Origin of the sequence: Desulfosalsimonas sp., from assembly GCF_046483245.1 — a bacterium.
Lineage (GTDB): Bacteria > Desulfobacterota > Desulfobacteria > Desulfobacterales > Desulfosalsimonadaceae > Desulfosalsimonas.
The window spans coordinates 1-56,774 of record NZ_JAWODO010000040.1 but is presented as its reverse complement, the minus strand read 5'-3'; the positions used below and the strand labels follow the sequence as shown (position 1 = coordinate 56,774).

50 protein-coding genes are annotated in these 56,774 nt (G+C 55.1%); 32 read left to right on the top strand and 18 right to left on the bottom strand.

From position 1 onward, the window contains the following. From gap to kdsA, 11 genes are all read right to left on the bottom strand, one after another. Positions 1-962: type I glyceraldehyde-3-phosphate dehydrogenase (gene gap / locus R6U41_RS04030; RefSeq protein WP_410268552.1), on the bottom strand; the 962-nt coding region annotated here is incomplete at its 3' end. 50 nt (positions 963-1,012) lie between these two features. Then, the gene (locus tag R6U41_RS04025; RefSeq protein WP_410268551.1) at positions 1,013-1,429 is read right to left on the bottom strand and encodes a PTS sugar transporter subunit IIA; all 417 of its coding nucleotides are present in this window, start codon (positions 1,427-1,429) and stop codon (positions 1,013-1,015) included. 14 nt (positions 1,430-1,443) lie between these two features. Further along, complete coding sequence (gene rapZ / locus R6U41_RS04020; RefSeq protein ID WP_410268550.1) at positions 1,444-2,313, bottom strand: RNase adapter RapZ; 870 nt, start codon at positions 2,311-2,313, stop codon at positions 1,444-1,446. Then, positions 2,313-2,771, bottom strand: a complete 459-nt coding sequence (locus tag R6U41_RS04015) for a PTS sugar transporter subunit IIA (protein ID WP_410268549.1) — start codon at positions 2,769-2,771, stop codon at positions 2,313-2,315. The genes rapZ and R6U41_RS04015 overlap by 1 nt, the downstream gene beginning before the upstream one ends. 60 nt (positions 2,772-2,831) lie before the next feature. Continuing rightward, positions 2,832-3,377, bottom strand: a complete 546-nt coding sequence (hpf, locus tag R6U41_RS04010; RefSeq protein ID WP_410268548.1) for a ribosome hibernation-promoting factor, HPF/YfiA family — start codon at positions 3,375-3,377, stop codon at positions 2,832-2,834. 18 nt (positions 3,378-3,395) lie between these two features. After that, the gene (gene rpoN, locus R6U41_RS04005) at positions 3,396-4,820 is read right to left on the bottom strand and encodes an RNA polymerase factor sigma-54 (protein ID WP_410268547.1); all 1,425 of its coding nucleotides are present in this window, start codon (positions 4,818-4,820) and stop codon (positions 3,396-3,398) included. A 1-nt stretch (position 4,821) separates the two neighbouring features. Further along, entirely contained in the window at positions 4,822-5,547 is a 726-nt protein-coding gene (gene lptB / locus R6U41_RS04000; protein ID WP_410268546.1) for an LPS export ABC transporter ATP-binding protein, read from the bottom strand. Further along, positions 5,544-6,083: an LptA/OstA family protein gene (locus R6U41_RS03995; RefSeq protein WP_410268545.1), complete on the bottom strand. Its 540-nt coding sequence runs from the start codon at positions 6,081-6,083 to the stop codon at positions 5,544-5,546. Before R6U41_RS03995 ends, lptB begins: the two co-directional genes overlap by 4 nt. Positions 6,084-6,141: 58 nt before the next feature. Further along, a complete protein-coding gene (gene lptC / locus R6U41_RS03990; protein WP_410268544.1) occupies positions 6,142-6,705 on the bottom strand; it encodes an LPS export ABC transporter periplasmic protein LptC in 564 nt (187 codons plus the stop codon). 47 nt (positions 6,706-6,752) lie between these two features. Beyond that, positions 6,753-7,277 carry a KdsC family phosphatase gene (locus tag R6U41_RS03985; RefSeq protein ID WP_410268543.1) on the bottom strand — a complete coding sequence of 175 codons (525 nt, stop codon included), beginning with the start codon at positions 7,275-7,277 and terminating at the stop codon, positions 6,753-6,755. Further along, positions 7,270-8,112: a 3-deoxy-8-phosphooctulonate synthase gene (kdsA, locus tag R6U41_RS03980; protein WP_410268542.1), complete on the bottom strand. Its 843-nt coding sequence runs from the start codon at positions 8,110-8,112 to the stop codon at positions 7,270-7,272. The genes R6U41_RS03985 and kdsA overlap by 8 nt, the downstream gene beginning before the upstream one ends. 224 nt (positions 8,113-8,336) lie before the next feature. Between kdsA and R6U41_RS03975 the strand changes: the two genes are divergently transcribed. The 6 genes from R6U41_RS03975 (at position 8,337) to R6U41_RS03950 (ending at position 16,026) form a co-directional block, all read left to right on the top strand. Beyond that, positions 8,337-9,737: a M23 family metallopeptidase gene (locus R6U41_RS03975; RefSeq protein ID WP_410268541.1), complete on the top strand. Its 1,401-nt coding sequence runs from the start codon at positions 8,337-8,339 to the stop codon at positions 9,735-9,737. 73 nt (positions 9,738-9,810) lie between these two features. Further along, positions 9,811-10,464: a signal peptidase I gene (gene lepB / locus R6U41_RS03970; protein WP_410268540.1), complete on the top strand. Its 654-nt coding sequence runs from the start codon at positions 9,811-9,813 to the stop codon at positions 10,462-10,464. A gap of 15 nt (positions 10,465-10,479) precedes the next feature. Next, positions 10,480-11,418, top strand: coding sequence for an aspartate carbamoyltransferase catalytic subunit (locus R6U41_RS03965; RefSeq protein WP_410268539.1), 939 nt, complete (start codon positions 10,480-10,482; stop codon positions 11,416-11,418). After that, positions 11,402-12,700 carry a dihydroorotase gene (locus R6U41_RS03960; RefSeq protein ID WP_410268538.1) on the top strand — a complete coding sequence of 433 codons (1,299 nt, stop codon included), beginning with the start codon at positions 11,402-11,404 and terminating at the stop codon, positions 12,698-12,700. Before R6U41_RS03965 ends, R6U41_RS03960 begins: the two co-directional genes overlap by 17 nt. An 18-nt stretch (positions 12,701-12,718) precedes the next feature. Continuing rightward, entirely contained in the window at positions 12,719-14,116 is a 1,398-nt protein-coding gene (locus tag R6U41_RS03955) for a sigma-54-dependent transcriptional regulator (RefSeq protein WP_410268537.1), read from the top strand. Positions 14,117-14,136: 20 nt separating this feature from the next. Then, on the top strand, positions 14,137-16,026 hold the full coding sequence (locus R6U41_RS03950; RefSeq protein ID WP_410268536.1) for an ABC-F family ATP-binding cassette domain-containing protein: 1,890 nt from the start codon (positions 14,137-14,139) through the stop codon (positions 16,024-16,026). On the opposite strand, the gene R6U41_RS03945 is transcribed toward R6U41_RS03950, so the two are convergent. After that, complete coding sequence (locus R6U41_RS03945) at positions 16,023-17,579, bottom strand: GNAT family N-acetyltransferase (RefSeq protein ID WP_410268535.1); 1,557 nt, start codon at positions 17,577-17,579, stop codon at positions 16,023-16,025. The two genes, R6U41_RS03950 and R6U41_RS03945, sit on opposite strands and share 4 nt — an antisense overlap. Positions 17,580-17,793: 214 nt before the next feature. On the opposite strand from R6U41_RS03945, the gene R6U41_RS03940 reads away from it, so the two are divergent. From R6U41_RS03940 to R6U41_RS03875, 14 genes are all read left to right on the top strand, one after another. Next, positions 17,794-18,012 (top strand): hypothetical protein, encoded by a 219-nt coding sequence (locus tag R6U41_RS03940; protein ID WP_410268534.1) that lies wholly within the window; start codon positions 17,794-17,796, stop codon positions 18,010-18,012. A 48-nt stretch (positions 18,013-18,060) separates the two neighbouring features. Continuing rightward, positions 18,061-20,388: an ATPase, T2SS/T4P/T4SS family gene (locus R6U41_RS03935; RefSeq protein WP_410268533.1), complete on the top strand. Its 2,328-nt coding sequence runs from the start codon at positions 18,061-18,063 to the stop codon at positions 20,386-20,388. A gap of 181 nt (positions 20,389-20,569) precedes the next feature. Then, positions 20,570-20,971: a methylmalonyl-CoA epimerase gene (gene mce, locus R6U41_RS03930; protein ID WP_410268532.1), complete on the top strand. Its 402-nt coding sequence runs from the start codon at positions 20,570-20,572 to the stop codon at positions 20,969-20,971. A 53-nt stretch (positions 20,972-21,024) separates the two neighbouring features. Beyond that, positions 21,025-23,145, top strand: a complete 2,121-nt coding sequence (gene scpA / locus R6U41_RS03925) for a methylmalonyl-CoA mutase (RefSeq protein WP_410268531.1) — start codon at positions 21,025-21,027, stop codon at positions 23,143-23,145. A 1-nt stretch (position 23,146) separates the two neighbouring features. Then, a complete protein-coding gene (meaB, locus tag R6U41_RS03920) occupies positions 23,147-24,145 on the top strand; it encodes a methylmalonyl Co-A mutase-associated GTPase MeaB (RefSeq protein WP_410268530.1) in 999 nt (332 codons plus the stop codon). Beyond that, positions 24,142-25,695 (top strand): acyl-CoA carboxylase subunit beta, encoded by a 1,554-nt coding sequence (locus R6U41_RS03915; protein ID WP_410268529.1) that lies wholly within the window; start codon positions 24,142-24,144, stop codon positions 25,693-25,695. Before meaB ends, R6U41_RS03915 begins: the two co-directional genes overlap by 4 nt. Before the next feature lie 14 nt (positions 25,696-25,709). Beyond that, positions 25,710-25,919 (top strand): hypothetical protein, encoded by a 210-nt coding sequence (locus R6U41_RS03910; protein ID WP_410268528.1) that lies wholly within the window; start codon positions 25,710-25,712, stop codon positions 25,917-25,919. Positions 25,920-25,997: 78 nt separating this feature from the next. Further along, positions 25,998-28,037, top strand: a complete 2,040-nt coding sequence (locus tag R6U41_RS03905; protein WP_410268527.1) for a pyruvate carboxylase subunit B — start codon at positions 25,998-26,000, stop codon at positions 28,035-28,037. 18 nt (positions 28,038-28,055) lie between these two features. Beyond that, positions 28,056-29,213 (top strand): ADP-forming succinate--CoA ligase subunit beta, encoded by a 1,158-nt coding sequence (sucC, locus tag R6U41_RS03900; protein WP_410268526.1) that lies wholly within the window; start codon positions 28,056-28,058, stop codon positions 29,211-29,213. A 114-nt stretch (positions 29,214-29,327) separates the two neighbouring features. Next, positions 29,328-30,197 carry a succinate--CoA ligase subunit alpha gene (sucD, locus tag R6U41_RS03895; RefSeq protein ID WP_410268525.1) on the top strand — a complete coding sequence of 290 codons (870 nt, stop codon included), beginning with the start codon at positions 29,328-29,330 and terminating at the stop codon, positions 30,195-30,197. 108 nt (positions 30,198-30,305) lie between these two features. Next, positions 30,306-30,947, top strand: coding sequence for a succinate dehydrogenase cytochrome b subunit (locus tag R6U41_RS03890; RefSeq protein ID WP_410268524.1), 642 nt, complete (start codon positions 30,306-30,308; stop codon positions 30,945-30,947). Positions 30,948-30,962: 15 nt separating this feature from the next. Beyond that, positions 30,963-32,876 (top strand): fumarate reductase/succinate dehydrogenase flavoprotein subunit, encoded by a 1,914-nt coding sequence (locus R6U41_RS03885; protein ID WP_410268523.1) that lies wholly within the window; start codon positions 30,963-30,965, stop codon positions 32,874-32,876. Then, positions 32,877-33,632 carry a succinate dehydrogenase/fumarate reductase iron-sulfur subunit gene (locus R6U41_RS03880; protein WP_410268522.1) on the top strand — a complete coding sequence of 252 codons (756 nt, stop codon included), beginning with the start codon at positions 32,877-32,879 and terminating at the stop codon, positions 33,630-33,632. Positions 33,633-33,732: 100 nt separating this feature from the next. Then, positions 33,733-34,011 carry a hypothetical protein gene (locus R6U41_RS03875; protein ID WP_410268521.1) on the top strand — a complete coding sequence of 93 codons (279 nt, stop codon included), beginning with the start codon at positions 33,733-33,735 and terminating at the stop codon, positions 34,009-34,011. Positions 34,012-34,138: 127 nt separating this feature from the next. Here the strand turns inward: R6U41_RS03875 and R6U41_RS03870 are convergent, their stop codons facing one another. Further along, positions 34,139-35,602: a 30S ribosomal protein S1 gene (locus tag R6U41_RS03870; protein ID WP_410268520.1), complete on the bottom strand. Its 1,464-nt coding sequence runs from the start codon at positions 35,600-35,602 to the stop codon at positions 34,139-34,141. A gap of 685 nt (positions 35,603-36,287) precedes the next feature. On the opposite strand from R6U41_RS03870, the gene R6U41_RS03865 reads away from it, so the two are divergent. The 11 genes from R6U41_RS03865 (at position 36,288) to R6U41_RS03815 (ending at position 52,742) form a co-directional block, all read left to right on the top strand. Further along, positions 36,288-38,561, top strand: a complete 2,274-nt coding sequence (locus R6U41_RS03865) for a hypothetical protein (RefSeq protein ID WP_410268519.1) — start codon at positions 36,288-36,290, stop codon at positions 38,559-38,561. Continuing rightward, the gene (locus R6U41_RS03860) at positions 38,558-39,847 is read left to right on the top strand and encodes a glycosyltransferase (protein WP_410268518.1); all 1,290 of its coding nucleotides are present in this window, start codon (positions 38,558-38,560) and stop codon (positions 39,845-39,847) included. The genes R6U41_RS03865 and R6U41_RS03860 overlap by 4 nt, the downstream gene beginning before the upstream one ends. Before the next feature lie 31 nt (positions 39,848-39,878). Further along, positions 39,879-40,844, top strand: a complete 966-nt coding sequence (locus tag R6U41_RS03855; protein ID WP_410268517.1) for a radical SAM protein — start codon at positions 39,879-39,881, stop codon at positions 40,842-40,844. Positions 40,845-40,915: 71 nt separating this feature from the next. Beyond that, a complete protein-coding gene (gene trhA / locus R6U41_RS03850; RefSeq protein ID WP_410268516.1) occupies positions 40,916-41,629 on the top strand; it encodes a PAQR family membrane homeostasis protein TrhA in 714 nt (237 codons plus the stop codon). A gap of 262 nt (positions 41,630-41,891) precedes the next feature. Further along, positions 41,892-43,208 carry a hypothetical protein gene (locus R6U41_RS03845; RefSeq protein WP_410268515.1) on the top strand — a complete coding sequence of 439 codons (1,317 nt, stop codon included), beginning with the start codon at positions 41,892-41,894 and terminating at the stop codon, positions 43,206-43,208. Between the two features lie 48 nt (positions 43,209-43,256). Then, complete coding sequence (locus R6U41_RS03840) at positions 43,257-44,759, top strand: hypothetical protein (protein ID WP_410268514.1); 1,503 nt, start codon at positions 43,257-43,259, stop codon at positions 44,757-44,759. Between the two features lie 84 nt (positions 44,760-44,843). Further along, positions 44,844-45,800, top strand: a complete 957-nt coding sequence (locus R6U41_RS03835; RefSeq protein ID WP_410268513.1) for a hypothetical protein — start codon at positions 44,844-44,846, stop codon at positions 45,798-45,800. A 36-nt stretch (positions 45,801-45,836) separates the two neighbouring features. Then, entirely contained in the window at positions 45,837-48,521 is a 2,685-nt protein-coding gene (locus tag R6U41_RS03830; RefSeq protein ID WP_410268512.1) for a hypothetical protein, read from the top strand. A 54-nt stretch (positions 48,522-48,575) separates the two neighbouring features. Further along, the gene (locus R6U41_RS03825; RefSeq protein WP_410268511.1) at positions 48,576-50,288 is read left to right on the top strand and encodes a hypothetical protein; all 1,713 of its coding nucleotides are present in this window, start codon (positions 48,576-48,578) and stop codon (positions 50,286-50,288) included. 18 nt (positions 50,289-50,306) lie between these two features. Further along, a complete protein-coding gene (locus R6U41_RS03820) occupies positions 50,307-52,295 on the top strand; it encodes a hypothetical protein (protein WP_410268510.1) in 1,989 nt (662 codons plus the stop codon). 27 nt (positions 52,296-52,322) lie between these two features. Continuing rightward, complete coding sequence (locus tag R6U41_RS03815) at positions 52,323-52,742, top strand: hypothetical protein (protein WP_410268509.1); 420 nt, start codon at positions 52,323-52,325, stop codon at positions 52,740-52,742. A 197-nt stretch (positions 52,743-52,939) separates the two neighbouring features. On the opposite strand, the gene R6U41_RS03810 is transcribed toward R6U41_RS03815, so the two are convergent. The 4 genes from R6U41_RS03810 to amrA all read right to left on the bottom strand — a co-directional run bounded on the left by R6U41_RS03810 (position 52,940) and on the right by amrA (position 55,360). Further along, entirely contained in the window at positions 52,940-53,638 is a 699-nt protein-coding gene (locus R6U41_RS03810) for a hypothetical protein (protein ID WP_410268508.1), read from the bottom strand. Between the two features lie 31 nt (positions 53,639-53,669). After that, positions 53,670-54,095, bottom strand: a complete 426-nt coding sequence (locus R6U41_RS03805; protein WP_410268507.1) for a PaaI family thioesterase — start codon at positions 54,093-54,095, stop codon at positions 53,670-53,672. 42 nt (positions 54,096-54,137) lie between these two features. Then, entirely contained in the window at positions 54,138-54,692 is a 555-nt protein-coding gene (locus tag R6U41_RS03800; protein WP_410268506.1) for a 3D domain-containing protein, read from the bottom strand. 71 nt (positions 54,693-54,763) lie between these two features. Further along, the gene (amrA, locus tag R6U41_RS03795) at positions 54,764-55,360 is read right to left on the bottom strand and encodes an AmmeMemoRadiSam system protein A (protein ID WP_410268505.1); all 597 of its coding nucleotides are present in this window, start codon (positions 55,358-55,360) and stop codon (positions 54,764-54,766) included. A 118-nt stretch (positions 55,361-55,478) separates the two neighbouring features. Between amrA and R6U41_RS03790 the strand changes: the two genes are divergently transcribed. Further along, positions 55,479-56,135, top strand: a complete 657-nt coding sequence (locus R6U41_RS03790) for a metallophosphoesterase (RefSeq protein ID WP_410268504.1) — start codon at positions 55,479-55,481, stop codon at positions 56,133-56,135. A gap of 27 nt (positions 56,136-56,162) precedes the next feature. Here R6U41_RS03790 and R6U41_RS03785 read toward each other — a convergent pair whose 3' ends face one another. Next, entirely contained in the window at positions 56,163-56,411 is a 249-nt protein-coding gene (locus R6U41_RS03785) for an FmdB family zinc ribbon protein (protein WP_410268503.1), read from the bottom strand. Between the last annotated feature and the right edge of the window lie 363 nt (positions 56,412-56,774).

The following is a 56,774-nucleotide window of genomic DNA, read 5'->3' as shown; positions in this document are numbered from 1 at the left end:
CGGGTGGAATAGCCGGTTTCATTGTCATACCAGGAAAGGACTTTGACCATGTTGTCAATAACATAGGTGTTTTCCGCATCCACCACAGATGAAAGCCTGTTGCCGTTGAAATCCTCGGAAACCAGCGGCAGTTCGCTAAATCCCAGAATGCCCGCCAGCGGGCCTTCGGCGGCTTCCTTTAATGCCGCATTCACCGTTTCCGAAGTTGCCGGCTGCTTGAGCGTGGCCACAAAATCCACAAGCGAGACATTGGGTGTGGGCACCCGGATGGCCATGCCGTTTAGCTTGCCGTTTAGCTGCGGCAGCACCAGGCCCACGGCCTTGGCCGCGCCCGTGGTGGTTGGGATCATGGACATGGCAGCCGCACGCGCCCGGCGCAGATCCTTGTGCGGGGCATCCAGCAGGCGCTGATCGCCGGTGTAGGAGTGGATGGTTGTCATCAGGCCGCTTTGGATGCCGAATTTTTCGTCCAGCACCTTGGCCACGGGCGCCAGGCAGTTGGTGGTGCACGAGGCGTTGGAGACAATATGATGGTTTGCGCTGTCATAGTCGGTTTCATTGACGCCCATAACAAAAGTCATGTCCGGGTCTTTGCCGGGTGCGGAAATAATGACCTTTTTCGCCCCCGCGCTCAGGTGCTTGGCTGCGCTGTCCCGGTCCCGGAAAAGTCCGGTGCATTCGGCCACGATATCCACGCCGGCTTCTTTCCAGCCGATATTGGCCGGATCTTTTTCCGCAAAAACCCGGATGGTTTTGCCGTTGACCGAAATGGCGTTGTCCCGGGCAATGATCTCCGCATCCAGGCGCGGGTGTACCGAGTCATAAATCAAGAGGTGGGCAAGGCTTTTGGTGTCCATGATATCGTTGACTGCTGTTACTTCGATGTCGGACCGGTTCAGGGCAGCCCTGAAAACCAGTCTGCCGATTCTGCCCATTCCGTTGATGCCGAGTTTGATCGCCATTTTCTTTCCTCCTTATAAATGTGGTATTCACAATAAATGAAGTTTGCTGTTTATTCCCGCTTGTTGCCCTTTAAAATATCGCTGGCAAGGGAAATGCTTTTTTTGCCGTAAGCCTCGATGGTCTTGGCCAGTACATCGAGCTTTGACTCCCGGTTGCGGGCGTTGGCCGCCTTGATCAGAACCGGCAGGTTCACCCCGGAAATCACCTCAATGCGTCCTTCCTCCAGAAACGAGTAACTCAGATTCGAGGGCGTGCCCCCAAACATGTCCGTAAGGATAATCACACCTTCGTTTTCGTCTACATACTGCACAGCCTTGTCAATCTTGCTTCTGAGTTTGTTGACATCCTGGGACAGGTCTATGGAAACCGCGGTTACAGCCCGGGGCCGTTCATCGAAAATCATGGATGCGGTTTCAATGAGCGCCTCGCCGAGCTGTCCGTGAGTGACAATAACAATTCCGATCATAAAAGGTCCTTGGCTCAGGTTTTGAGGTCCACATCCCGGTGTGTGAGCATCACGGGCCGGCCTGGTTTGTTGATGTGCGCATAAAGCGCCTGGGCAATAACCACCGATCGGTGCTGCCCTCCGGTACAGCCCACTGCAATGGTGAGGTAGGCTTTGCCTTCCTTTTCGTAAAGCGGGAGCAAAAAGTCAACCAAATCATGAAATTTTTCAGTAAACGCCCGGGTAATGCTGTTTGTCTGTACAAATTCGCGCACGGGGCGGTTGCGGCCATCCAGGTCCTTGAGTTCGGGAACAAAAAAGGGATTGGCCATAAACCGTACATCCATGACCATGTCCGCGTCCTGGGGAATGCCGTGTTTGAAGCCGAATGAGAGCACCTGTGTACGCATGGGCTTCGAATGGATGATGGTTTCCACCAGGTTGAAGATGACGGATTTCAGATCGTGGAGCGTATAATCCGTGGTGTCAATGATACGGTCGGCCATCTGGCGAATGTGGTCCATATGTCCGATTTCCGCCCGGATGCTTTCCTGCAGTCCCCGGTCCTGGGACAGGGGATGATGCCGGCGGGTCTGACTGTATCGCCGCAGGATAACGTTTTCTTCGGCTTCCAGGAAAAACACGTCAATGTTGTAACCGCGCTGGCGCAGATCATGGAAAATCTCCGGAAAGGAACGGAGAAACCCCTTTTCCCGCAAATCCATGACAAATCCGAGCCCCGAGATCTCGGATTCCGATTGCAGGGGAAGCTCCATGAACTTGGGCAGCAGCTTGACCGGCATGTTGTCAACGCAGTAAAAGCCTGCATCTTCAAGCGCGGCCAGGGCCACGCTTTTTCCCGATCCGGACAAGCCCGTGATAATGACGATTTTATGCCGATGCATCAGAAATCCTCATCCACTTGCGAAAGCACGTCCATGACTTGTTGGGCACTGTGTACCCGCATCAGTTTTTCCTTGAAATCCTGATCCCTGAGCAGTTTTGAAATCCGGGCCAGCACCCGCAGGTGCAGCCCCGTGGAATTGTCCGCGCTCAATAGCAGAAAAAAAATATAAGCGGGCTTGCCGTCCAGGGCCTCAAAATTGACCCCATTCCGGCTCAACCCGAATCCGAGGACCAGGGATTCAATTCCGTTGATTTTGCCGTGGGGAATGGCAATGCCGTCGCCGATGCCTGTGCTGCCTAGCCGCTCGCGTTCGATAAGCACCCGGACGATATTGCGCTGCTCCAGGCCGGTCAGGGCGGCTACCGGCTCTGTGAGCTCGTCGATAACCCCTTTTTTATCCGTTGCCTGCAGGTTGGTCAGGATCGTGTCCGCAGTAATGTAATCAAGTATTTTCATAACATTGCACCCTGTTTGCGCGGTGCCGGCCAGTTGCCGGCCGGCACCGGTGCTTCGGTGTTATCCCAGGGGCTGAATCAGTCCGAGATCCCCGTCATTGCGTCGATAAAGCACATTGATCTGGTTGGTCCGGGCGTTTCTGAACACCAGAAAATTATCGGAAATCAGATCCATCTGCATGATGGCTTCTTCCACGTCCATGGGTTTGTATTCAAGGTTCTGGACAATGACGTTGGCACCCGGGGCTTCTTCGGGGGACTCGTCCCCGCTTGGCATTGCTGCCGGCTCCGGACTTCTGTCCTCGCCCCGGCCGCCCTGGCGATGGTTTTTGATTTTGGCTTTTTGTTTTTTGATCTGTTTTTCAAGCTTGTCCAGGGCCAGGTCAATGGAGGAATACATGTCATTGGATTTTTCCCGGCACACGATATTGAGCCGGTCGCCGGTCACGCGGATTTCTGCGATATGACGGATTTTTTCCACGGAGAGCACCACCTGTGCCTCCGCCGGGTTGTCCAGGAGCTTGTCCATGCGGTCGAGTTTGCTGGAAACATAGGATTTCAGGTGATCGGAGGGATCAAGGTTTTTGAATGTCACGGATGTTTGCATGGGTACCTGCCTCCTTGATTAGGGTTGTTTACGCTTGCTTGATGGAAGAACCCCCATGATTTCCCTGTACTTGGCAACGGTCCGACGGGCGATGCGGATGCCGGATGCCGCCTCGAGCATGTCGGCGATTTTTTTGTCGCTGTAGGGCTTTTTGGGGTTTTCTCCGGCAATAATCTTTCTCATTTCCTCCTGTACGCTGGCCGAGGCAATGGTGTTGCCGTCAGACCGGTTAATGGAGCTGTTGAAAAAGAACTTGAGTTCGAAGATGCCGTGCGGGGTATGAGCGTACTTGTTGGTGGTCACACGGCTGATGGTGGACTCATGCATGTTGATGTCTTCTGCCACGTCCCGCAGCACCATGGGTTTTAAATGGGCGATGCCCTGGTCGAAAAAATCGCGCTGGAATTTGACGATGCTGACCATGACGTTGTAAATGGTCCGCCGCCGCTGCTGAATGCTTTTAATGAGCCACTCGGCAGACCTGAGCCGGTCGCGCAGATAAGTGCGCGTGTCTTTGGCAATGGGTTCTCCTTTGCGCACGGCCTGGCGGTAGTAGGAGTTGATGTGCAGCTGGGGGATTTCGTCGTCGTTTAGCATAACGATATAATCGTCGCCTTCCCTGTAGACGTAGACGTCCGGCGTGATGTAGATCTGATCCTCGTCGCCGTAGCGGAACCCGGGCCTGGGATCGAGTTGGCGGATGAGCTCGATGGCCGCAGACAGGGTTTCCATGCTGCATTTCAGCTCGCGGGCAATGACCTGGTAGCGTTTGTTTTCCAGGTTCTTGATGTGATCGCGCAACAGTGCCTCGACAACAGGATCTTCAATGCCGAACTGCCGGGCCTGAATCAGCAGGCACTCGCTTAAGTCCCTGGCGCAGATGCCCGGTGGATCAAAAGTCTGCATCACATAAAGCACGTCTTTGACCTGTGAAACATCGGTTTCGGCCATTTGGGCGACTTCTTCCAGGGGGACGTCAAGGTAGCCGTATTTGTTCAGGTTGCCGATGATCAGGCTTCCGATGGCTTCCTGCTCGGCCGTGGGCCGGGTCATGAGCAGCTGCCAGCGCAGATGATCGTAAAGGTTTGTCCGGCTGGCGGTAAAGGCCTCGTAATTGGGCGCCTCCTTTTCCTCGGACTCATAATGAACCCGTCCGGTGGAGCTGTATTCGTCCATGTACTGCTGCCAGTCAAGCCGCTCGTCAAAGGATTCCTCCATTGTGATTTCTCTGGCATCTGCGGCTTCAGGCGTTTCAGCCGGAGTTTCCTCGGGCGTTTCCACAGTCTCTGATTCTTCCAGGGTGGGATTGCTTTCCAGTTCCTGCTGAACCATTTCCACGAGTTCCAGGCGCGATAACTGCAGAAGCTTGATGGCCATCTGCAGCTGCGGGGTCATGACAAGATGCTGCTGGAGTTTTAAGTTCTGTTGGAGTTCGATTGCCATATCAGAGTCTGAACTTTTCTCCCAGGTAGATTTCTCGGGCAACAGGGCTTTGGGCGATCTTTTCCGGGCCGCCCGACTCGATTACCTCGCCGTTGTTTAAAATATAGGCTTTGTCACACACGCCCAGGGTTTCCCGAACGTTGTGGTCTGAAATCAGGATTCCGATACCCCGCCGGCTCAGGTGTAAAATAATGTTTTGAATATCGATTACCGCCAATGGATCAATGCCGGCAAAGGGCTCGTCAAGCAGAATAAAGGCCGGATCCGTGGCCAGCGCCCGGCTGATTTCCAGCCGGCGGCGCTCTCCGCCGGAAAGCACTCCGGCTTTCTGCGCCGATAGCCGTTTGATGCCAAGCTCGTCGAGCAGTTCATCGGCTTTCTGGTCCTGCTCGGCCTTGGATATCGGCAGGGTTTCGAGAATTGCCAGCAGGTTGTCGCGCACATTGAGCTTTTTGAATACCGACGGTTCCTGGGGCAGGTATCCTACGCCTTTGCGCGCCCGAACGTGCATGGGATCCTCGCTGATGTCTGTATCATCGAGAAACACATGGCCGCCGTCAGGCCGGATCAGGCCCACGGTCATGTAAAAAGTGGTGGTTTTGCCCGCCCCGTTGGGCCCCAGAAGCCCCACCACCTCGCCTCCGGTCAGGTTCAGGTCGACCTGATTGACCACTTTTCGGCCATGATAGGTCTTTACCAGGTTTTTTAAATTCAGGGTTCGGGTCATGGCTTTCGGGCTTTGCTGGTTTCCGTTTTGTCCTGATTGTCCGCGTCGGATTCGGATTCAAAAACAGCTTCCACCCGCTTGCCCGCATCTGAGCTGATCACGATTTCTCCGGTTTCCCGTTGCAGGGTGACCTTTCTGCCGACAATGGTGTTGCCGTTGTTTTTGATTTCCACGCGCTCGCCTGTCAGGGTCAGCAGGCCGTCATCTGCGGTATATACGGCTTTCTGGCTTGTGGCGGTTTGCTCGTCGGTATGGATAACCACGCTTCCTTCGGCTTCCATGCGCCGGATACTGCTTTCATTCATGCCGGACTGACCTGGCTGGGCGCCTTCTTCGGACTTGTAGAAAATTTTGAGTCGGTCGGATTTGATTTCGGTTTTTCCCTGGACCGCGTGGGCGCTGCCGATAAATTCGGCGCTGTTTTCATTGCTTTTGATCACCATCTTATCCGAGGTGATGTGAATGCGGCCTTCATCGGGACGAAACAGCCCAGCGTTTTGTGCCCGGCAGGGCCAGGCTGTCAGCAGGATTATCATAATCGCCGCGATGGCGAAGATTCCGGCAGGAACCGGACTGTTTTTGCGTGCCTTGTCTTTATTCAACGGGATCCATCCATGAATTGATGTGACCTTTAAGGGTGACTTGGTCTTTTTGGAGTTCAACTATTGCCGAGTCACCGGAAATCCGCATATTTTCTCCGTGAATAACCACTTTCTGGTCTGTATACAATATATGTAACTCATGCTCATAATGCAAGCTTTCGGTCCTGAGCTCATATCCGGGATAACGGGCCACAACCGATTTTTCCACCGTCATGTCCCGGGTTTTGGTGTCAAGCTCACCGGTGTCTGCAAAAAGCTTGACTTCGGTACCGTCTGAACCGAACGCGGTCATTTCAATATCTGTGAGCACGGCCCTGTTCTGATTTGAATAGATTTCCGCAGTGGCTGCGTTCAGCACCCATTCGGTTTTTCCGTCCTGTGTGGCTGTATGCTCAAACCCGTTTATGGTCAGGGCCGCTTCCGAGGTGTTTTCCTTTTCGGTCTGCTCCTCGTGGCCGGTCTGCATGCGAAACCGCACAAACACCGTTGCCAGCAGTACGGCGATTACAACGATGGCCAGTAATCCGGCCTGTTTGTATCGGGTCCGGTGTTTCATTAAAAGGTTCAAGATTCAAGGTTCAAGGTTCAAGGTTCCTTCGGGATTTACGTCCGGTTGAGCCAGCGGGAAATGATGGGTTCCCACAAACCCTTTGCCGAAAGAATGCGTTCGCAAACCTCCCGGACGGCGCCGTAACCGCCGGGCCTGGTCGTGACCATGTCTGCGTGCTGCCGGACGATTTCATGGGCATCTGCAACGGCCACGGACAGACCCACCCGTTCCATGATGGCCAGGTCCACGAGATCGTCTCCCACAAAAGCGGTCTGGGCCGGGTTGCATCCGGCCTGCGAAAGAATTGACGCCAAAAGCGCCTGCTTGTCCTTGACGCCTGTATGGCAATAGTCAATGCCGAGTTCCGCGGCCCTGCGGTCTACAGCCGCGGATTTTCGCCCGGAGATAAGACCCACCCGGATGCCGCCCTCCCGGACCATGCGGATGCCCAGACCGTCTTTAACATCAAAGGTTTTTGCTTCATCGCCACCTGCAAAATAGAGAATCCGGCCGCTGGTGAGCACTCCGTCGACATCGAGCAGCAGCACCCGGATTTGCTGGAGTTTTTCTTCAATCATGTGAGGGGGTTCTCTCCGGTTTGATCAATGCATTGTTGATGGCTTTGAGCTGATTGAGCAGAGGCTCGAGTTCATCCAGGCGAATGGAGTTGGGGCCGTCTGACAATGCCTTGTCCGGTTCCGGATGGACTTCCACAAACAGGCCGTCTGCCCCGGCGGCAATGGCCGCCTTTGCCAGTATGGGCGCAAACTGGCGTTGGCCGGCGGATGCGCCCCCGGCACCGCCTGGCAGTTGAACGCTGTGGGTGGCGTCAAAAATTACAGGGCATCCCAGTGCCTGCATGATGGGAATGCTTCGAAAATCGGCAACCAGGTTGTTATAACCAAAAGATGCGCCCCTTTCGGTCAGAAGGATCCGCGAGTTTCCGGCGGATCTGGCTTTTTTTGCAACATGATCCATGTCCCAGGGCGCCAGAAACTGTCCCTTTTTGATATTTAGGGGCCTGTTTGTCCGGGCGGCAGCCACGATCAGGTCGGTCTGGCGGCACAAAAAAGCCGGGATCTGCAAAACGTCGAGCACTTCGGCAGCAATTTCGGCCTCAGAGGGGCTGTGAACATCAGACATCACGGCCACATCCAGCTCCCGGCCAATTTCGGAGAGGATTTCCAGGCCCTGCTTGATGCCCGGGCCCCGGAATGAGTCAATGGATGTCCGGTTGGCCTTGTCATAGGACGCCTTGAATATAAACGGTATGTCAAGCCGGTTGGTGATCTCTTTTAAAGTGCGGGCGATCTGCATGACGCCCGTGTAATCTTCAATTACGCAGGGTCCGGCCACCAGAACGAAAGGGCGGCCGCTGCCTGCGGAAAAGTTTTTGATCTGAACTTCTGTCATTGAAAAATCGATCCTTTTGGTTGATTTGCCGGGTCATGGCCTTTGCACGCCAGCCGCTTGCATCATTGGCCGGCTCCGGGCGCCGGCAAAATCCATGCCTCCTGTTACCCCGCGTATCGGTAAAAGTCAAGATTCGAAAATAAGGCCTTGCCTCCGGGCCGGTGAGCTGTTAAAAATAGCTTTCGTTTACCGGCATCCAATCAAATTTCAGGGATCAATCATACATGGGTTTCAAAAAACGCAAGGAACGTGGCAAAAGTGTGAAATACAGTCTGGCGGCTGTTTTGGTAATAATGGTGGCCGTATCTGCGATTTGGCTGCTGATGGTTAAATTTGAGGGCAGGGCGCCGGAGATTGAACTCGACATGTCCGAGTCCGATTCGTTTGTTGGCGCCGATGCCGCGGTTTCCGGCACCATCACAGATGAAAAATCGGGGATCCGCAAGCTCTGGATTGCCGTGATCCAAAACGACAGGGAAACCGTGCTCAAAGAGGAATCCGACTTAGCCGGCATCCAGGAAGGGCCGCCCAGGCAGAGGCGTTTTGAGGTGGATTTAAACGCCGGAAAACTGGATCTCAAGGACGGAAAGGCCCTGTTGCGCATCGCTGCCTGGGATCATTCTTGGCGCGGCTGGTTTTCCGGGAACCAGGCTTACCTGGAAAAAGAAATCACTATTGACACTCAACCGCCGCGGGTGGAGGTCATCAGCCGGCAGCACAATATCCGGCCCGGCGGCTCGGGCCTGGCTGTCTACCGGATGTCCGAGGATTGTCCGGAGCACGGGGTTATGGTGGGAGATCATTTCTTTCCCGGCCACAAGGGCTATTTTGATGACCCGGACCTGGCGGTTTGCTTTTTTGCATTGGCCCATGATCAGGATACGGACACAAAGCTGCAAGTGCGGGCTGTTGATCCGGCGGGCAATTCCGGTCGGGGCGGGTTTTATTACCATATCCGCAACAAAAGCTTTGACGCGGAACCCCTGACGGTTTCCGACCGTTTCCTGTCCCGGATTCTGCCGGAGTTTCAAAACGAGGACGGTTTTCCGGCTGATGCCGGTGCCCTGGAACAATTCTTGTTTGTCAACCGCGAGCTGCGCAAAAAAAACAACCGCACCATCCTTGCCCCGGGCCGGTCTCCGGATGAGCAGAAGCACTGGCAGGGGGGCTTTTCCAGGTTGCCCAATGCCGCAAGAAAAGCCAGCTTTGCCGATCACCGCACCTATGTCTACAACGGGGAAAAAATCGATGAGCAGATCCACATGGGCATTGATCTGGCCTCTGTGAGCCAGGCGCCGGTGCCTGCGGCAAACGCGGGCAAAGTTGCGTTCGTGGGCAGGGCCGGCATCTACGGCAACGTGGTGACCATCGACCATGGCTTTGGCCTGTTTTCCGTGTATGCCCATTTGAGCCGCAGCAGCGTGTCAGATGGCCAGATGGTGGAAAAAAACGATATTATCGGCGCCACCGGGGCCACCGGTCTGGCCGGGGGGGATCACCTGCATTACGGCATGTTTGTTCATGACGTGTTTGTGGATCCCATGGAATGGTGGGACGCGCAATGGATACAAAACAACATCACCGGCAAGCTGGAGCATGCCCGGGGGCTTGCGGAAAACAACTGAGCCCCGAAAATGACGGCTCCCGCAGGGTTGATCCGGCTTTTTTCAGGAAAATCATCAACGATACCGTTAAAAATTGAAAAAAACATCAGAATCCCAGAAAATCCCGGATGAGGCCGGCGCCAAAACCAAAAGTCGGCTGCGGGAAAATCTTGAAGCCATTGTCATCGCCGTTTTGCTGGCGCTTTTTATCCGGGCGTTTGTGGTCCAGGCATTCAAGATCCCTTCAGGGTCCATGGAACCCACTTTGCAGGTGGGCGATCACATCCTGGTCAACAAGTTTATCTACGGCATCCGCCTGCCGGTCACCAATACCAAGATGATACCGGTGAGCAGCCCGGAACACGGGGATATTGTGGTGTTTGAATATCCGGTGGAGCCGGACAAGGACTTTATCAAGCGGGTGGTGGCCGTGGCCGGCGATGTTGTTGAAATCCGGGATAAAAAGGTGTATGTCAATGGCCGGCTTGTTGACCAATACACTGTCAAGCACACGGAAAAACGGGTATTGCCGGGCGCGGTCAATGCCAGGGACAACTTTGGCCCGGTCATCGTGCCGGAAGGCGCTTATTTTGCGTTGGGGGACAATCGGGACAACAGTTATGACAGCCGTTTCTGGGGCTTTGTAAAAGATTCGGCCATCAAGGGAGAGGCCTTTATCATTTACTGGTCCTGGGATAAGGACAACTTCGGGGTCCGGTGGGGCCGGATCGGCAAAGTGCTGCACTAATCAGGAAGCCTGCCCATGCAGTGGACAAAAAAGGACGTGCTCGACATTGAATCGCTTTCGGTGGATGAAATTGAATTCATCTTTGAAACCGCCTTTGGCTTAAAGGAGATTTCAGAGCGGCCCATCAAGAAAGTGCCCACCCTCCGCGGCCAGACCATTGTTTTGCTGTTTCTGGAACCCAGTACCCGGACCCGGGTTTCCTTTGATATCGCCGCCAAGCGGCTTTCGGCAGACAGCATTGCCATTGCCGCGGCTTCCAGCAGCATTGTAAAGGGTGAAACCCTGATTGACACGGCCAAAAATCTGCAGGCCATGAAGCCAGACATCCTGGTGCTGCGTCATTCATCGGCCGGCGCCCCGCATCTGCTGGCGCGCAATCTCGATATTTCCGTGATCAATGCCGGAGACGGCATGCACGCCCATCCCACCCAGGCGTTGCTGGACATGATGACCGTAAAGGAAAGCAAGGGCCGCATAGATGGGTTAAACGTTTCCATCATCGGAGATATCGCCCACAGCCGGGTGGCCCGGTCCAATATCGCCGGGTTTACCAAAATGGGCGCCAGGGTAAGTGTTGCCGGACCGCCCACCATGATGCCCGCAGGCATTGAGCAACTGGGGGCATATGTGGTACCGGACATGGATGCCGCGGTTTCAGAGGCGGATGTGATTATTCTGCTTCGGATTCAAAAAGAGCGCCAGCGGCGCTTTTTGTTTCCAACGGAACGGGAATATGCCGCCAGCTACGGACTGAATGCCGCCCGCCTGCGCCGGATCAAGCCGGATGCGCTGATTCTGCATCCCGGCCCTATCAACCGGGGCGTGGAAATCGCCCCGGAGGCGGCAGACGGGCCGCATTCCGTGATCCTGGATCAGGTGACCAATGGTGTGGCCCTGCGTATGGCCCTTTTTTATCTGCTGGCAGGAGGTGTACGGGATGCAAATGTGGATTAAAGGGGGCCGGGTTCTGGATCCGGAAGAATTTGACGGCCCGGCCGATATTCTCGTGGAAGACGGCCGGATTGCCAAACTGCAGCCGGCAGGGCAGGGCAATGAAGCGGATTTCCCGGCGGACGCCAAAATTATCGACGCCCGGGACCTGCTGGTGGTGCCGGGGCTTGTGGACATGCACGTGCATCTGCGCCAGCCGGGTCATGAATACAAGGAAACCATTGAAACCGGCACCAGGGCTGCCGCTGCAGGAGGGTTTACGGCTGTTTGCTGCATGCCCAATACCTCCCCGGTCAATGACTCGGAATCGGTCACACGCTTTATTATCCAGGAGGCCGGGCGCCTGGGATATGCAAGGGTCTATCCGGTGGGCGCAGTCAGCGTGGGACTCGAGGGCCGGCAGTTGGCTGAATTCGGGGATCTGAAGGCCGCAGGGGCTGTGGGTGTATCTGATGACGGTCAACCTGTTGCCGACGCCCAGCTCATGCGCCGGGCCCTGGAATATGCCCGGGGCATCGGGATCTGCGTGATTTCCCACTGTGAGGAGATGGCCCTGGCCGGGGGGGCCATGAACGAAGGGGCGGTGAGCACCCGGCTGGGACTGGCGGGCATTCCCAACGCTGCTGAAAGCATCATGGTCATGCGCGACATTGCTTTAAGCGAGCTAACCGGCACTCCGGTGCATATCGCCCATGTGAGCACCCGGCAGTCGGTTGCGGCTATTCGTGCGGCAAAGGCCGCAGGTATCCCCGTGACAGCCGAAACCGCACCCCATTATTTCACTTTGACCCACGAGGCGGTAAACGCCTATGACACCCATGCCAAGATGAATCCCCCCCTGCGCACGGAAGCTGACCGGCAGGGGGTGATCGCCGGTCTGGCCGACGGCACCATTGATGCGGTGGCAACCGATCATGCGCCCCACGGGGTGCTGGACAAACAGCTGGAGTTTGATCAGGCGGCAAACGGGATCATCGGCCTGGAAACTGCCCTGAGCCTGGGGCTGCGGCTGGTGGACGCCGGTCATCTGAGCCTGGGGCAGCTGATTTCGGCCATGTCCAAAAATCCTGCCCGGATTATCAAAAAGCCCTGCGGGCTGGTAACTGGCCTGCCGGCTGACATGACCCTCATTGATCTTTCCGCCCGGTACACCTACCATGCGGCAGACGGTTATTCCAAATCCCGCAATACCCCGTTTGATGGTTGGCAGTTCAAGGGCCGCGCCAGATATACGATCGTGGGTGGCCAAAAGGTCTTTGATTCGCAAAATCATGCAAACCTGTAAACACTGCTGATTGTTGTTATGACCGAAAAAGCCACATTGCTCATTGTTGACGATGAGCTGAGCATGCGCGAGTTTCTGGAAATCATGCTCGGTGCCGAGGACTATGGAGTGGATACGGCTGAAAGCGGCCGCCGGGCCAGGGCCATGATCGATGAAAATGCCTATGACCTGATCCTGTGCGACATCCGGTTGGGCGATATCAGCGGCCTGGACGTGCTGCGCCGGGCCAAGGCAAATAATCCGGATACAGTGGTTATCATGATTTCCGCTTATGCCACCGCGGAAAACGCGGTGGAGGCCATGAACGAGGGGGCCTATGATTACCTGCCCAAGCCTTTTGACAATGACGAGTTAAAGCAGACCATTGCCAAGGCCCTGGAGCTCAAGACCCTTTCGGATGAAAAAAAACTGCTTGACGACGAACTGCAGCAGAGTTCGCATTTCGGGCTCCTGGTGGGCAACAGCCCCAGGATGATGCATATCTACGAGGTCATCGAGCAAATTGCGGCCACGCGCACCAACGTGATGATCACCGGGGAAAGCGGCACGGGCAAGGAACTCATTGCCCGGGCCATCCACAACCAAAGCAGCCGCAGTGACAAGCCCTTTGTGGTGATCAACTGCGGCAGCATCCCGGAAACCCTGATGGAAAGCGAGTTTTTCGGGTATAAGAAGGGAGCATTTACCGGTGCTTCCCAGGATAAAAAGGGCCTGTTTGAGGCAGCCGACACCGGCACCATTTTTCTTGATGAAGTCGGCGAATTAAGCCTTCCCATGCAGGTGCGCCTGCTGCGGGTGGTCCAGGAGCGTTCCTTCAAGCCGGTTGGCTCCAATGATGACGTGTGCGTGGACATCCGCATTATTTCAGCCACCAACAAGCAGGTTGAAGAAGAAGTCATTGCCGGCCGGTTCCGGGAGGATCTTTACTACCGGCTCAACGTGGTGGAAATCAAGGTGCCGCCCCTGCGGGAGCGAAAAGGCGACCTGCGGGCCCTTGCCCAGCATTTTCTGGAAAAATACGCCCGGGATGCGGGCAAGGAAATGACCAAGATTTCCTCCTATGCCGTGGATTTGCTCCAGAAATACGATTTTCCCGGAAACATCCGGGAACTTGAAAATTTGATTGAGCGAAGCGTTGCACTTTCGAGCACCAACATTTTGCTGCCCGACAACCTTTCCCTTTCCATTCACAAGCGCCGCTGGATCGAGGGGATTGAAAACCGGCGGTTTGACCTTGATGAGGTGCCCAAGGGCGTGTTTCTCGACAGCATCCTGGAGCAAATCGAGAGGGCCTATCTGGAAAAGGCGCTTTCCTGCACAAACGGCAACAAGCACAAGGCCGCTGAGCTGCTTGGCATCACCTTCCGCTCTTTCCGCTACCGGTGCAGCAAGCTGGGAATCGAAAAACCGGAATAGCCTTAAAAGACATTTTTCAAATGATCAATATTGAGGGATTGAGCAAAAGCTACGGCGGTCATGTGCTGTTTGACGACGTGAGCCTGCGGGTCCATGCCGGCGAGCGCCTGGGGCTGGTGGGCAGAAACGGGCATGGCAAAACCACCCTGTTTCGGCTCATAATCGGAGAGGAAAGACCGGATGCCGGGAGCATTTCCCGGCCGAGGAATTACCGGATCGGTCATGTGGCCCAGCAGCTTGCATTTTCCGCACCCACGGTGCTTGAAGAAGGCATGCGCGGCCTGCCCCCGGATGCTGCAGACGCCTACTGGGAGGTGGAAAAAATTCTTGCCGGGCTCGGGTTCTGCCAGGCGGATATGCAGCGGGCGCCTGCGGAATTTTCCGGCGGCTATCAGGTTCGGCTCAACCTGGCCAAGGTGTTGGTCTCCCGGCCGGACATGCTTTTGCTTGATGAGCCCACCAACTATCTGGATATCACTTCCATCCGCTGGATCCGCCAGTTTCTGGTCAACTGGCCGGGCGAGGTCTTTTTGATCACCCATGACAGAAGCTTCATGGACGGCGTGGCCACTCATATCGCCGGGATCCACCGTAGAAAAATCAAAAAGATCGCCGGCAACACGGAAAAATACTATACCCAGATTGCCCAGGAAGAAGAGGTGTATGAAAAAACCCGGCAGAATGACGAGCGCAAGCGCAAGGATATCGAGCGCTTTATCAGCCGGTTTCGGGCCAAGGCCCGCTTGGCCAACCTGGTGCAGTCCCGGGTCAAGACCCTTTCCAAGCTGACCCGGAAGGAAAAACTGGAGCAGGCCAAAAACCTGGATTTTTCATTTAAGAGCCCCGGCTTTACGGGAAAATACATGCTTCAGGCGGAAAATCTCGCATTTTCCTATAACAGCGGACAAGCCAGTGAGCCGGCCGCCTGTCTGATTGACGATTTCTCCATGACTATCGCCCCGGACGAGCGTATCTGCATCATGGGCAGAAACGGTGCCGGAAAAACCACCCTGCTGCGCCTGCTGGCAGGGGAGCTGCCCCCGCATGCCGGCCGGATTGACAACCATCCCAACGCGGTCAAGGGCCTGTTTGAGCAAACCAATATCCACACCTTATCCGATGAGCGCACAGTGGAGGAAGAAATCCTGGCGGCCAACCCGGACATGGGGCGCCAGGCCGCCCGCAGCATCTGCGGGGCCATGCTTTTTGAGGGGGATCAGGCCTTGAAAAAAATCCAGGTGCTTTCCGGCGGGGAAAAATGCCGGGTCATGCTCGGCCGGCTGCTGGCCGCGCCGGCCAATTTCCTGCTGCTCGACGAGCCCACCAACCATTTTGACATGGAGTCGTGTGACGCATTGCTGTCTGCCATAGACGCATTTGACGGGGCCGTGGTGATGGTCACCCACAATGAAATGTTTCTCCATGCCCTGGCCCGGCGCCTGGTGGTTTTCCAGGGCGGCGGAATCGAGGTATTTGACGGCACATACCAGCGTTTTCTGGAAAATGTGGGGTGGGAGGAGGACGAGCCCGCCGCCGGCCGCCGGCAGGCCCCGGCGCAGAAAGCCGATTGTGCCGGCCAGATCAGCAAGAAGGATTACCGCCGCCTGCGTTCAAAAATCGTGGCGGAAAAAAGCCGGGCGTTAAAGCCGGTGGAAGATCAGATCCAGGCGGTTGAAGACGATATTGTGCAATGGGAGCAGCAGCTCGAGGATTTAAACGCCCGGATGCAGAAGGCTTCGGTAAACGGCGGGGGCCGGGAGATCGCCGAACTGTCCAGGGCCTTACACGAGTGCCGGCAAAACATTGATGCCGGTTTTGAGCGCCTTGAATCCCTGTCGGCCGAGGCGGATGCCAAACGGGCGGATTTTGACGCGCAAATGGAACAACTCGACAACCAGCGGCCCTTTTAAAAGATCAAATCCTCTTCCTCGGGCTTCCAGAGAATCTTATATAGATCCTCTCTTCTGCTCTGCAGATTGCGCACGCTTCCCTGCTGCCGCAGTTCCTTTAGCAAATCCAGGTCCAGGTCCACCATCAAAGTCATTTCTGTGTTGGGAGTGGCTTCTGCGGCAATAGCATCATGGGGAAAGGCAAAGTCCGAAGGGGTGAACACCGCAGCCTGGGAATACTGGATGTCCATGTTTTCCACCCGGGGCAGGTTGCCCACACTGCCGGATATGGCCACATAGCACTCGTTTTCAATGGCACGGGCCTGGGCGCATCTGCGCACCCGCAGATAGGCGTTTTTGGTGTCTGTCCAGTAGGGTACCAGCAGGATATTCATTCCCTTGTCCACCAGGTGGCGGGACAATTCGGGAAATTCAATGTCATAGCAGATCAGAATCCCGATTTTGCCCATGTCCGTGTTAAACACCCGCAGGTCGCTGCCGCCACGCAACCCCCAGTACAAAGACTCGTCCGGGGTGATGTGGAGCTTGTACTGGGCATCCCAGGTGCCGTCGCGGCGGCAGAGATAGGAGACATTGTAAAGGTGTTCGCCGGAGTACTCCGGCACGCTGCCGGCAATGATGTTGATATTGTAGGCAAGGGCCATCCGGAGAAACGATTCCCTGAGCGGTTCGGTGTATTCAGCCAGTGACCGCATGGATTCAGCCGGGTTTTCCTGGTTGAAATTGCGCAGAAGCGGAGCGTTTAACATCTCGGGAAACAGAATCAAATCTGAATTATAACCGGCTACGGCATCCACGAAAAATTCCGCCTGCTGGATAAAATCATCAAACGAGGCAAAGGGGCGCATCTGCCACTGGACCACGCCGATTCTGGGATAGGCTTTTCTGCCGCCAAACAGCTTTCGCTTTTTTTCATAATAGATGTTGTTCCATTCCAGCAGCACCCCGTAGGAGCGCGACTGGCTGTCTTCGGGAATGTAGTTTTTCAGGATTTTCTTTATGTGAAAGTCATTGGCCAGCTGAAAGGACAGCACCGGATCATAAATCTCGTTGTTTTTGACCTTCTGGATGTACTGCTGGGGGGTGAGCTCCTCATGATATTCGTCATAGCCCGGAATACGGCCGCCAAAAATGATTCCCCTGAGGTTTAATTCCTCGCAGAGTTCCTTTCTGGCGTCATAGAGGCGCCGGCCCAGGCGCAGGCCCCGGTAGTCGGGATGGACAAAGATGTCGATGCCGTAAAGGGCGTCTCCGGCCGGATCATGGCCGCTGATGTGGCTGCCGCCGATAACCTCGTCGTAAGAGTGCTTTTCCTCGTAGATATCCGCGTTGACAATGATGGCAAGGGCTGCGGCCACAACCTTTCCCTTGTCCTCGATGCAGATTTGGCCTTCGGGAAACCGATGGATCAGGGTGTGAAATTCGCTTCTGTCCCAGGCCCCCATCTTGTCGGGATAGACCCGGTCCATGATTTCCTTGACATCCTGGTAGTCCCGGGTGATTAAATTGCGAAGCTTGAGTTTGTGTTCCGATGTTTGACTGGCGGTATCCATGCTGTTCCTTTTGGCTTTTGTTTCAGTTCCGGCCCCTGCCGGAGGTTTTTCCTGCAACGGCGGGCAGACGCCTTAACCTGCCTGATTTAAAGCAAGTTGACACATCCGGTAAATCCGGCTATATAATAGGTATACGACCACATGTCCATAATAAAAAATATTTAAGGAAAAAATTAAGCATATGTCAAATCGCCGCCAGATATCGGGCCAGGAAATGATTCAACTTGTTTGGGGTGCAGCCCTGCTGTTGATGGGCGTTGCCTTTTTTTTCCGGATTCCCCTGATCATGGAGCAGGTTGCCGAAATTCAACATTTTGATTCCGTCCGGATCTTTTTGCACATTGCCTTTTATCTCATGGCCATTATTCTGGCCGGCGGGGGAATTCAGAAATTGTACCGTTTCCGGCAAACCCGGGAAGAGAGCGACCCTTAGGGTTTCGCGGTTTTGCCAAATCGGTTTTTAGAGACATTGGAAAAAACCATGAACAACGTTAAGTCATTTAACAAGAAACCCGGCAAAAATGATGGCAAAGCCGATGCCTGCTATTTAAAGTCGGAAGTGGCCTACCGCAGCAAACTCCAGGAAATCAGCAATGCGGTGTCTGCGGCCTCGGATATTGACGGCATCCTCATTGATGCGGCCAGCGACATTGTTGAAATCATGGGGGCCCGGCGTATCACCATTTACTACATCGACGGCATCCAACGGGAACTGGTCTCCAGGTTCAAGTCCGGCGACGAGATCAATGAAATCCGGGTTCCTGTCAACAAGCACAGCATTGCCGGCTACTGTGCGGTGACCCGGCAGATGGTCAATATCAAAAACGTCTATGATGCCCGGCAACTTGCCGGCATTGACCCGGAGCTTGGCTTTGATCGGTCCTGGGATGAGAAAACCGGTTTTGAAACCCGCCAGGTGCTGGCCGCCCCGATTGTGTTTCAATCCGTTGTGCTGGGTGCCATTCAGCTTATTAACCGCAAAAAGGGCGGACCCTTTTCAGCCGGGGATGAAAAAAAGCTTTCCGAACTGGCAACCATCCTGGGCATTGCCCTGTACAAGCAGCAGCAGATGACCGCCCGGCTCAAAGGCCGGTTTGATCTGCTGCTGGAAAATTATATCATCACCCGGGAAGAACTCGATGATGCCGTGATTGCCGCCAGGGAGCGCAACAAACCGGTGGAGCGCTTCCTTGTCGAAGACCTGGAGATCGACAAGTCCGATGTCTTAAAGTCTTTGAGCCGGTATTACAACCTGCCGGCCGTGGAATACAGCGATGACATGGATCTGCCGGCCGATCTCATCGCAGGGCTGGATCCCGGCATGATGAAAAAACAGGGCTGGGTTCCGGCGGGTTTTGAAAACGGGGATCTGCTTGTGGCCATGGCTGACCCGGATGATCTGGAATGCCTTGCGCGGATCCGGGAGCAGTTTTCCGGTTACACGGTCCGTGCGGCCGTGGCCATGAAAAAAGATGTTTTAAACATGCTCCGGCTGTCGGCGGACATGCAATCCCGGCCGGCCGGGTCTCTGGGAACCCGTGTTCTGACCGTGCGCGGGCCGGCGGATCAGCGGGATCAAAACAGTGCTTTATTGACTGAAAAAAGCCCTGAAGTGGCCGAATTTCTGCATAATCTCCTGGCAGAAGCCTGCGGTTGCGGCGCTTCTGCTATTCATTTTGAGCCGGAGCCGGACCAGATGGAAGCCCGGGTGCGCTTTCGGATTGACGGGGTTTGCACATCCGCTCAGACGATTTCAGGCAGCCTGTACAAGGCCGTAGTGGAGCGGGTCAAGGCCATGGCGGGCCTGGATATTGCCCGGATTCGCCCTCATCAGTATGGCCGGATCCGGTTCCAGGTCGAAGACGGCCGGGATGCAATTTTTCAGGTGACCACCATTGCCACTGCAGGCGGCTGGGAGGATTTGGTGCTGCGGATCCAGCCTGTGGCCGCACCCATGCCCATACATGGCCTGGGCCTTGGCACAGACACCAGGCAGGCGTTTGCACACGCGCTTGAAAATACCCACGGGCTGATCCTGGTTTCCGGGCCTCCGAAATCCGGGCGAACCACCACCCTGCATGCGGCTTTGGCGCAAATCAACTCGGAAGAAAAAAAAATCTGGACTGCGGAAAAAGCCCTGGAAATCATTCAGTCCGGCCTCCGGCAGGTCCGGGTGGATCCGGCGGCCGGCTATGATTATGCCGCCGCCCTGGAGTCATTTGTTCTTGCAGATGCCGACAGCATTTTAATTGACGATATTCCGGACCGAAAAACCGCCAATGCGGCTGTTTCCACATGCCTGTCCGGCAATCTGGTCCTATCGGCGTTTACCTGCCAAGGGGCTCCCGAGACGCTGGCCCGGCTTGTTGCCATGGATGCAGATGCTTTTCATCTTGCAGAGGCCTTGGTTTGCATTTTGTCCCAGCGTCTTGTGCGGACCCTTTGCACGCGGTGCAGGCAGGCCATGCACCCGGACCGCAAAGAATATGATGAACTGGTATCTCTTTACGGCAAAGCCGCTTTTGCCCGGGATATAGACATCGCGTATTCCAAAGATCTGACATTTTATGCCCCAGCCGGATGTCCGGAATGCAGCCATACCGGATACAAAGGGCAGACCGGGATTTTTGAACTGCTTTTTGTCACCGACGAGATCCGGGACATGATTCAGACCCGGCCCCCAGGCCGGCACCTGGGTCCCATGATCCGGGAGCATGCTGTTGCCAAGGGCATGACCACACTGTTTCAGGACGGAATCGCCAAGGTTTTTGCCGGATACTGCGACCTGGCACAGGTGGGCAGGGCCTGAAAAAATTTACTCCCGGATTTGTTTTGGCTTCGGATTATACTTGACAGGCCCGATTGGCTGGTATTATAACGCTGTTAAGGTAAGTAACACTTACATACACTGCAGAACGCAGGAAAACCGGCATGCAGCAAAGCCGTCTGAATTCCCACCGGAACCAAACACATATTGCGGGGTACGAATCATGAAAGTACTGCACATTGATCACATCGGCGTGGCTGTCAACAGCAATCAGGAAAGCAAAACCTTCTGGTCCGACATTCTGGGCCTGCCCTTTGAGGGCGAGGAAACCGTGACCGAGCAAAAGGTCAAAACCGCATTTTTCCCTGTGGACAAAAGCGAGGTGGAACTGCTGGAATCCACGGCAGACGACGGCCCCATTGCGAAGTTCATTGAAAAAAAAGGCCAGGGCATCCATCACATCGCCTTTCGGGTCGATGATATTGAGGGCGCACTGGCCGAGCTTAAGGAAAAAGGCGTAAAACTCATTGATGAAAAACCGCGCCTGGGCGCCGGCGGTGCCAAAATCGCCTTTATCCATCCCAAGGCCACGGGCGGGGTGCTGGTGGAACTCTCAGAGAGATAAAAATCAGATTATCGAAAGATAATATCCACGAACCAAACAAAACGGAGAACGACATGGCCGAACATCCTGAAAAACCTAGATGGATTGAGCTTGCCAAAAAGGAATTGAAAAACAAGCCGGTTGAATCCCTGGAAAAGAAAACCCCGGAAGGCATTACCTTAAATCCTTTGTACACGGCCGAAGACATCCAAGGCCTTGATTTTATCAACACCCTGCCGGGCTTTTCCCCGTTTGTCCGCGGCCCCCGGGCGACCATGTACGCGGGACGGCCATGGACCATCCGCCAGTATGCCGGTTTTTCCACTGCACGGGAGTCAAACGCGTTTTACAAGCGCAACCTGGCAGCCGGGCAGAAGGGGCTGTCAGTGGCCTTTGACCTGGCCACCCACCGGGGATATGACTCGGATCACCCCCGGGTGACCGGTGATGTGGGAAAAGCCGGGGTTCCCGTGGACACGGTGGAGGACATGAAGATCTTGTTCGATGAGATCCCCCTGGACAAAATGACTGTGTCCATGACCATGAACGGCGCAGTATTGCCGGTTCTGGCCGGGTATATCGTGGCCGCAGAAGAGCAGGGCGTCTCACAGGAAAAACTGGCCGGCACCATCCAGAATGATATTTTAAAGGAATACCTGACCCGCAACACCTACATTTATCCGCCGGATCCGTCCATGCGGATCGTCTCGGATATTGTCGGGTATTGTTCGGCCAACATGCCCAAGTTCAACACCGTGAGCATCAGCGGCTATCACATGATGGAAGCCGGGGCTGACTCGGTGCTCCAGACCGCCTTTACCCTGGCAGACGGTTTGGAATACGTGCGCGCCGCCCTGGATGCCGGTCTGGAAATCGATTCGTTTGCCCCGCGCCTGTCGTTTTTCTTTGGCGTTGGCATGAATTTTTTCATGGAAATCGCCATGCTCCGGGCCGCCCGCTATTTGTGGGCCGATTTGATGAAGCAGTTCAATCCCAAAGATCCGCGCTCTACCATGCTGCGCACCCATGTGCAGACATCGGGCTGGAGCCTGACCCAACAGGATCCGTACAATAATATCATCCGCACCACCTTGGAAGCCCTGGCAGCGGTTCTGGGCGGGACCCAGTCGCTTCACACCAACGCGTTTGACGAAGCGGTCAGCCTTCCCACGGACGTTTCCGCCCGGGTGGCCAGAAACACCCAGTTAATTATCCAGGAGGAATCCCAGATCACCAGCGTGGTCGATCCCCTGGGTGGTTCTTATTACATTGAATCGCTCACCAACGATGTGATTTGCCAGGCCCGGGCCATTATCGATGAAGTCGAGGAAATGGGCGGCATGGCCAAGGCCATTGTGGAGGGCATGCCCAAGATGCGCATCGAGGAGGCCGCCGCCCGCCGCCAGGCCCGCATTGATCAGGGAAAGGACGTGATCATCGGTGTCAACAAGTACCCGGTGGAGGAGGAAACCGAAATCGAGGTGCGCGAGATCTCCGAATCCGTGCGTGACGAACAGGTTCGGTGGATAAACGAAATCCGGGAAAAGCGCGATGAAAACGAGGTTCGCCGCACCCTGGAAGCCCTGACCAACTGCGCTGAATCCGGCGGCAATCTGCTTGAGGCCTGCATTCCTGCTGTGCGCGCCCGGGCCACGGTCGGGGAGGTCTCAGAGGCCATGGAAAAGGTCTTTGGCCGATATGTGGCCACCACTCAGTGCATTTCCGGGGTGTATGCCGGGGAATACCAGGATGACGAAATCATTGCTGCCATCCGCAAGCGGGTGGATGAATTTGCCGAAAAACACGGCCGCCGTCCCCGGATTCTGCTGACCAAGATGGGACAGGACGGCCATGACCGGGGCGTGAAAGTGGTGGCAACCGCCTATGCGGATCTGGGCTTTGACGTGGATTTAAGCCCCATGTTCCAGACCCCGGAGGAAGCCGCCAAGATCGCCGTGGAAAACGACGTGCATGTGGTGGGGGTCTCCAGCCTGGCCGGCGCCCACAAGATCCTGGTTCCGCAAATGGTCGAGGAACTTAAGAAACAGGGTGCAGAAGACGTGCTGGTGGTTGTCGGCGGTATCATTCCGCCGGTTGACTATGATTTTCTCTATAAAACCGGCGTGGCCAAGATTTTCGGCCCCGGTACCATGGTGACCGATTCGGCCAACCAGGTATTAAACGCCCTGAAATAATATGCCTGAAGATGCCGCATACTATATCGATGGGGTGCGGTCAGGAAACCGCAAGGCGATTTCCAAGACCATCACCCTGATTGAATCCGCACTGCCTGGTCACCAGGAATTGACCTACCAGGTGCTCGACGGCCTGCTGCCGTATACCGGTCAGGCCGTGCGCCTGGGCATTACCGGGGTTCCGGGAGTCGGCAAAAGCACCTTTATTGAAACCCTCGGCCTCCGGCTCATTGAAAAAGGCCGCAGGGTGGCCATTTTAGCGGTTGATCCCAGCAGCGCCAAAAGCGGCGGCAGCATCATGGGTGATAAAACCCGCATGGAAAAACTGGCCGCCAATTCTGAGGCCTTTATCCGGCCCTCGCCCTCGGGCGGGACCCTGGGCGGTGTTGCCCGAAAAACCCGTGAAACCATCCTGGTGCTCGAGGCGGCCGGATACGATGCGGTTATGGTGGAAACCGTGGGCGTGGGTCAGTCGGAATTTTCCGTGGCTTCCATGGTGGATTTTTTCCTGGTGCTGCTTTTAGCCGGTGCCGGAGATGAGCTGCAGGGCATCAAGCGCGGAATCATTGAGCTGGCAGATGCCATTGCGGTCAACAAGGCTGAGGGTGAAAACTTTTTCCGGGCGGAAAAGGCCAGAAAGGACTATGAAAACGCTTTGCACATGATGGCCCCCAGGAGCGATTGCTGGCAGCCGCCGGTGCTTACCTGCAGCGCCCTTGAAATGACCGGTATTGACGAGATCTGGGACACTGTGCTTGCCCACCGCAAGCAGATGCAGGCTTCAGGGGCCCTTGAGCGAAGACGCCGGGAACAGGCCCGGCAATGGTTTGATTTTCTTGTGGAGCAGGGACTCAAAGACTGGTTTTACGGGCTCGGAGAAGTCCGGACCCTTCTGCCGGAACTCACCCGGCGCCTTGAAGACGGGGAGACAACGGCAATGGCCGCAGCCAGACAGCTGCTGGACCTGGTCACGCACGAACACGAAAGGACACAGATATGAGCGGAGTTTCGGACAAGATCAAGGAGCTTCTTGAAAAAAAAGCCCGCATGCGGGAAATGGGAGGCGAAAAGGCCGTTGCCAAGCAGCAGGAAAAGGGCAAGTTAACCGCCCGGCAGCGGCTTGAACATCTTTTTGACGCCAACACGTTCCGGGAAATTGATATTTTTGTCAAACACCGGTGCGTGAATTTCGGCATGAGTGAAGTCGACGTTCCCTCCGACGGGGTGATCACCGGCCATGGCCGTGTCAACGGCCGGCCGGTGTTCGCCTTTGCCCAGGATTTTACGGCAAGGGCCGGCACCCTGGGCGAGATGCATGCCAGCAAGATCTGCAAGATCATGGATCTGGCCATGAAATCCGGGGTTCCCGTGGTGGGATTCAATGATTCGGGCGGCGCGCGTATCCAGGAAGGTGTGGACGCGCTGCGCGGCTACGGCGAGATTTTTTACAGAAATTCCATTGCCTCCGGGGTGATTCCCCAGATTTCGGCCATCATGGGACCCACCGCCGGCGGTGCGGTCTACTCGCCGGCCATGACCGACTGGGTATTTATGGTTAAAAAGACCAGCCACATGTTTATCACCGGCCCCCAGGTGATCAAAAGCGTCACCGGAGAGGAAATTTCCTTTGAGGACCTGGGTGGTGCCACCACCCACAATGAAAAAAGCGGGGTGGCGCATTTTGCCTGTGACTCTGACGAGCACGCCATTGAGCGCATCCGGGACATGCTGTCCTATCTGCCGGCAAACAATATGGAGGACCCGCCTGTGGCCGATACCGGCGATGATCCCGAAAGGCGCGATGAACGCCTGGACACAATTATTCCGGCCGATTCCAACCAGTCCTACGACGTCAAGGACGTGATTGCCGCAATCGTGGACAACGGCGAGTTTTTCGAGCCCCATGAGCACTACGCCAAAAATATGGTGGTGGGCTTTGCCCGGCTAAACGGCCGAACCATCGGCATTATCGCCAATCAGCCCAAGTTTTTGGCCGGGTGCCTGGACATTGACGCCTCAGACAAGGCCACCCGGTTTATCCGGTTTTGTGACGCATTTAACATTCCCTTGCTGACCTTTGCGGATGTGCCCGGTTATATGCCCGGCAGCGACCAGGAGCACGGGGGCATCATCCGGCACGGCGCCAAGCTGCTGTGGTGCTATTCCGAGGCCACGGTGCCCAAGCTGGTTGTGATTTTGCGCAAGGACTACGGCGGGGCCTATATTGCCATGAGCTCCAAGCACCTGGGCGCAGATATGGCCTTTGCCTGGCCGTCTGCGGAAATCGCGGTCATGGGCGCTGAAGGGGCGGCCAATATTATCTACCGCAAAACCATCGACAATTCTGAAGATCCAGTGGCCACGCGCAAGGAAAAGGTGGAGGAATACCGGGATTTGTTTTCCAATCCTTACGTGGCCGCAAACCGCGGGTATATCGATGACGTGATTGTGCCCAGCGAAACCCGGCCGCGGCTCATCGAGGCCCTGGACATCCTGTGCACCAAGCGTCAGAGCCTGCCGCCGAAAAAGCACGGCAATATTCCGGCATAACGAGGGGGTTGAAGATGGAAAAGAAAAAACAGGCCGCACTTGCCGCAGTGCTGCATTATCTGGACTGCGAAAAGGCCGCGCAGGCTGAAGCTGAAACCGGCTGGCAGCAAGCCGCCGATCAGGGCCGGGCCCGGATGCCGGACGGTTATGTGAGCCCCTGGGCTTTGAGCGGCCGCCAGGCACAGATGCAGATGCGGACCATGGTCCAGATGAAGGTGTTTTAGCAGGGCTTGTGTCAATATATGCAAAAATATGAAACTATTTATAGCAAAAATTAATCCATAAGGTGAGGAGATCTGGGTATGACCGAACACCATGAACTCAAGCAGACTGAAGTCAAATACGGCGCGGATCGCCCCAAGGCGGCCAATCCGGTTAAAATCGAGGACCTGACCCTGCGCGACGGGCACCAGTCCCTGTTTGCCACCCGCGGCCGTACCGAGGACATGATCCCTGTGGCGGAAATGATTGACGATATCGGTTTCTGGGCCGTTGAGGTCTGGGGCGGGGCCACGTTTGATACCATGCACCGGTTTTTAAACGAAGATCCCTGGGAGCGGCTGCGCACACTGAAGCGCTATATCAAGAAAACGCCCTTTTCCATGCTGCTTCGCGGCCAGAACCTGGTGGGATACCGAAATTATCCCGATGATGTGGCCCGGGCCTTTGTGGAGCGGACCGCGGAAAACGGCATGGACATTTTTCGCACCTTTGACGCACTCAATGATTTCCGCAATTTTGAAACCGTGGTTGAGGTGATCAAGAAATGCGGCAAGCATTTCCAGGGATGTGTCTGCTATTCCATGACAGAGCCGCGCATGGGCGGGGATGTCTACAATATCGAGTATTATCTCAAAAAGGCCAGAGAACTCGAAGACATGGGGGCGGATACCATCTGTGTCAAGGACATGGCCGGTCTGCTGTCGCCTTATGACGCATTTGAACTCATCAAGGCGTTGAAGGAAAACGTCAAGGCGCCCATTCATCTTCACAGCCATTTCACCTCGGGCATGGCGCCTTTGACGCATATGAAAGCCATTGAAGCGGGCGTGGACATCATTGACACCTGCATGACCCCCTATGCCTACCGCACATCGCATCCGGCCATCGAGCCGATGGTCATGTCGCTTCTGGGCACCAACCGGGACACGGGCTTTGATATCCGTGCCCTGGCCGCCATCAACGAGAAACTGGAAAAAGACATCCTGCCCAAGTACAAGAACCTGCTGGATGACTCCAAGGTTTCGGTGATCGACATCAATGTCCTGCTGCACCAGACCCCCGGGGGCATGCTTTCCAACCTGGTCAACCAGCTGCGGGAAATGGATGCTTTGGACCGCATTGACGAGGTCTACAAGATGCTGCCCAAGGTCAGAAAGGACCTGGGCCAGGTGCCCCTGGTAACGCCGACAAGCCAGATCGTGGGCATCCAGACGGTCAATAATGTGCTGTTTGACGATGAAAACGAAAGCTACAAGATGATCACCTCCCAGGTCAAGGACCTGTGCTATGGTCTGTACGGCAAGACCCCGGCCGGGGTCGACCCCGAGGTTCAGAAAAAGGCCCTCAAGGGCTATCCCAGGGGCGAGGAACCCATTGAATGCCGGCCCGCGGAAATCCTGGAGCCGGAACTGGAAGCTGCCAAAGAGGCGGTCAAGGATATTACCACAGATATTGATGATGTGCTTATCTATGCCCTGTATCCGGTCACCGGAAAGAAATTTCTGAAATACAAGTACGGACTGGAGACCCCGCCGGATTCCCTGAAGCCCAGGACCCTGGAAGAGGCCAAAAAGGAAGAGGATCTGATCCGCAAGGTGCGCACCGGTGAACTCAAGGACGTGCTGGAAAAAGCCGAGAAAAAGGGCCAGGCTCCGGAAGGCGACAATGTCCGAAAATTCAACGTTTTTGTGGACGGCGAGGAATTTGAGGTGGCGGTCGAAGACACGGGCATGCCCTTTGTGACCGCAGCGCCCCAGCAGGCTGCTCCAGCCCCGACCGGCCCTCGCAGAGCAGGCGGTCAGGCAGCACCTGCGGCCCGTCCGGCGCCTTCTTCGCAGAAATCCGAAGCTGCCGGGCAAAAGGCCGAAGCGCCTGCAGCGGCTAAAAAACCGGCTGCTTCCGTTGAGGGTCATCCCATCAAGGCGCCCATGCCGGGCACCGTTATTCGCTATGAGAAAAAAGAAGGCGACAGCGTGGCCGAAGGCGACACTGTTGTGATCCTGGAGGCCATGAAAATGGAAAACTCCCTGACAACGCCCGTGGCCGGCACGGTCAAGGCCATTGGTTTTTCCGAAGGCGATTCAGTGGCCAAAAACGACGTGCTTTGCGTGATTGCATAAAAACGGAGCAAATGACTTATGAAGATACACGAATACCAGGCCAAACAGCTGTTTTCCCAATACGAGATACCCATTCCCAAGGGCGCGGTGGCTGACAGCCCTGATGCGGCCAAAGTCGCCGCCCAGTCCCTGGGCGCATTTCCCGTGGCGGTCAAGGCCCAGATCCATGCCGGCGGCCGGGGAAAGGGCGGCGGGGTCAAGATCGCAAAGGATCTGGCCGGGGCGGAAGCCCATGCCAAAGACATCATTGGCATGAATCTGGTCACCCCCCAGACCGGGCCCGAAGGTCAGCGCGTCAAAAGGGTGCTTATTGAAAGCGGGCTGGAGATTGAAAAGGAGCTTTACCTGAGCCTGATGACCGACCGGGAATCGGCCGAGGTGCTGATTATGGCCAGCGAGGCCGGGGGCATGGATATTGAAACCGTGGCCGCTGAAACGCCCGAGAAAATCATAAAGGTTTATGTCAATCCCCTGTCGGGCATCTATCCCTACCACTGCCGGCAGGCGGCATTCGGGTTAAACTTGGGAAAGGAGCTGCTAAAGCCGTTTTCCCAGATGCTGACCCGGCTTTATAAGCTGCTGATGGAAAAAGACGCCTCCCTGGTGGAAATCAACCCCCTGGTGATCACCAGGGACCAGGAGTTAATCGCCCTGGATGCCAAAATCAATTTTGATGACAACGCGCTTTACCGGCAGAAGGATGTGGCGGAAATGCGCGATTTGGACGAGGAAGACCCCCTGGATGTGGAAGCCTCCAAATACAACCTCAACTACATCAACCTTGACGGCACCGTGGGCAACATGGTCAACGGCGCGGGTCTGGCCATGGCGGTGATGGACACCATCAAGCTGGCCGGGGCCGAGCCCGCCAACTTCCTGGATGTGGGCGGCGGGGCTACCGCGGAAATGATTGAAAACGGTTTCCGGATCATTTTGTCAGATAGGAAGGTCAAAGCCATTTTGATCAATATATTCGGCGGGATTCTCCGCTGCGATGTGCTGGCCGAGGGCGTGGTCAAGGCAGCCAAAAATACCCAGATTGACGTGCCCCTGGTGGTGCGTATGGAAGGCACCAACGTGGAAGAGGGCCGTCAAATCCTTGCCGAATCAGGCCTGGAGATACAAACGGCCCGGGATCTGGCTGATGCCGGGGAGAAAGTGGCTGCGCTGGTATAAATTTCGAATCAAACATGAAGAACATGAAGGTCATGAAGAAAAAACCGGAAAAATGACCGGTTTGGTGTTCTTCATGATGATCAATAGTGAATGCAATCAGCTGAGGAAACCCATATGAGTATATTTGTGGATGCAGATACCCGGGTGGTGGTGCAGGGGATTACCGGAAAAGAAGGGCAGTTTCATGCCCGGCAGTGCGTTGAATACGGCACCAATGTGGTGGCCGGTGTAACTCCGGGCAAGGGCGGACAAAAAATGGACGAGGTGCCGGTGTTTAACTCCGTGGCCGCTGCCGTGGCTGAAGCCGGCGCCAACTGCAGCTTGATTTTCGTGCCCCCGCCGTTTGCCGCAGATGCTGTTATGGAGGCCGCGGACGCGGGCGTGGACGTGATTGTCACCATCACCGAGGGCATTCCCGTACTTGACATGATGCGGGTGAAACACTATCTCAAATCAAAGCCGTGCCGCCTGATCGGCCCCAACTGCCCGGGCATCATCACGCCGGGGGCGGCCAAGGTGGGCATCATGCCCGCCCCGATTCACAAGGCCGGCGGTCCCATTGGCGTGGTGTCGCGCTCCGGGACCCTGACCTACGAGGTGGTCTACCAGTTAACCCAGCAGGGCATCGGCCAGACCACATGCATTGGCATTGGCGGTGATCCGGTCAACGGAACCAATTTTATCGACTGCCTGGAAGCTTTTGAGGCCGACCCTGAGACAAAAGGCGTGGTTATGGTGGGCGAAATCGGCGGCAGCGCCGAGGAGCAGGCTGCGCAATTTATCAAGGAGCGGATGTCCAAACCGGTGGTCAGCTTCATTGCCGGGATGACCGCCCCTCCGGGCCGGCGCATGGGCCATGCAGGCGCCATTATTTCCGGGGGCACGGGCACGGCCCAGGGCAAGGTCGAGGCGTTGAAAGCCGCTGGTGTGCACGTGTGTGAAAATCTCGGCCGCATCGGCGAGCTTTGTGCCAAAGTGTTTTAAGCGGATGGGAGTTGAAAAAAAACAATCAAGGCGCAAGGTCAGTATGGCTTAACCATTGCATTTATCATTTTTTATCCATTTATCATTTTCTATCCGGGAGCGGATGATATGAACTGGTTTGCACAAAACATTTCCACCGCCATCGGCAAAAAGCTGCTCATGGCGGTCACCGGCTTCGGCTTTGTGGGGTTTATCCTCATGCACCTGGCAGGGAACCTGAGTTTTTATTTCGGCAAGGACGCGTTTTTGAAATACGTGGAAACCCTGCACACCCTGGATCCCATCATTGTGGTGGTGGAACTGGTGCTCTTGGCCCTGGCGGTTATTCATGTGAGCACCGGCACGATTTTGTTTTTTCAGAACCGCCAGGCGCGTACCACGCGCTATGCAGTCAATAAAACCGCCGGGGGCCGAACCATTGGTTCGCGCACCATGCCCTATACCGGGTTTCTGATCCTGCTGTTTGTGATCCTGCATTTGTCACAGTTTCATTTTATTGACCATGCAGTGCAGACGCCCTGGGACGCTGCGGTGGATACTTTCAATAACGGGTTGTTTGCCCTGATCTACATGGCAGCCGTGATCCTTGTGGGCATCCACATCCGCCACGGTTTCTGGAGCCTGTTTCAGACCCTGGGGTTGAATAACGAAAAATACATGCCCCTGATCCAGACAATCGGCATTGTGATTGCCGTTGCCGCGGCAGTGGGGTTTTTCTTTGTTCCTGTCTATATCCGTACGGTTATATAAGAAAAGGGGTGGTACATGACACTTGAATCCAAAATACCGGCCGGGCCTTTGCAGGACAAGTGGGACCGGCATCGTTTCGAGCTCAAGCTGGTCAACCCGGCCAACAAAAAGAAATTCAACATCATTGTTGTAGGCACTGGGTTGGCCGGAGCCTCGGCTGCGGCAACACTGGCCGAGCTGGGCTATAACGTGAAAAACTTCTGCATCCAGGATTCTCCCAGAAGGGCCCACAGCATTGCGGCCCAGGGCGGGATCAATGCAGCCAAAAACTACGCCAATGACGGCGACAGCATCTGGCGGCTGTTTTATGACACGGTCAAGGGCGGTGATTTCCGGGCCAGGGAGGCCAATGTCTACCGCCTGGCCCAGCTCAGCGTCAACATCATCGACCAGTGCGTGGCCCAGGGTGTGCCCTTTGCCCGGGAATACGGCGGACTGCTGGACAACCGGTCCTTTGGCGGGGCCCAGGTGTCGCGAACATTTTACGCCAAGGGCCAGACCGGCCAGCAATTGCTGCTCGGGGCTTACAGTTCGCTCATGCGCCAGGTCAATGCCGGAAAGGTGGAGATTTTCCCCAGGCGCGAGATGCTGGACGTGGTGCTTGTGGACGGAAAGGCCCGGGGCATTGTGGTGCGCAATCTGGTTACCGGAGAACTGGAATCCCACAGCGCCCACGCGGTGGTGCTGGCGACCGGCGGCTACGGAAATGCCTATTTCCTGTCCACCAATGCCATGTCGTCAAATGTCACGGCTGCATACCGGTGTTATAAAAAAGGGGCGCATTTTGCCAACCCCTGCTTTACCCAGATTCATCCCACCTGCATTCCCGTGCACGGCACCTACCAGTCCAAGCTCACGCTCATGAGCGAAAGCCTGAGAAACGACGGCCGGGTCTGGGTGCCCAAAGAACCCGGGGACAACCGGCCGCCCGGTCAGATCCCCGAATCTGAGCGGGATTATTACCTGGAGCGCAAGTACCCGAGCTTCGGCAACCTGGTGCCAAGGGATGTGGCCTCACGCAATGCCAAGGAGCAGTGTGACATGGGCAAGGGCGTGGGAGAAACCGGCCTTGCCGTGTACCTGGATTTTGCCGATGCCATCGCCAGAGACGGCCGGGATGTGATTGCCGGCAAATACGGCAACCTGTTTGAAATGTATGAAAAAATTACCGGAGAAGATCCCTATCAGACGCCCATGAAGATCTATCCGGCCGTGCACTATACCATGGGCGGCCTGTGGGTGGACTATAACCTGATGACCACCATTGACGGGTTGTTTGCCCTGGGCGAGGCCAATTTTTCCGATCACGGGGCCAACCGCCTGGGCGCCAGCGCCCTGATGCAGGGGCTGGCAGACGGCTATTTCATCATTCCCTATACCATCGGCGGCTATTTGGCCGGCACGAAACTGCCGGAGGTGGATGCCTCGGCCGCGGAATTTGCGGAATCCAGGTCGCAGATCCAGTCCCAGGTGGACAAGCTGCTTTCCGTGTCCGGAAAACGCACTGTGGCTGATTTTCACAGGACCCTGGGAAATATTCTGTGGGATTACTGCGGCATTGCCAAGGAGGAGGAAAGCCTGAAAAAAGCCAAGCAGATGATCGCGGATCTGCGGGCGGAGTTCTGGGAAAACGTTACCGTGCCCGGAGATGCGGCCGATTTCAACCAGGCCCTGGAAAATGCGGGCCGGGTGGCGGATTTCATGGAATTCGGCGAGCTGATGGTCACAGACGCCCTGGAGCGAAAGGAGTCCTGCGGTTGCCATTTTAACACAGCCTACCAGACAGAGGACCATGAGGCCCTGCGCGATGATGACAACTACTGCCACGTATCGGTATGGCAATACACGGGCGCGGATTCAGGTCCCGTACTGCACACCGAGCCTCTTGAATTTGAAAACGTGGAACTGACCCAGAGGAGCTACAAGTAAATGAGTACCCAAACCATTGACCTGACCCTCAAGGTCTGGCGTCAGCATAAAAACAATCCCCGGGGATCTTTGGAAACCTATCCGGCCAAAGGCATTTCAACAGACATGTCGTTTCTGGAAATGCTCGACGTTGTCAACGAGCATCTCACCGCAGAGGGCATCGAACCCATTGCCTTTGACCACGACTGCCGGGAGGGCATCTGCGGCATGTGCGGGGCTGTTGTCAATGGCCGGGCACACGGGCACATGCCAGAGACCACCCTGTGCCAGCTGCACATGCGGCATTTTAAAAACGGGGACACCATCGTGATTGAGCCCTGGCGGGCCCGGGCCTTTCCTGTGGTCAAGGACCTTGTGGTGGACCGAAGCGCCCTGGACAAGATTATCCAGGCCGGCGGCTATATATCCATTAATGCCGGCGGCCCCCAGGACGGCAATGCCATGCCCGTCCCCAGAGACAATGCGGAAAAAGCCTTTAACGCCGCGGCCTGCATCGGGTGCGGGGCGTGCGTGGCCGCATGCCCCAATGCGTCGGCCATGCTGTTTGCCGGGGCCAAGATATCCCATCTGGCGCTTTTGCCCCAGGGTCGGCCAGAGGCCAAAAAAAGGGCCCTGTCCATGGTGCGGACCATGGATGCGCTGGGATTCGGCAATTGCTCAAACGAGGCCGAATGCGAGGCCGAATGTCCCAAGGGCATTTCCATCCGGGAAATCGCCCGGATGAACCGGGAGTTTATCAAGGCGGCACTGTCCTAAATTTGTGTTTTTCCCAAAGCCGTGTTATAGACCTAAAAACATGGGGATAAGAACGGTTTTTTAAGCAGTATGAATCAATACGCGGCTTTGGGGAGGAATCATGAGAACAATCAAGTGGCTGGGGATGCTTTCATTTCTCGGCGGTCTGGTACTTGTGGGATTTCAGGCAATTGCCTCGATCATGGATGAGGGGCAGACGTTTTACAACCACACTTTGGCAAGTGTGTTCGGGCATGACGCCTTTACCTGGATCGAAAGTTTTCCGGTCGCTTTTTTGAGAAGTTATCTGGATTCCCTGGTGACAGCGCCGCTCTATATTGTTCTGCTTTGTGCAGGGGGGGTGCTGCTGGTGATCAACGGCCTGTTTGCCAAGAGCTGATGGCACCGTAAAAAGCTTTTTGCCGCGTTCGATGTTTTTTGCAGGAAGGAAGCCCATTACGAGTGCATCAAGAGCTGAGTTTTCAAAAAAGAGCGGCAGATCCCGGATCTGCCCCTCTTTTTTTTGTTTATTGTTTGGATTTCAAGGCAGCTTTGAGTTTTTCTCCCAGATCGCCCATGCCGGAATCGGCAGAGACGGTTTTTTTATAGGACTGCCAGTCGCCTTTATCCGCAGCATCGGCCGAGGCAAGCGAGATTTTCCGGTCTGCGGTGTGAATGGCTTCAATGGTTACGGCGATGGGATCATCGACTTTTAAGCCCTCGATCTGTCTGGCATTGGGGGCGTTATTGATTTTGGATACAGGCAGCAGTCCCACCACCCCGGGCTCTATGGCCACGAAATAGCCGAAGGACTCCTTTTTCTCAATGGTGCCGGTGACCTGCTGGCCGGGTTTGTACCGGTTTTCTATATTGATCCAGGGATCGCCTTCCGCATCTTTCATGCTCAGAGAAATTCGCCGCTTTTCCGGATCAATGCCCTTGATCATCACGGCCACATGCTGGCCGGGGGCAACCTCGTCTTCTGCTTTGAGCACGCGCTTTTTATAGCTCATCTCACTGATGTGCACCAAGCCCTCCACACCCGGTGCGATTTCTACGAATGCCCCGAAATCCGCACACCGGGTGACCATGCCGTCGACCTTGTCGCCCAGGCTGAATTTTTGGGAAATATCCTGCCAGGGATCACCGGCGGCCTGCTTCATGGATAGCGAAATCCGGCCCGGCTGGCCTGGTTTTTCCGGCTCCCGGATATCAAGGATCTTGACGCGCACCGGATCTCCGGCAGACACGGCATCTTCAGGCTTTTCGAGCCTGGACCAGGAAATTTCGGATATGTGCACCATGCCCTCCACCCCGGCGGTCAGTTCCACAAAGGCCCCGTAGGGCATCAGCCGGGTGACTCGTCCGTCAACGATATCGCCCACGGAAACGGTCTTGAGAAACTGCTTTCTTTGCTCGGCCATGTAACGCTCCAGCAGCTCCCGGCGGGAGACCACGATGTTTCGGCCCCTTTCCTCGATGCGGGTGATGAGAAATTCGTATTCACTGCCCACATAATCTTCCGGTGTTTCCACATAGACCACATCCATCTGGCTGATCGGGCAGAAAGCGGTTTTGCCGGAAACATTGACCCGGAATCCGCCCTTGCAGGTTTCAGTGACCTTGCCCTGGACCGGGACCTTGGCGCGCTGGGCTTCATAGAGCTGGTGGATGCCGCTTTCGGCGGTCATGTTCCTGGAAAGCCGGATTTCGCTGTCATCTTTTGACACCACGTAAAGGGTGAGCGGATCGCCCAGGTTGTAGGGGAAATTGCCTTCCTTGTCGGTGAGTTCGGATTTGGCCGCCACCCCGTCGATCTTGGTGCCGGTGCTGACAAACACACTGTCTTGTCCAATGGCGATGATCTCGCCGGTGATCTGTTCGCCGATGCGCAGATCGTCTTTCATCTCACTCATGTAGGATTCAAACAGATCCGCAAAGCTTTCTTCTTTATCAGATCCGTTTTCTTCCGGGATGTCATTTTCGGACATGGTTTTTGCTCCAGCAAATCAGTCAATAATCGGTAATAGCGATTTTCAAATTTTGCCGCATCTACTGCGTCAGCCGATATCTTGCATGGCCGACTATCGCTTAACATCGGCTTCCTCGTATCTGCGGCAAACTTGGAAATCGCTCAGGTTACAGTAATTTTAAAAAAGCCGCCCTTAATGCCTTGGTCCCGGGGTTTGGCCGAAAGAAAACGTTTCCAAGGAAGTCCAAGGTCGGGTTTGGATTTTTGTAGCGACATTGAGCGTTTTTGCGGAAAAATTCAGCAAATGCCGAAGCAAAGAAATTTCAAACTGTTTGAGGCCGATAGGCCGAGTTTTTGAAATTTCAGCGAAGGCATTTGATGAATCCGCAAAAACGGTCAGGAGCGAAAAAATCCAAACCCGACCGCAGGGCTTCCTTCCTGACAAGCAGCAAGCCATATAAAAGGCTTTTTGCGATACCCTCACGGTTTACGCCCCAGTGCTTTTCTGTCACAATAACACAATTGTCATCCCGGATAAAGTCTATTGCATAGTTTCCGGGGGGTGTTGTTTCCATTTCACACTTTATGGCGTGTTTGCAACACGCCGATGATTTCTACAAACATCCGACCCATTGAAATCCGGCCGGCTGTGCATTATTTTATCTGTTTGAGTTCATAGAAATTTTTATAAACAAGGAGTTTTCATGTTCACGCGATGGGTACCCTGGAAGTTTATCATTAAGCGGGCAGCCAAACGATTTGGCGTTATCGATCCGATCAAGTTGGCCGCGCAGGTGCGGCGGTTCTCCCAGCCCTCGGAGGTCCAGGAGCCTATTGAGCTGCTGCGGGCCGGCATTATCTTCCATGCACGGGGCCTGGTCAACACCAAGGCCATTCAGTACAACCTGGACTGGATCTGGCCCTACTGGGTCCAGCGACAGTTCAATCCGTCGGATTATTCTTTTATTCCGAGGGGGTTTGCCTTCTCCCACGTCAATCTTACCCATCGCAACTGGACCGCTGTGGGCCATCCCGACCTGCAGGTCTATCCCATCATGGATCCCAGGGGCCTGGTCACACCGTTGTATGACGGCTGGTCCTTGGACTGCTGGATCATTGACGCAAACGGCAGACCACTGCTTCCCTCGGCGCTTGAAAATTCAAACCAGCATCTGGATATGGATGAAAACACCTTAAAGCTTGTGCACCAGTGCAGTGAAAACAACATGGACCTGGAAACCGGCCTGCAGATGGAAACCCAAAACAGTTCCGGGTATGCGCAGATTGATTACACCGGGCAGTCAGCCCCCGGAGGATGGCTGGTTGTGGTCCTGCGGCCCTATAATCCAGAAGGCATTCAGTTTATTGAATCCATTGAATTTCAGAATCATGCCCGGCCATTCTGGCTGGTGAACCGTCACACAAGGGTCTATATGGATCAGGTGCCGGACAAGGTTTTGTTTTCTGATTATGGTGAGGGAGACGTGTTTGGCAAATGGGCGGATGTGGCCTCCAATGTCAAACGGGTCAAATGCAGCGTGGGCATGGCCACTTCTGCGGCGTTTTTCCGTTTAGAGGAAAATCAGGCACGCCGCATCCGGTTGTCAGTGGACCTGGAAAATGATATGCCGCCGGCTTCCGAGCGCCGGAAAATCACCATGCGCTCATGGCAGGAGCATCTTTCGGATACGGCCCGGCTGCGGGTCCCGGATGAAAAAATTCAGTTTTTGTATGACACGGCCGTGCGCTCTTTGCTGCTTTTGTCCGCGGGTGATCCGGTTCCGGGTCCGTATACCTATAACCGGTTCTGGTTCCGGGATGCCTGCCTGATGTTAAACGCAATGATGACCGCCAACATGTGCGAACGAAGCCGCATCCGGATCGACCGGTTTCCCCAGCGGCAGCGCAGGAGCGGATATTTCCGGTCCCAGGAGGGCGAATGGGACTCCAACGGCCAGGTGCTGTGGATCATGAACCGGTACCTGGAACTCACCGGTACACGGCCGCCAAAGGCCTGGCTGGATTCGATTCTCAAGGCCGCGGAATGGATCCAGGAAAAGCGCGCTCCCAAAAGTCCGGGCATACGCCACGCCGGGCTGCTGCCGGCGGGGTTTAGCGCCGAGCACCTGGGGCCCAATGATTATTATTACTGGGATGATTTCTGGGGCGTGGCCGGGCTCAGGGCGGCATCAATAATGGCCGGACAGTTTCACAGCCCGGCCATGGCCGAAAGGTTTAACCGGTTTTACCAGGATTTTTATAAGTGCATATTCGGAAGCATTGCCGCCATTCCTGAGGCCAAAAGCAAAAACGCCATCCCGGCCTCGCCCTACCGGCGAATGGATGCCGGGGCCATTGGATCGCTTGTGGCTGATTATCCCCTGCAGATCACCCCTGCTGCTGAGCCCCGGATCATGAAAACCGTGGAGTACCTCATGAATGACTGCTTCTATCACGGGGCGTTTTTCCAGGACATGATCCATTCGGGAATCAATGCGTATCTCACTTTGGATATTGCCCAAAGTTTGCTGCGGGCCGGTGACCCGCGCTATAAGGATCTGATCGAAAAAGTGGCTGAACTGGCTTCATCCACCGGCCAGTGGCCCGAGGCCATCCATCCCCATAGCCTTGGCGGATGCATGGGAGACGGCCAGCACGGCTGGGCTGCGGCCGAATGGGTGGTTATGATCCGCAATCTGTTTGTGCGCGAAGAAGAAAATCATCTGATCATCGGTTCGGGAATTTTCAGGAAATGGCTTTCTGAAAACGAGCCATTGTTTTTCGGGCCCACGCCCACGCCCCACGGTCCTGTGAGCGTGACCCTGACCCCGGGCCAGGGCCGTCTGGAGGTGCAGATCAACGGGCAGTGGCGAAGCGGGTGTCCGGATATATTTGTTCAGGTGCCGGGATATGAGACCGCTGCCGTGGGAGCCGGAAACCATGACAATGAAATGCATATCGAGGTGCGCGAAAAATGAACATCTGCATGTTCACCAATACCTATCTGCCCCATGTGGGGGGCGTGGCCCGGTCTGTTTCCCAGTTTGAAACCGACCTGAGAAAACTCGGCCGCGAGGTGCTCGTTGTGGCCCCCACCTTTCCGGACAAAAAACCCGGCCGGGAAAAGGCCTCCCGGGTACTCCGGGTCCCGGCCATCCAGAACTTCAACGGCAGCGATTTTTCCGTGAGCATTCCGATTCCCTTTATTATTGATGAGGAAATCGATGCATTTGCCCCGGATATCATCCACAGCCACCATCCGTTTCTGCTCGGGGATGCCGCCATGAGAACGGCATACCGCCGGGGCCTGCCCCTGGTGTTTACCCATCACACCCTCTATGAGCAGTACACCCATTATGTTTCCTCCCAGTCGCCCACCATGAAGAAATTTGTGATCCAAATGACAACAGCCTATGCCAACATGTGCACCCATGTGGTGGCCCCGAGCCAGAGCATTGCAGACCTGCTAAAGCAGCGCGGGGTCAAAACGCCGGTTACGTCCATTCCCACGGGCGTGGATTTCGAGGCATTTCAGGCGGGCAGCGGCAAACAATTCCGAAAAGAATTCAGCATTCCGCAAAACGCCCGTGTGATCAGTCATCTGGGCCGGCTGGCCAGGGAGAAAAACCTGTCGTTTCTGGCCCGGGCGGTGGCCGCCTACATGAAGCAGGATACCGGGGCATGGTTTGTGGTGGTGGGCGACGGCCCGGAAAGAAAGCAACTGGAGAAGGATTTTGCCGGACAGGGGCTGGGCGACCGCCTGGTGATGGCCGGCAAGCAGACCGGGAATGCGCTGATCAATGCCTACCATGCCATGGACCTGTTCGTGTTTTCCTCCAAGTCTGAAACCCAGGGCATGGTTGTCACAGAGGCCATGGCCGCGGGCAATCCCGTGGTGGCCCTGGATGCCTCGGGGGTGCGCGAAGTGGTCAGAGACGGGCACAACGGACGTCTGCTGGATGAAAATACTGATCCTGAGACCTTTGCCCGAGCCATTGCCCGGTGTTTCGCAGAGGATGGCCAGCTGCAGGTATATTCCGAAAACGCGCGGGAGACGGCAAGAGGGTTTGACCGGATGCATTGCGCGCAAAAGCTTTCGGACCTCTACACCCACATCGGCCGGCTGCCTGCTTCCAAAAAGCAGAAGATCAATGATGATCTGTTTGGCAACTGGGAGGAAATGCTCAAGGCGGTGCGCATAGAATGGGATATGCTTTACAGTAAGCTCAATGCCGTGGCCAAAACCCTGGATTTTCTGAAATAAACCCAAATTTTCCAAAAAGGATTCGTCTGCTGTGCCAAGAGATCAAAAACTACCGGATTCACTTGTTTATGGGCCCGTGCCCTCCCGCCGCCTGGGGCTGTCTCTGGGGGTGGATATCGTGCCTTACAAAACCTGCACATATGATTGCATTTACTGCCAGATCGGCCGTACACCCCGGACCACTGTTGCCCGGTGGCCATATATTGAAAAAGACCGTATCCTGGCAGAACTTCAAACCCGCCTGGATGCCGGGGCGCGCCCGGATTACATTACCGTGGGCGGTTCCGGGGAACCGACTTTGAACAGCGAAATCGGCGCCATCATCCGGGAGATCCGTCAGATTTCGACTTTTCCGGTGGCCGTGCTCACAAACGGTTCTCTTTTGTGGGATGCAGCAGTCCAAAAGGACCTGCAGGCCGCAGACGTGGTGCTGCCCTCGTTTGACGGCCATGATGCAGAAAGTTTTCAGCGCATCAACCGGCCCCATGCAGATATTTCTTTTGAAAAAATGGTCTCAGGACTGGCCGGATTCCGGAAAAAATATGCCGGCCATATCTGGCTTGAGATTTTCATTGTTTCGGGTATCAATGATACAAAAGAGGCCATGGAGACCTTAAAACCCCATTTGACCGGTATTGACCCGGACTGCATTCATTTAAATACCGCTGTCCGGCCCCCTGCGGAAAAATACGCCGCCCAGGTTCCGGCAGACAGGCTCCAGGCCCTGGCCGAAGTTCTGGGCCCAAAGGCCGAAGTCATTGCCGAGTTTGCCCACACGCACGCAGCCGTCCCGGAAAAAGACATGGAAGCAGAGATTCTGGACATGCTGTTGCGCCGGCCGTGCACGGCCGTGGATATCGCAGACGGCCTGGCCATGGACCCGAAGACGGTGGGGGATAAAATGGCACAATTGACCGCTGCAGGTCTTGTGGAGATCCGCAAGTCCGGCGATCAGATTTATTATTTCCGGCCCGGCCGTCAGACAGACCGACCCTGAACACCTTCGGCCGGCCGGGAAACCAATTGTCCGGCTCGCTTTTGCCATGGATTTGTGATAAGGATAATGCCATGAGCTTGATTAAGCCAGTTCAAAAAAAATCCATTGAAAGTTCCGGTAAGGCAGATCCTGCAGACCGGGGCGGCAGCCGGCGCTACTCTTTTGCCGAAGAACTGGCCAATTCGCTCACCCATGGTATCGGCGCGGTGCTAAGCGTTGCCGCCCTTGCAGTGTTGCTGTTTCTTGCCTGCAAAAGCGGCGATGTGTGGCATATGGTCGGCTTTGGCGTTTACGGGTCCTGCCTGCTGATGCTTTATCTGTCTTCCGCGCTTTACCATGCGGTTTCCGGCAGTCGACTGAAAACCCTGTTTCGCAGGTTGGATCATGCCTCGATTTTTCTGCTGATCGCCGGCACCTATACCCCGGTGCTTTTGATCGCCATGCGCGGTCCCTGGGGCTGGAGCCTGCTTGCGCTGATCTGGGCCATGGCAGGGGCCGGACTCATTTACGAGCTGATATACCTGGGCCGCCACAAGTTTGTCAGCCTGACCATTTACCTGGCCATGGGATGGCTGGCCATTGTGGCCATTAAGCCCATGATTGCCATACTTCCCCATGGACTGCTGTATTGGGTGGTTTTTGGCGGGCTTGTCTATACCGGGGGCGTGGTCTTTTACGTGTCCAAATGGCTGCCGTTTAACCATGCCATCTGGCATTTGTTTGTCCTGGCCGGTTCCACCCTGCATTTTATCGGTATTCTGATCCATCTCACACCGCTTTCCTGACCCTGACCACAGGGCTTCTTTCCTGAAAAGTATCGGACGATGCAATTCGCTTTTTACGAAAAAACAAAGTCTGTGGTGTTGTTGTTTCTCAATTGTTTTGCACAGAATTTGCGCTGCAGGCGATTTGCTGACTGAAATGAGCGCGTAAATCGCATTTAAGTCTTTACATCGAATTTGAACCTTAGTATACAATTTTCTATCAAAACAACTGATCTTCGCACCTAGCCCGTTTTTGCCCACCCGACTGACAGGGAGATGGAAAATGAAAAATCAAGTCTTTTTCCGGCCTTTTTTCCTTTTTTTCCTTTTTTTCCTTTTATTGATCATTGCCGCACCATTATCTGCCCAGGTATCAGAAACCTCTTCAGAGTCAGAAGCACAGCAGCCAGACAGCGGAGTGCTCGACGGCCTTCTCCAAACCCTGGGGGACGCGGCCCAGGATTCCCTGGAGCAGGGCATCGAAGAATTCATCGGAACGTATGAAGGCCGCATCGGTGAAGTCAAATTGCTGGAAAGGCGCGGCAATGCAATTGTGCTGCAAGTCGATTACGAAGATGTCAAACGCAGGGACGGGGTTTATGTCCAGGGTGATGTTCTGCGCTGGGGACAACCCCTGGAAGGATTTTCCAGCACCCTGTCGCCCATAGAAGACAAAAGGGGGGCGGTGATTCTCAAAATCGGCCGGGATTCCCAGGCGGATGCAACCGGGTGGGACACCGGTTGTGCGGAAGTCATGTCTGATCAGATCCTTTTGTACCTGGTCCGCAAAACAGATCCGGATCGCCCCTTTGGCAGCCTGGTCTATGATTTTCAAAAAAAATGGACAGACAGCAGTGAGATTGAATCGGCTGAAGCAGAAACCGCCGGGCCGGCCGATTCCGAAGATGCCATTGAACTGGCAGAAGATGAAACCGGAGAAACCAACCAGGCCGACACCGCCGGGCCCAAACCCGTGGAAACCGGGGCCGTATTAAGGCCTGTTCAAACCGCGGAAGTAGGTCAAACAGCATCCGGGAAAGTTGCACAGCCTGGGGACACAGCCCGTAAGCCAAACCTGCCGGTCCGGAAAATTTCAATCCCCCTGGTTACCCAATATAATTTTTTTGCTCATGCCAACAAAGCCGCATGGAAAAGCGCGGCCGGACAATTGCCGTTTCCGGGCTCAGACAGCGACAACCGGGGATTTGCAAGAACCCTTAAAAACGGTACCATTTATCCGGACAACAAGGCGGCCAATCTTTTGCAAACCCATCCGCAATGGGTTGACGGCGGATGGATACAGGGGCGTTTTCCGGTGATGAAACTCGGCGACAACGTGATGTTTAAAAGCACCGGTGCGCTGCTCAAGGGTGCGGAAAGCTCAGACGGGGTTGTGATGACGGTTTTGGTTGTATCCGCGGACAACAAATCCCGCCGGGTGCTTCGCAAACGCATTACTAAAAGACAATATACCCCCCTGGAAGCAGACCTGTCAGCCTGGGCGGGTAAACCCGTGCGCATTGTTTTGCGTGCACAGGCCGGCCAAAGCAGCGACCAGGATTGGGCGGTTTGGGTCAATCCCCGGTTGGTGCGTCAATAGGGGAACCATGCCTTAACAGCGCCATTTTTCAGGCAGGGAGATGCGTCCATGCGAAAATTGCTGATCATCGTGTTTTGTATAAGCCTCGGTGCGGCTGCCGCCCGGGCCGGGGAACAATCCCCGGTTGTCAACAAGCGCCTTTTTCAAATAAACCCAAAGCCCGCTGAAACAGACCAGTCCGCGCCGTCCCTTCAATATAAGCCGGTTACCGCGGTGCGGATTCAAAAACCTGTTTTTAAAAACCTGAAAAATCTCAGGCCGATCATACCCGAGGATGCTGTTGAGGAGCCACAGGGGCCCGACCCTTCGGCTGCTCTGGATTTAAGCGATATCATTGATGATCCCGCCCTGCTGGCCGACCTTGGGGTTGTGTGCGGCTGGGACAGCCATTTGATCCTCCAGGACAAGGCAGCCGCCCATGTCTTTTATTACATTCCCCGGGCCTTTCTGCTCAAACGCGATGCAGACGGCTATCGGCTCAATGTTCAGTACAATTCCCAGGCAGAGGCCGGGCAGCCTTCGGTGATGATCACAGCCGAACTTCAGGCGCCGCATCAGACAGGTGATATCCATCTGCTCAAATCCATTCTGCGCCAGGCATTTGATCTCAAGTCCACGGATCCTCTGAGCGTCAAGGCGCTGCCCGGTCTCGGGGCCACGGCGGACCTGAAGGCCCTTTCCACCGGCCTGACCCTGCCGCCGGAGCGGATTCATTTGGAGCCGCCCGGACATTTAAAGCAAGTGTTTCGGCTCACCCTTTCCCTGACCCAGGATGAAACCGAGGAGGTTCTGGCCCAGATTGCCCATGGCGGTCTGGTGGGCCGCCTCAATGTTGTGGTTGAAGAAGTGCGGATTCCCGTTCCCATCCGCATTCAGTATTCCCGGTTTGCCGGACCCCGTTTAAAGGGGTTTGACCAATGGGCCCGGGGCAATCCCATTGCATCGCTGGAAAATGTAACGGATTTTCCCATGTCCCTGGCGGCCATTAATGCTTATCGCCTGGAAAACGGCAGGCTGGAGCGGCTTTCCAAAAAACTCAAACCCGTTCAAATTGATGCGGGCGCTGAAAAATCCCTGAAGCTTCCGGCTGTTGAAGCGCTTTTGGGCGACAACCTCATGGTGGCCTGGATGGGTTTGGATTTTGACAGCAATTGTGCGCCATGCCTTGAGACAATTGATCAGAATATCAGAAAAGGCGTGGCCCTGGCTCCGGGAAGTCTGATTCATCTGGAGGCCATTCCCGGGGTGTTTGACCAGTTCAGTGTGTACAAGCTCATTGTTCATGTCCAGTCTCCTTATTTCACAGCCCGGGCTTCAGCGGTTCAGAAAAAGGAAATCACCCTGACCGCTGATGATAATATCAATGAAAATCTCATGCTCTATATTCCCACGGACAAAGGCGGGGATCCGCTGTTGTACAAATACCGTCTCGAAGCTGTCACACAGGCCGGGCAAACCCGGATGGCGCCACAATGGGAGGACGGTAGAAAACTCACCCAGTTTTTCGGTTCCAGCCAGGTGGAAGCGTTATTTAACGACCCGATCCAGTAATCCGGGAGTGGGAATCTGAAATCAAAACGTTTGAAATACCTGCTGATAGCAGCGGCTCTAGGCTTATGGCCGGTGTCTGTATGCATGGGCGCACCGGATCTGGATTATTTTACAGATATCCGGGATGTGCGGATTTACCGGGATCACCAAAATCATTCCAGATGGTATATCACGCCGGCCATGCCTGTTTTGGGCAAACAAAAAGACGGCACCCCGGATTACAGCCTGGCCCTTTACCGCTATCTTGGGCGCAAGGGCACAAGTGATTCCGGGGATTTTTGGGTGCGGGGGGTGCTGACATTGGGCATTGAGCGCAGCCGCAAACCCCAAATTCTGCCGGAAATGCGCAAAGAACTTCGCTCCAGGGGGGTTTCCAGTCCGGAAATCAGAAGCATGCCGATTTCCAAAACCCGGATCTCTCTGATGTTTGCCGGTGGACAAAACTTTGGAACCTACAATACCAGGTGGACCGGCGGTGCGCTGGTGCTCCCCCTGGATGCCCGGGATGCCGAGATTTTATGGGATGCCGTCGCAGCCGGCCAGACCCAGGTGAGCGTGTCCATTGACGAGACCCTGGCCGGGGTGCGCAAAAAACAGGACCAATGGGAGCCCGATGCAGCCGCGCAAACCCGGGTTGTGGCAGTTGAAATGGATATGTCCGCTCATCCGGACCATTTCCAGCGCACCGATCTCGGGACAAGAATGAAAAAGGGCTATACCGGCCTGGATGTGTTCTGCTTTGATTTTGTGGAAAACCTGGAGGAAAACCTTTACGCCAAGATCGTGGAGGTGGCCATCCCCACAGCCGGCCGGGATCTGGTGGAGTCCGTGACATTCAGGGCCGGCAGCGATTACCGCCGGCGCATCGCGTTTAAGCTGGCAAAAGACCTGGACCAGCCCTATCGCTACAGAATCTCGAGAATTTATAAAGACGGCAGCAAAAAAACCGGACAATGGCGGCAAAAAACCGGGGAGGCGCTTTTGGATATCACGGCCTATCAAAACAGGACAGAGGAGAGCCAGAAAACAGAAGAACAATGACGGCATCCGCGATTTGCCGGAAAAGAGGGGGGCAAGGTGTCAATTTTTCGAAAACTGTTTTTGATTGCAGCCTTTGCGTTGGTGTGGCTCTTGGGCGGCCAGGCGGCGGCCCAGGAAATTTTGCTGGATAAAATGGAAACCTGCGGAGACTTGATCTGTTATCCAAGCCTGGATTCCCCGGAGCGGTTTTACTATCTTCCGGATCAGCCCGGACTGGCTTATAAAAACGGCCGGCCCCAGTTTTCCTTCCTCAAGTACGCCCGGACCCGGAAGACCGGGGAAGCCGGCACAGGACAGGCTTCGGGCGGTGGAATTCTTCATTTTCTCGTGACCTACGGCGCCTCTGATGAGCGGGTCCGCCAGGCTGAAAATGATCTGCGTCAACGGCACCCGGATGCTGTTTTGGCGGGTCCGATTGCGTATCGCAACGGAAGCTTTGCCCTGGTTACTTCTTTTCAGCAGGAAAATCAGCAAACCACCCGCATCGTGGCAGTGGGCAAAGCCCCTTTGATGGAAGGACAGAAGACCGCTGTATCCATGGCCCTGACCCGGCAAGGGGCGGAACTGCTGTGGGAAAGCTTCCAAAGCGACACACCCGATATCTCCCTGGTTTTTGACATGGAATTTGCCGGAATCCGGCAGCCCTATGAGGCAACCCTGGAGGCGGACTGGAAAAGAGTCAGCAAGCATGACCGCATCAATGCCGGATTCAAGTACAAATGGTTCGGCGCGGACGTTGATATTCTCCTCCAGGAGCTGCGTCAGACAGGGGCTGTTAAAATCACCACCAAGGGTGAAAATAAAAACATGGACCAGATCATCCAGAGCGCTAATGAGAAGCTGCTGAAAGTGATGTTTGATCCTGCGCCCGCAGATGATTTAAAGAAAGCCGCAGCTCAAAAAAACAGCTATGAGAACCTGAATCAGGCGGTAGAGCTGCTCAAAAGCGCGGCCGGCACGAAACAATCCGGCAAGAGCGCGAGTCTGATAAATCCGCAGTTCATCCACAGGCCGGCCGGTGATGGATCTGCCTGCCCACCCGCGTCTTTTTGGCAGACGGTTTATCAGGCACTTTTCCCTTCAGCCTGTGCTGATACATTTAAAGATCAGGCCAAGGCTGCCTATCAAAAGGGATGCGCCCATTACAGCAAAGAAGCGTATCCGCAGGCGCTTGAAGCTTTCCGGAAAGGCGCGGAAATCTATGCCAAAAGCGCGGTTGCAGAATCTAAGAGAAAAGCCGATTTTTTGTTCAGCATAGGCCTGTGTCTGATCCAAATGGAACGCTATGAATCCGCCATTGATCCCTTCGGCCAGGCCGCAGATATTTATGGCCAGGACAGCAAGGACGGAAAAAATGCACTGGAAGAAATGCGGAATGCAAAGATGATGGCAGGAACTGACTCTGACGGCGGCACGGCAGCACCGGGCCAGAGTGAGACTTCTGAAGCAAGCGCCGTAGCACAGGCAGCCACTGAACAAGATGCCGGCCAAGCCTATACGCGTGCCCGCCGGCTTTATGAAAACGCCCGAAAGAACGGCTTTCCGAACGAAGACACCCGGGCCGCCCTCACGGCTTACGAGACCTATCAAAAAAATCATGAGCCCACCGGCAGCCGGGCCGATGAAATAAAGGGCCGCATCCGCATGCTGCGCCAGCGTCTGGGGAAAAAGGCGGAGGGCCCCGCCGCATCGGATGCCGAAACCACTGCCAGGGCCGCCTCTGCCCAACTGCCGGAGAATCCGGGAGATGCATCCGCAGAAAAGGCCACAAAAAAAAGCACTTCAACAGAATCCGACAAAAAATCAGAGGCCGGGGACAAGGGTAAAGACAAGCCCATAGCCAAAAAAGAGGGGGCTGCAAAAAATGCAGATAAAAAAACGGCCGCACAAAAAAGCCGTGCCGACGGTATCCCGGGTTTTTCCCTGGTGGCCTCCTATGAAATGAAGCGCATCAAGCGCTCCGGCAAGATGGTCTATGAGATGAATCATTTCCGAACAGAGAACCAGGCCTTTGCCATGGCTGAGAATATCGGGGCCATCTATGCCCGATACGGCAATGATCCCCGGGTGTTTCGGGCCGTGACAATCGATGATCCGGTTTTCAAGCAGCGGGAAGTCCTGGTGACCCTCGATGGCCAGGATACCGCCACTTTTACCAAGTATATGAATTTCGTTACGGTGAAAATGAAAAAGCGCCACCAGGCAGGCGATGTAACCACAGATGAGGTGGTTATCACACCCGAAAGATTCAATGATTCCGGCAACCATTTTTCAATGACGTATGGATGGAAAAACGATTCCGATCGCGAAGCCTGGCTGAATTACAAATTCCAGGCCATCTGGTCCTTTCACGGCGGGGTGGAACTCCGGACCCCGTGGAAGGACACTGACAGCCCCATGCTGGCTTTGGCCCCGCCCCACCGCTACAGGACAATTACCATCGAGGGCGACGGCAGCCGCCTGACAGAGGCGGATGTACGTCATGGGGTAATCACCCTGAAATGCAGAATCGGGGATCATTATGTGACCCGGCAGGCCACGATCCGAAATAAAGGGCCGGCGCCATCCATGATCCTCGATATCCCCGAAGACCCGGACAATCCCGAAACCCTCATGGCCGTCACCTGGTATCTCACAGGAAGCAGAAAGATACCGGCTGCAGAAAGAAAACTGGAAGGCGATATCATCTATTGGGATGAACTTCCCGGGGGAGGCATTTAAACAATGATGATTTTCAAAAAACTCGCAATTTCGGTAGGTTGTTTAGTTTTTGGTTTGATCGGCGGCTCTGCGTGGGCGCTGGTCAATTATGAAGCCGGCCGGATGGAAATCAACGGGATTTTGCTGCTCCAGGATGCCGGCAATCCGGATGTTTATTATTATCTGCCCACTGTTCCCAGGGTATCGGAAAAAAACAACGGTGCCCTGGAGATTTCCCTGGTGAAGTTCGTGGATCCCAAGGGCGATACCAGCGGCGGGCTTTTGCACATGCTCATGACATTCTCCCTGCCTGCAGATGAACGCGCAGGCCTTGAAGACGCCCTTAAAGAGAAAATCCCAAAAGCCCGCCTGGCCGGGCCGGTGCCCCTGAACCAGCAGGAAGAGGGGAGTTTTTCCATTATTTCCGGGACCCTTTCAGACGAAGGGTTTACCCGGAGCTTGATCAGCAGCGGCCGGGCGCCGGTTACCCCGGGTTCCAGGGCCGCGGTTGCCGCCACCCTGTCGCCCCACGGGGCGACCTTGTTGTGGGAATCGTTAAACAAGCCCACCTCGGATGTATCCGTTGCCCTGCGGACTTATTACGAGGCCTCCCTGCCGTCTTTTGAGGCCCGAATCAGTGCGGATGTGAGCACGGTCTATGAACATTTCTCAAAGGTTTTCAACCGGCAGGACAATTATGCCAGACGTCAGATCCGGGATATTATGGATGAGCTGGTCCGCACCGGCACAATCAATGTGGAGATCTTTGACAGGCTTCCGGAGGATACGGCCAACAAGGCCATGCAAAGCCTGGTGGATCTGGCAACCACCAAATTGACTGAAATTATTTTTGACCAGGAAACCGGGTTTACCGCAATTCCGGAAAAGGAAAAAGCCGTTGAATCCGGTCAGATCAAGGGCCGTCAGAAAAAAGGATGGCTGGCCAAAGTGTTCACCGGTACGGGAAACCAGAAATATTACACGGATAATCAGTATGTGCTCAAAAAACGAACCGATATCAACCGGGCCACTTTCAATATCAATTTAAACCGGCGGGCCGTGATCCGGGTGCCTGTGGACACCGCGGGAAACATTTCGGGTCTTTACCGGCAGTTCCGGGAAAACCCGGAAATGTTTCGGGTGGTCAACCTGGCGGATCCGGCCTTTGAAAAACGGGAGGTGTTTTTCCGTGTTGACGGCAACTTTTCCGGCGTTTTTGAGGATATCATGAATTTTGCCGGGGTTTCTGTGATCAAGCAGTATCCGGATCACGCTGCTGCCGCCGGGGAATTGATATTCACCCGGGAGGATATCCGCCAGGGACGACTCAGCAAATCCTGGCGCTATGCCCGGCTTGGGCAAAAAGAGGAGGCCTGGCTGGATTACGGGTATCGCACCACCTGGAGCATCAGGGGCCAGCACCGGATCAAGAATCCGGAAAACCCGGATGAATGGCAAAGAAGCAGTGATCCCATCATCACCATTGCCCCGCCCCTTGACCGGATGGATCTGGAAGTGGATGCGGACCGTTTCCTTTTCGAAGATGCTGGCATCCGAAGCGCCACCCTGGAAGTCCGCTACCCGGTCTTTGGCGAGAAGGTTAAAAAACGCCTGGCCGTAATGCGGGTCACGGATGCCGAGTCTGTGTCCGGCCACGTGCTTTTCCATGATCCGCAAGCAGCCGTTGATTACCGGATCAACTGGTACCCGTCCGGCGGCCGGCCCATTAAGGGCGACTGGCAGCCACTGGATGAAACCTATCTGGTTTTAATGCCCCCTGAACTCTAATCTAAGGAGGATGATATAATGATGACCCGATTCAGGCAGGTGGGAATGATCACAGTGCTCATCCTGTGGATGGCGGCCGGAGCCGCCAGGGCCGGTTCCGGCAGCACAACCGGTGCGGATCCGGAACCTGTATACAAATTAAAACCCCAGGCCATCCGCCCGGCGCTTACCATTCCTTCATCAGAAACCGCCCGGAAGGTGGGCGGGATCCAGTACGGCCGCCACCGGGATATCAAGCTCAAGGACGGCACCAGTGTCCGGTGTTTCCCCGAGGCCACCCGGGATCCGGCAAAAACCAGCAAAACCTACTATTACCTGCCCACCAACCCGCAAATATCCAGGCATGCCGACGGCACCCCGAAATTTTCCCTGATCCGTTTCGTGACGGATAAAACCAAGGCCGAAGGCGGGGCCGAGGGCGCTGTGCTCCATTTTCTCGTTGAATACGGCCTGGATAAAACCCAGCAGCAGGCGGTGGAAAAAGCGCTGCAAAAGCAGGTCAAGGGTGCCCTGCTAAAAGGTGCGGTGCCTTTGGAAATTGGCGCGGAAGGCAACAGCTTCAACGTGGTCTCTGCCGTATTGGGCGACGAGGCGTTTACTTCCACGCTGATCACCTCCGGAAAGGCGCCGGTGATGGAGGGGCAGCAGGTGGCCGTGGCCGCCCGGCTGGACGCCCACGGCGCCACACTCCTGGCTGAGAGCTTCAAGCAGCCCACCTCCCAGGTCTCGGTTGTCTTTGACCTCAAGTACGTGGTCAAACTGCCGGCCTATGACGTCAAGGTAAAGATCAACTATGACAAATACCATGAAATCGAGTCCCAATACAGCCACGACCGGGAAAAATCGGTCGACAGGATCCGTTACTGGGATCCCAAGTGGCACAACCCCCTCAACTTAAGCACGAGAAAAACCACGATGCTCACTGAAAAGGAAAAACACCAGATGCTGGATTTCCTGGAGGAGACCGGGGTGGTGAGCTTTGATTATGTCCAGCACGTGCCCGACAGCGACAAGGAGATCGTTGAAAGCGGCCTGCACAAGATTGTTCTGGAATCCTTTTTTGACATGCAGAAAAGGCTGGGCCAGCCCACGGAGGAAGAACTGTTAAGCGATGACGAGGAGACGAAAGAAGACAAGGAAGCCATCGCCCAAAGACGCAAGGAAGCTGCAAAGTACAATAAGTACCAGTACACGGTGTTTCAGCGAAAAGAGATTCGCCGGAAATCCACGCAGACCCTGAACCTCAAAAAGGTTATGGCCCGGTATGAGCACTATTCCATGACCGGCAACGTGGGCGCCTGGTATGAAAAATACAAGGATAATCCCAAACTGGTTACGGAAGTCAATCTGGATGATCCGTTTTTTCAGCGGCGGGAGATGCGCTTTATCATTGACAACGAGGCCTATGATATTTTCAAGGAAATGGTCAATTACGCCACGGTCCAGGTTCGGGTGCCCCGCAAAGACCAGCGGCCGTTTATTGATGAGCTCACCATTGACCGGAAGTATCTGGAAAAAAACGGCCAGACCGCGACCCTGACCTATGCCCGGATGGGCGATGATGCCCAGACCTATGATTATGCCGTGCAATGGAGTCTGCGGGGCGGACATCTCTATCCCCCGAAGCCCGACTGGACGGAGGGAGAGCTCATGGCCGTGACCCTGGCCGCCCCTGTGCGTCCCCGCACACTGGAAGCTGAAGCCGACCTGGGAGAACTGGAACAAATGGGTATCGCACGGGCGGTTGTCGAGCTTCAGTACACCCGGTTCGGAAGGCAGCACACTGACAGCAGGGCGTTGGCCCTTTCCCCGGCTGAAGGAGAGCCCCTGGTCAACAAGGTGATATATCAGGATGCAAACAGTGACAGACTTTCCTACCGCGTAATTTACTATCACAAAAAACTGGGCCGGCTTTCGGGCAGCAGCTGGCAGCCGGTGGCGGGAAATTACATTTTCTGCGCCCCTTCAGAAACAATTTTGCAAAAAATTCAATCTGCGATGAACTGATAACAATTGGATAAAAAGGGAGAAATCATGATGAAACGGCTGATGTTGGTCTTGTGTTCCATGCTGTTGGTCTTTGGTTCTGCATGCGGCAGCGAGTACAGTGATGTGGTGGATATGCAGAAGGATTTTATTGACTTGTCAGTGGATTACAATTCGGACATGGAAAAGGCCGATTCGGCCAAAAGCGTTGCCGCGGCCATGAATGCGTATGCAAAAGGGCTGGAATCCCTGGCCCCGCGTATCAAAGAGATCAATGAAAAATACCCTGAACTCCGGGACCCGGAGCAAATGCCCGAAGAAGTCAAGCAGAGCGCCGAAGAGCAAGCCGAGGTCATGCAAAAGGTCAGCAGCAGCTTTATGAAAGCCATGCCCTATATGAACGATCCCGCTGTGCAGGAGGCCCAGCAGCGGATCACAGCCGCCATGCAGGGCATGGGCCCGCAATAGCTTCCAACATGGTCTGAAACTGAGCGAATTTAAGGGCCTCAGGGCTTGATGGCGCCGTAAAAAGTCTGATTTCAGATGGCGCCGTAAAAAGTTCAAGATCAAGGCTTGCGCAATTTCGAAGAATGCAGCGTACTTATCCGTACGTGAAATTCTGAGAAATTGCGTGTAACGCAGATATTGAACTTTTTACGGCGCCATCAGGGTTTGAGACGGATCCGGAGGTGGCCGTCCTGCACCCGGAAATCTTCAACGCCTGCGGCAAAGGTGGACCAGAAGCCTTTTTCATTGCCGAATTCACGGACAAGGTCCACGTTTTTCAAATTTCCCATCCAGGCATTGGGCAGGGGCACGCCCCAGATACTCATGCCCCGGATTTTGACAACGGGTTTGGCGTTGGCGTAGCCCAGTTCCACACCTGCGGTGATTTTTACGGTTTTGCCGCCTAAAATCGGAAAATCCGGATCCATGGGGATCAGCAGTTTCATGCTGGCCATGTCTTCGGAAAAATCAAACGCCAGCTTGTCTGCCAGGTTGGTGTTTTTGGCGATCAGGGCGTTGAATTCCCTTTGGCTGAAAATGATCTGCCGGCTGCCGGGATTTTCCGTATATGGCTCCGGGGTTGCGGGCGCATTTTGATCCCGGACCGGGCCCCGGGAAGTTTGCCCCATGGACGCGGCATTGAGCCGGTTGATTTTTTGGGTGAGCTTTTTTTCCTCTTTGGGGCTCAATGTCACTGGCGTGAATTCTGAGGGAAAAAACACGTACCGGATGCACACAGCGGTGCCAACAGCGGAAAGCAGGGCCACTGCAACAAGAATTGCGATAAATTTGAGCCGGCTGTGGGATTTGGGCCTTTGATCCGCAAGCCGGACCGGAGTTTGTCTCTGTTCATCCATTTGCCTGGAACCTCAATTCAAAATATTATCCCTAAATTGAGCCGGGGACCGCCATCAGGGTGACAATTGCCTTGGATACCTGTTTTTCCCGGTTTTGGAGAACCGAAAACAGCTCTGATTCCGCCACGAGAATCCGCCGTCCCTGGTGGATGATCCTGGATCGGCACGCCACTGTATCGCCTGTGACCGGTTTGAAGTAGTTGATTTTCAGTTCAATGGTCAGTATGGAAACATCTTCGGCCACCAGGGTGTAGGCGGCGTATCCGGCGGTGTGATCGGCCATGGTGGCCAGCACCCCGGCGTGGACAAAGCCTTCTTGCTGGGCGTGCTCCGGGCCGACGGTCAGTTTTACCTCAAAACGTCCGGCATCAACATTGACCACCTCTATTCCGCAGTGGGCCGGAAAACCCTGTCTGTAATCCTGCTTTAAAAATTCGTAGCGTTTTTTATTGTCCATTGGCGTGGCTGCACTTTTTATTATGGGTTCGGGCTTTTTTCGTTATTTGGGATAAATGGTGACATTGACTTTTTTCCTGCCCCATTGCAGGGCCTCTGTGTGGGAGCGGTAAAAAATGTCCAGTCGCCGGGGACCCTTGATGGCGCTGCCCCGGTCCTCCACCACCCCGTATCCGTATCCGGGCACAAACATGCGCGTGCCAAAGGGATAATACCGGGTATCTGCGGCAATGGTGCCGTCTTCGGGCAGAAGCAGCCACGGGAAAAACACGATGCGCATCGGTATCATCCAGGGATGGATAAGGCTGTCTCCGGAAAAAAGTCCGGGCTGGGGCTCACGGGGTTTGGTGCCGCTTGCGGTCTGCCCCGTGTAAGGCTGGCCGGCCCGGGGACCGGTTGAGACGTACTTGTTCCAGACATCGAGTTTCAGGCATTTCCAGGAACCCCGCTCCCATCCGCAGCACTGGCCGCAGCCGCAGTAGGCGGTTACCTCCATGGTTTTGACCCGGTGTTTGCTGCCGCATCCGGCAGTCATCACCAGAAACGCTGCCATGAGCAAAAGCAGAAGGTAAACGGACTGAAATTTTTCCTCGGACATGGACGAATTTTTCTCCTTTCCCCACGGGCCTGTAATTCGGGTAAAACACCAGACGGACAATCCGCGTTTGGTTACCGGGACTCTTCAAAATATTGGACCTGGTAGGTCAGCACCTCGATATCGCCTTTTTGCCAGGCATCTGCGGGCAGGCCGGCCTTCATGCACAATTGTTCCAGAAAGGCCCTTTTGTCCGGGAGCTGTTGCCAGACCTGGGGGAGAAACGTGGAGCTATAGGGTCCTTTTCGGAGAATCACCCCGTCCACATGGGGACGGAGCTTGTCAAGCAGGTCCCAACCGTCCTTGTAATCCAGGGGTTTGGGTTCTGTGAGCAGGCTGACCTCGATTTGGATTTTTTTAAACTCCTGCTTTAACAGGGGGGCAAAGCGCGGGTCCTGAAATGCGGCGTTGATGGCATTTTCCCGCACTGAATGGATCAGAGGCTTGTCCGGCAGAAGGTTTCCGATACAGCCCCGGAGCTGATCATTGATTTTTAAGGTCACGAAAGTGCCCCGACGGCTTTCAAACGCGGTATCCCGGGATGCGGCGTCCAGATCCGTTGAAGGTTTGTAAGACAGGCCGAGATGCTCGGCAATGGTTTTTCTGGCGATTTCAAGCAGGATTTCGCCTTTTTTTTCGTCAAACGGCCGGCTTTGATTTTCCTCTGTCATGGTTGCCTCTTTGTAACTTGCTTATGATATGGCATTATGGTTTGATATTATGGTTGTCTCAAAAAGTACAAAGCAAAGCGCATTCTGTCAAACCCATACACCGGAGTTACGGCAATATATGAATATCATCGGCCTCAGCGATATTCACGGTCGGTGTTCGTACATCCACAAACTGGCCCAATGCCTTGAAGACGCCGACCTGGTGGTGCTTGCCGGGGATATTACCCATTTTCAGGGAATTTCCAGGGCCCGGCACGTGCTGGAAATGGTCGGGCGGTATGCGCCCCGGGTGCTGGCGGTATCCGGCAACTGCGATGAGCCCGGGGTGGATGACTGGCTTGCAGATCAGGGCGCAGGTCTGCACGCAAGGTTTGAAATCATTGACGGCATTGCTTTTGCCGGTCTGGGCGGATCTGTCGTCACACCCTTTCACACGCCCAACGAATACGACGAGGACACGGCAAAACAGTATCTGCAAACCGCGGTTTCCGGCCTGGATCCCGGCGCTGCCCTGGTTTTGGTAAGCCATCAGCCGCCGGCAGATACCCGCTGTGACCGAATCGGCTCCGGAAAGCATGTGGGCAGCCGGGCATTGCGGGAATTTATTGAGGTTCACCAGCCCATTGTCTGTTTTACCGGCCACATCCATGAAGCCGCGGCCACCGATGAGATCGGTGTTACGAAAATCATCAACCCCGGCCCCTTGTGGCGAGGCGGGTATGCACATGCAACAATCGAATCCGAAAATGCGCAGGTTATGATCCGGCGGGTCTGAAAACAGCGGGTGATTTTCAAATCACTGCTATCGCGACGGCCCGGGCAGGTCAATGGTGGCGCATGTGTTGCCCGAGCCGCAGGTTTTGGACGAAACCTGCGGCTCGGTGCCTTTTTCGCCTCCCATGCAGCAGCCCACCCGGCTGATCACCCGCTCCAGGGTTTCACAGCCGCAGGCCTTGCATTTCATCTCCACTTCCTCGGAATCATTTCCGGCACCGAGGATAAATTCCTGGATGTCTCCGCACTGGACGCATTTGAATTCATATATTGGCATAATAATGGTTTCCTTTCTGCAAAATACCGCCGTGGCGGGATAAACAGCTTCTAAATAACTTCGTTCAAGGTTCAAGGCTCAAGGTTCAAGGTTCAAAAAAATAAAATCAAAGTTTTAAGCAGCGGCAAAAAGTTATTTGCAGTTTTCGGTCCCGGGCGGCGGCCCTGGGGAAACACTTCCAAGGAAGTCCAAGGACGGGGTCGGTTTTTGAAGCGACATTGAGCGTTTACGGAAAAATTCAGCAAATGCCGGAGCTAAAAAATTTCAAACTGTTTGAGGCCGACAGGCCGAGTTTTTGAAATTTTAAGCGAAGGCATTGGCTGAATCCGTAAACGGTCAGGAGCGAAAAAACTGACCCCGGCC

Bases quoted from the DNA above. Each gene is read 5' to 3' on its own strand.
- kdsA (WP_410268542.1), bottom strand. From the start codon at position 8,112: ATGACAGAAGTTCAGATCAAAAACTTTTCCGCAGGCAGCGGCCGCCCT.
- R6U41_RS03810 (WP_410268508.1), bottom strand. From the start codon at position 53,638: ATGGATGAACAGAGACAAACTCCGGTCCGGCTTGCGGATCAAAGGCCC.
- R6U41_RS03950 (WP_410268536.1), top strand. From the start codon at position 14,137: ATGATCAATATTGAGGGATTGAGCAAAAGCTACGGCGGTCATGTGCTG.
- amrA (WP_410268505.1), bottom strand. From the start codon at position 55,360: ATGACAGAGGAAAATCAAAGCCGGCCGTTTGACGAAAAAAAAGGCGAA.
- R6U41_RS03815 (WP_410268509.1), top strand. From the start codon at position 52,323: ATGATGAAACGGCTGATGTTGGTCTTGTGTTCCATGCTGTTGGTCTTT.
- R6U41_RS03785 (WP_410268503.1), bottom strand. From the start codon at position 56,411: ATGCCAATATATGAATTCAAATGCGTCCAGTGCGGAGACATCCAGGAA.
- R6U41_RS03800 (WP_410268506.1), bottom strand. From the start codon at position 54,692: ATGTCCGAGGAAAAATTTCAGTCCGTTTACCTTCTGCTTTTGCTCATG.
- rpoN (WP_410268547.1), bottom strand. From the start codon at position 4,820: ATGGCAATCGAACTCCAACAGAACTTAAAACTCCAGCAGCATCTTGTC.
- lptC (WP_410268544.1), bottom strand. From the start codon at position 6,705: ATGAAACACCGGACCCGATACAAACAGGCCGGATTACTGGCCATCGTT.
- R6U41_RS03985 (WP_410268543.1), bottom strand. From the start codon at position 7,277: ATGATTGAAGAAAAACTCCAGCAAATCCGGGTGCTGCTGCTCGATGTC.
- R6U41_RS03960 (WP_410268538.1), top strand. From the start codon at position 11,402: ATGCAAATGTGGATTAAAGGGGGCCGGGTTCTGGATCCGGAAGAATTT.
- R6U41_RS03975 (WP_410268541.1), top strand. From the start codon at position 8,337: ATGGGTTTCAAAAAACGCAAGGAACGTGGCAAAAGTGTGAAATACAGT.
- lptB (WP_410268546.1), bottom strand. From the start codon at position 5,547: ATGACCCGAACCCTGAATTTAAAAAACCTGGTAAAGACCTATCATGGC.
- R6U41_RS03885 (WP_410268523.1), top strand. From the start codon at position 30,963: ATGACACTTGAATCCAAAATACCGGCCGGGCCTTTGCAGGACAAGTGG.
- sucC (WP_410268526.1), top strand. From the start codon at position 28,056: ATGAAGATACACGAATACCAGGCCAAACAGCTGTTTTCCCAATACGAG.
- R6U41_RS03805 (WP_410268507.1), bottom strand. From the start codon at position 54,095: ATGGACAATAAAAAACGCTACGAATTTTTAAAGCAGGATTACAGACAG.
- R6U41_RS03905 (WP_410268527.1), top strand. From the start codon at position 25,998: ATGACCGAACACCATGAACTCAAGCAGACTGAAGTCAAATACGGCGCG.
- R6U41_RS03870 (WP_410268520.1), bottom strand. From the start codon at position 35,602: ATGTCCGAAAATGACATCCCGGAAGAAAACGGATCTGATAAAGAAGAA.
- R6U41_RS03865 (WP_410268519.1), top strand. From the start codon at position 36,288: ATGTTCACGCGATGGGTACCCTGGAAGTTTATCATTAAGCGGGCAGCC.
- R6U41_RS03860 (WP_410268518.1), top strand. From the start codon at position 38,558: ATGAACATCTGCATGTTCACCAATACCTATCTGCCCCATGTGGGGGGC.
- R6U41_RS03910 (WP_410268528.1), top strand. From the start codon at position 25,710: ATGGAAAAGAAAAAACAGGCCGCACTTGCCGCAGTGCTGCATTATCTG.
- mce (WP_410268532.1), top strand. From the start codon at position 20,570: ATGAAAGTACTGCACATTGATCACATCGGCGTGGCTGTCAACAGCAAT.
- meaB (WP_410268530.1), top strand. From the start codon at position 23,147: ATGCCTGAAGATGCCGCATACTATATCGATGGGGTGCGGTCAGGAAAC.
- R6U41_RS03790 (WP_410268504.1), top strand. From the start codon at position 55,479: ATGAATATCATCGGCCTCAGCGATATTCACGGTCGGTGTTCGTACATC.
- R6U41_RS03940 (WP_410268534.1), top strand. From the start codon at position 17,794: ATGATTCAACTTGTTTGGGGTGCAGCCCTGCTGTTGATGGGCGTTGCC.
- R6U41_RS03995 (WP_410268545.1), bottom strand. From the start codon at position 6,083: ATGATAATCCTGCTGACAGCCTGGCCCTGCCGGGCACAAAACGCTGGG.
- R6U41_RS03840 (WP_410268514.1), top strand. From the start codon at position 43,257: ATGCGAAAATTGCTGATCATCGTGTTTTGTATAAGCCTCGGTGCGGCT.
- R6U41_RS03955 (WP_410268537.1), top strand. From the start codon at position 12,719: ATGACCGAAAAAGCCACATTGCTCATTGTTGACGATGAGCTGAGCATG.
- trhA (WP_410268516.1), top strand. From the start codon at position 40,916: ATGAGCTTGATTAAGCCAGTTCAAAAAAAATCCATTGAAAGTTCCGGT.
- R6U41_RS03835 (WP_410268513.1), top strand. From the start codon at position 44,844: ATGGGCGCACCGGATCTGGATTATTTTACAGATATCCGGGATGTGCGG.
- R6U41_RS03915 (WP_410268529.1), top strand. From the start codon at position 24,142: ATGAGCGGAGTTTCGGACAAGATCAAGGAGCTTCTTGAAAAAAAAGCC.
- R6U41_RS03945 (WP_410268535.1), bottom strand. From the start codon at position 17,579: ATGGATACCGCCAGTCAAACATCGGAACACAAACTCAAGCTTCGCAAT.
- R6U41_RS03820 (WP_410268510.1), top strand. From the start codon at position 50,307: ATGATGACCCGATTCAGGCAGGTGGGAATGATCACAGTGCTCATCCTG.
- sucD (WP_410268525.1), top strand. From the start codon at position 29,328: ATGAGTATATTTGTGGATGCAGATACCCGGGTGGTGGTGCAGGGGATT.
- R6U41_RS03845 (WP_410268515.1), top strand. From the start codon at position 41,892: ATGAAAAATCAAGTCTTTTTCCGGCCTTTTTTCCTTTTTTTCCTTTTT.
- R6U41_RS03880 (WP_410268522.1), top strand. From the start codon at position 32,877: ATGAGTACCCAAACCATTGACCTGACCCTCAAGGTCTGGCGTCAGCAT.
- R6U41_RS03875 (WP_410268521.1), top strand. From the start codon at position 33,733: ATGAGAACAATCAAGTGGCTGGGGATGCTTTCATTTCTCGGCGGTCTG.
- R6U41_RS03965 (WP_410268539.1), top strand. From the start codon at position 10,480: ATGCAGTGGACAAAAAAGGACGTGCTCGACATTGAATCGCTTTCGGTG.
- R6U41_RS03890 (WP_410268524.1), top strand. From the start codon at position 30,306: ATGAACTGGTTTGCACAAAACATTTCCACCGCCATCGGCAAAAAGCTG.
- R6U41_RS04015 (WP_410268549.1), bottom strand. From the start codon at position 2,771: ATGAAAATACTTGATTACATTACTGCGGACACGATCCTGACCAACCTG.
- hpf (WP_410268548.1), bottom strand. From the start codon at position 3,377: ATGCAAACATCCGTGACATTCAAAAACCTTGATCCCTCCGATCACCTG.
- R6U41_RS03935 (WP_410268533.1), top strand. From the start codon at position 18,061: ATGAACAACGTTAAGTCATTTAACAAGAAACCCGGCAAAAATGATGGC.
- rapZ (WP_410268550.1), bottom strand. From the start codon at position 2,313: ATGCATCGGCATAAAATCGTCATTATCACGGGCTTGTCCGGATCGGGA.
- R6U41_RS04025 (WP_410268551.1), bottom strand. From the start codon at position 1,429: ATGATCGGAATTGTTATTGTCACTCACGGACAGCTCGGCGAGGCGCTC.
- scpA (WP_410268531.1), top strand. From the start codon at position 21,025: ATGGCCGAACATCCTGAAAAACCTAGATGGATTGAGCTTGCCAAAAAG.